The 57,671-nt window shown below is 33.9% G+C and carries 43 protein-coding genes and 1 tRNA gene (1 of these 44 running past the window's edge); 18 read left to right on the forward strand and 26 right to left on the reverse strand.

Translation table 11 applies throughout. The annotated features are described in order from the left end of the window. Positions 1-344 precede the first annotated feature (344 nt). The 6 genes from ACZ098_RS09545 to ACZ098_RS09570 all read right to left on the reverse strand — a co-directional run bounded on the left by ACZ098_RS09545 (position 345) and on the right by ACZ098_RS09570 (position 9,825). A complete protein-coding gene (locus tag ACZ098_RS09545; RefSeq protein ID WP_487311534.1) occupies positions 345-833 on the reverse strand; it encodes a hypothetical protein in 489 nt (162 codons plus the stop codon). A 272-nt stretch (positions 834-1,105) separates the two neighbouring features. Next, positions 1,106-1,483 carry a helix-turn-helix domain-containing protein gene (locus tag ACZ098_RS09550; protein WP_487311535.1) on the reverse strand — a complete coding sequence of 126 codons (378 nt, stop codon included), beginning with the start codon at positions 1,481-1,483 and terminating at the stop codon, positions 1,106-1,108. Positions 1,484-1,623: 140 nt separating this feature from the next. After that, positions 1,624-1,935: a hypothetical protein gene (locus tag ACZ098_RS09555; RefSeq protein ID WP_487311536.1), complete on the reverse strand. Its 312-nt coding sequence runs from the start codon at positions 1,933-1,935 to the stop codon at positions 1,624-1,626. A 404-nt stretch (positions 1,936-2,339) separates the two neighbouring features. Beyond that, positions 2,340-6,020 carry a phosphoribosylformylglycinamidine synthase gene (purL, locus tag ACZ098_RS09560; RefSeq protein ID WP_487311537.1) on the reverse strand — a complete coding sequence of 1,227 codons (3,681 nt, stop codon included), beginning with the start codon at positions 6,018-6,020 and terminating at the stop codon, positions 2,340-2,342. 95 nt (positions 6,021-6,115) lie between these two features. After that, complete coding sequence (locus ACZ098_RS09565; protein ID WP_487311538.1) at positions 6,116-7,948, reverse strand: endonuclease; 1,833 nt, start codon at positions 7,946-7,948, stop codon at positions 6,116-6,118. 341 nt (positions 7,949-8,289) lie between these two features. Beyond that, positions 8,290-9,825, reverse strand: a complete 1,536-nt coding sequence (locus ACZ098_RS09570) for a choice-of-anchor Q domain-containing protein (protein WP_487311539.1) — start codon at positions 9,823-9,825, stop codon at positions 8,290-8,292. Positions 9,826-9,983: 158 nt separating this feature from the next. Here ACZ098_RS09570 and ACZ098_RS09575 point away from each other — a divergent pair, with 158 nt between their 5' ends. The 5 genes from ACZ098_RS09575 to ACZ098_RS09595 all read left to right on the forward strand — a co-directional run bounded on the left by ACZ098_RS09575 (position 9,984) and on the right by ACZ098_RS09595 (position 12,884). Continuing rightward, positions 9,984-10,412, forward strand: coding sequence for a hotdog fold thioesterase (locus tag ACZ098_RS09575; protein WP_487311799.1), 429 nt, complete (start codon positions 9,984-9,986; stop codon positions 10,410-10,412). Continuing rightward, positions 10,409-11,470: a chorismate-binding protein gene (locus ACZ098_RS09580; protein WP_487311540.1), complete on the forward strand. Its 1,062-nt coding sequence runs from the start codon at positions 10,409-10,411 to the stop codon at positions 11,468-11,470. Before ACZ098_RS09575 ends, ACZ098_RS09580 begins: the two co-directional genes overlap by 4 nt. 42 nt (positions 11,471-11,512) lie before the next feature. Next, entirely contained in the window at positions 11,513-12,229 is a 717-nt protein-coding gene (gene bshB1 / locus ACZ098_RS09585; RefSeq protein ID WP_487311541.1) for a bacillithiol biosynthesis deacetylase BshB1, read from the forward strand. A 63-nt stretch (positions 12,230-12,292) separates the two neighbouring features. Then, positions 12,293-12,366, forward strand: a tRNA-His gene (locus ACZ098_RS09590). Between the two features lie 50 nt (positions 12,367-12,416). Continuing rightward, positions 12,417-12,884, forward strand: a complete 468-nt coding sequence (locus tag ACZ098_RS09595; protein ID WP_487311542.1) for a hypothetical protein — start codon at positions 12,417-12,419, stop codon at positions 12,882-12,884. 36 nt (positions 12,885-12,920) lie between these two features. Here ACZ098_RS09595 and ACZ098_RS09600 read toward each other — a convergent pair whose 3' ends face one another. Both ACZ098_RS09600 and ACZ098_RS09605 read right to left on the reverse strand, forming a co-directional pair. Continuing rightward, positions 12,921-13,949: a M28 family metallopeptidase gene (locus ACZ098_RS09600; protein WP_487311543.1), complete on the reverse strand. Its 1,029-nt coding sequence runs from the start codon at positions 13,947-13,949 to the stop codon at positions 12,921-12,923. Positions 13,950-14,006: 57 nt separating this feature from the next. After that, positions 14,007-15,101: a DUF3667 domain-containing protein gene (locus tag ACZ098_RS09605; protein ID WP_487311544.1), complete on the reverse strand. Its 1,095-nt coding sequence runs from the start codon at positions 15,099-15,101 to the stop codon at positions 14,007-14,009. A 109-nt stretch (positions 15,102-15,210) separates the two neighbouring features. Between ACZ098_RS09605 and ACZ098_RS09610 the strand changes: the two genes are divergently transcribed. The 6 genes from ACZ098_RS09610 (at position 15,211) to ACZ098_RS09635 (ending at position 20,921) form a co-directional block, all read left to right on the forward strand. Further along, positions 15,211-15,666, forward strand: coding sequence for a DUF1801 domain-containing protein (locus ACZ098_RS09610; protein WP_487311545.1), 456 nt, complete (start codon positions 15,211-15,213; stop codon positions 15,664-15,666). Continuing rightward, a complete protein-coding gene (locus ACZ098_RS09615; protein ID WP_487311546.1) occupies positions 15,667-16,470 on the forward strand; it encodes a sulfite exporter TauE/SafE family protein in 804 nt (267 codons plus the stop codon). Between the two features lie 57 nt (positions 16,471-16,527). Further along, positions 16,528-17,934 carry an MBL fold metallo-hydrolase gene (locus ACZ098_RS09620; protein ID WP_487311547.1) on the forward strand — a complete coding sequence of 469 codons (1,407 nt, stop codon included), beginning with the start codon at positions 16,528-16,530 and terminating at the stop codon, positions 17,932-17,934. Positions 17,935-18,035: 101 nt separating this feature from the next. Beyond that, entirely contained in the window at positions 18,036-18,236 is a 201-nt protein-coding gene (locus ACZ098_RS09625) for a hypothetical protein (RefSeq protein WP_487311548.1), read from the forward strand. A 289-nt stretch (positions 18,237-18,525) separates the two neighbouring features. Then, positions 18,526-19,977, forward strand: a complete 1,452-nt coding sequence (locus ACZ098_RS09630) for an amino acid permease (RefSeq protein ID WP_487311549.1) — start codon at positions 18,526-18,528, stop codon at positions 19,975-19,977. 53 nt (positions 19,978-20,030) lie between these two features. Continuing rightward, positions 20,031-20,921 (forward strand): phospholipase A, encoded by an 891-nt coding sequence (locus ACZ098_RS09635; RefSeq protein WP_487311550.1) that lies wholly within the window; start codon positions 20,031-20,033, stop codon positions 20,919-20,921. A 63-nt stretch (positions 20,922-20,984) separates the two neighbouring features. Here ACZ098_RS09635 and ACZ098_RS09640 read toward each other — a convergent pair whose 3' ends face one another. Beyond that, a complete protein-coding gene (locus ACZ098_RS09640) occupies positions 20,985-21,404 on the reverse strand; it encodes an OsmC family protein (protein ID WP_487311551.1) in 420 nt (139 codons plus the stop codon). A 145-nt stretch (positions 21,405-21,549) separates the two neighbouring features. Here ACZ098_RS09640 and ACZ098_RS09645 point away from each other — a divergent pair, with 145 nt between their 5' ends. From ACZ098_RS09645 to ACZ098_RS09655, 3 genes are all read left to right on the forward strand, one after another. Next, on the forward strand, positions 21,550-22,524 hold the full coding sequence (locus tag ACZ098_RS09645) for a LysR substrate-binding domain-containing protein (protein ID WP_487311552.1): 975 nt from the start codon (positions 21,550-21,552) through the stop codon (positions 22,522-22,524). 99 nt (positions 22,525-22,623) lie between these two features. After that, a complete protein-coding gene (locus ACZ098_RS09650; protein WP_487311553.1) occupies positions 22,624-23,721 on the forward strand; it encodes an SGNH/GDSL hydrolase family protein in 1,098 nt (365 codons plus the stop codon). After that, a complete protein-coding gene (locus ACZ098_RS09655) occupies positions 23,711-25,081 on the forward strand; it encodes a sialate O-acetylesterase (RefSeq protein WP_487311554.1) in 1,371 nt (456 codons plus the stop codon). Before ACZ098_RS09650 ends, ACZ098_RS09655 begins: the two co-directional genes overlap by 11 nt. 18 nt (positions 25,082-25,099) lie before the next feature. Here the strand turns inward: ACZ098_RS09655 and ACZ098_RS09660 are convergent, their stop codons facing one another. The 8 genes from ACZ098_RS09660 to ACZ098_RS09695 form a co-directional block, all read right to left on the reverse strand. After that, positions 25,100-26,374 (reverse strand): glycoside hydrolase 5 family protein, encoded by a 1,275-nt coding sequence (locus tag ACZ098_RS09660; protein ID WP_487311555.1) that lies wholly within the window; start codon positions 26,372-26,374, stop codon positions 25,100-25,102. 7 nt (positions 26,375-26,381) lie between these two features. Next, positions 26,382-27,611, reverse strand: a complete 1,230-nt coding sequence (locus ACZ098_RS09665; protein ID WP_487311556.1) for a glycoside hydrolase family 26 protein — start codon at positions 27,609-27,611, stop codon at positions 26,382-26,384. A 25-nt stretch (positions 27,612-27,636) separates the two neighbouring features. Next, positions 27,637-28,671 (reverse strand): carbohydrate binding domain-containing protein, encoded by a 1,035-nt coding sequence (locus ACZ098_RS09670; protein WP_487311557.1) that lies wholly within the window; start codon positions 28,669-28,671, stop codon positions 27,637-27,639. Positions 28,672-28,676: 5 nt separating this feature from the next. Then, complete coding sequence (locus ACZ098_RS09675) at positions 28,677-29,882, reverse strand: AGE family epimerase/isomerase (protein WP_487311558.1); 1,206 nt, start codon at positions 29,880-29,882, stop codon at positions 28,677-28,679. Positions 29,883-29,894: 12 nt separating this feature from the next. Beyond that, positions 29,895-30,869 (reverse strand): glycoside hydrolase family 5 protein, encoded by a 975-nt coding sequence (locus ACZ098_RS09680; RefSeq protein WP_487311559.1) that lies wholly within the window; start codon positions 30,867-30,869, stop codon positions 29,895-29,897. Positions 30,870-31,006: 137 nt separating this feature from the next. Next, a complete protein-coding gene (locus tag ACZ098_RS09685; RefSeq protein WP_487311560.1) occupies positions 31,007-32,191 on the reverse strand; it encodes a glycoside hydrolase family 130 protein in 1,185 nt (394 codons plus the stop codon). Positions 32,192-32,219: 28 nt separating this feature from the next. After that, entirely contained in the window at positions 32,220-34,145 is a 1,926-nt protein-coding gene (locus tag ACZ098_RS09690; RefSeq protein WP_487311561.1) for a sodium:solute symporter family protein, read from the reverse strand. 26 nt (positions 34,146-34,171) lie between these two features. Further along, on the reverse strand, positions 34,172-35,305 hold the full coding sequence (locus ACZ098_RS09695; RefSeq protein WP_487311562.1) for a glycoside hydrolase family 26 protein: 1,134 nt from the start codon (positions 35,303-35,305) through the stop codon (positions 34,172-34,174). Between the two features lie 229 nt (positions 35,306-35,534). Between ACZ098_RS09695 and ACZ098_RS09700 the strand changes: the two genes are divergently transcribed. The 4 genes from ACZ098_RS09700 (at position 35,535) to ACZ098_RS09715 (ending at position 42,531) form a co-directional block, all read left to right on the forward strand. Next, positions 35,535-36,413 carry a helix-turn-helix domain-containing protein gene (locus tag ACZ098_RS09700; RefSeq protein ID WP_487311563.1) on the forward strand — a complete coding sequence of 293 codons (879 nt, stop codon included), beginning with the start codon at positions 35,535-35,537 and terminating at the stop codon, positions 36,411-36,413. Between the two features lie 262 nt (positions 36,414-36,675). Then, the gene (locus ACZ098_RS09705; RefSeq protein WP_487311564.1) at positions 36,676-39,864 is read left to right on the forward strand and encodes a SusC/RagA family TonB-linked outer membrane protein; all 3,189 of its coding nucleotides are present in this window, start codon (positions 36,676-36,678) and stop codon (positions 39,862-39,864) included. Positions 39,865-39,877: 13 nt separating this feature from the next. Then, positions 39,878-41,458 (forward strand): RagB/SusD family nutrient uptake outer membrane protein, encoded by a 1,581-nt coding sequence (locus ACZ098_RS09710; RefSeq protein ID WP_487311565.1) that lies wholly within the window; start codon positions 39,878-39,880, stop codon positions 41,456-41,458. A gap of 11 nt (positions 41,459-41,469) precedes the next feature. Beyond that, a complete protein-coding gene (locus tag ACZ098_RS09715) occupies positions 41,470-42,531 on the forward strand; it encodes an IPT/TIG domain-containing protein (RefSeq protein WP_487311566.1) in 1,062 nt (353 codons plus the stop codon). Positions 42,532-42,817: 286 nt separating this feature from the next. On the opposite strand, the gene ACZ098_RS09720 is transcribed toward ACZ098_RS09715, so the two are convergent. The 9 genes from ACZ098_RS09720 to ACZ098_RS09760 all read right to left on the reverse strand — a co-directional run. Then, the gene (locus ACZ098_RS09720; protein WP_487311567.1) at positions 42,818-44,677 is read right to left on the reverse strand and encodes a trehalase family glycosidase; all 1,860 of its coding nucleotides are present in this window, start codon (positions 44,675-44,677) and stop codon (positions 42,818-42,820) included. Beyond that, the gene (locus ACZ098_RS09725; protein ID WP_487311568.1) at positions 44,658-45,902 is read right to left on the reverse strand and encodes an MFS transporter; all 1,245 of its coding nucleotides are present in this window, start codon (positions 45,900-45,902) and stop codon (positions 44,658-44,660) included. Before ACZ098_RS09725 ends, ACZ098_RS09720 begins: the two co-directional genes overlap by 20 nt. A gap of 26 nt (positions 45,903-45,928) precedes the next feature. Beyond that, positions 45,929-46,858: a carbohydrate kinase family protein gene (locus tag ACZ098_RS09730; protein WP_487311569.1), complete on the reverse strand. Its 930-nt coding sequence runs from the start codon at positions 46,856-46,858 to the stop codon at positions 45,929-45,931. A 1-nt stretch (position 46,859) separates the two neighbouring features. Beyond that, a complete protein-coding gene (locus tag ACZ098_RS09735) occupies positions 46,860-48,059 on the reverse strand; it encodes a glucosidase family protein (RefSeq protein ID WP_487311570.1) in 1,200 nt (399 codons plus the stop codon). Next, positions 48,052-49,575 (reverse strand): MFS transporter, encoded by a 1,524-nt coding sequence (locus ACZ098_RS09740; RefSeq protein ID WP_487311571.1) that lies wholly within the window; start codon positions 49,573-49,575, stop codon positions 48,052-48,054. The genes ACZ098_RS09735 and ACZ098_RS09740 overlap by 8 nt, the downstream gene beginning before the upstream one ends. A 261-nt stretch (positions 49,576-49,836) precedes the next feature. Further along, entirely contained in the window at positions 49,837-50,742 is a 906-nt protein-coding gene (locus ACZ098_RS09745; protein WP_487311572.1) for a GyrI-like domain-containing protein, read from the reverse strand. Between the two features lie 3 nt (positions 50,743-50,745). Continuing rightward, positions 50,746-52,074 (reverse strand): vanadium-dependent haloperoxidase, encoded by a 1,329-nt coding sequence (locus tag ACZ098_RS09750; RefSeq protein ID WP_487311573.1) that lies wholly within the window; start codon positions 52,072-52,074, stop codon positions 50,746-50,748. Between the two features lie 23 nt (positions 52,075-52,097). After that, positions 52,098-55,358, reverse strand: a complete 3,261-nt coding sequence (locus ACZ098_RS09755; protein WP_487311574.1) for a VCBS repeat-containing protein — start codon at positions 55,356-55,358, stop codon at positions 52,098-52,100. Continuing rightward, on the reverse strand, positions 55,351-57,671 hold the 3' portion of the coding sequence (locus ACZ098_RS09760) for a VCBS repeat-containing protein (protein WP_487311575.1). Its footprint extends 997 nt past the window's final position; the window shows 2,321 of its 3,318 coding nt (coding positions 998-3,318); the start codon falls outside the window, past its right edge; it ends in the stop codon at positions 55,351-55,353. The genes ACZ098_RS09755 and ACZ098_RS09760 overlap by 8 nt, the downstream gene beginning before the upstream one ends.

Raw genomic sequence — 57,671 nt, forward strand, 5'->3', positions numbered from 1 at the left:
GGAAAGTTTGAGATCAAAGCTTACTTTTTGATACTCATTTTTTCGACAGGGTTGTTTTTTTGGTGTTTCCATAGGATACTAAAAGTGTTTAATTTTTAGTCAACCTATTTTAGGACGAGAGGTTGGTTTGAATATCACATAACGTTCCGCCGCTTGAAGCCAGTTGCGGCTTCTAAGCACAGACGTTAACAAATATAACGAAAAGTTAGAACGAAAAAACGTCTTATAAAAGAAAAAAAACAATCACCGAACTTTCTAAATAAATCCCGAACCAGCAATTGCTTCAAACGGCTGTTAGTGGCTGGTTTTTATTTTTTATTTAGTTAAACACTGCGGGACAATTTTTACTGTTTTTTATAAATTAGAATTTCATTTACTCTGATGGATTTGTCATTCACATCCCTATCCCATTGATTTGATTTTTGAATTATCAGATTACTATCATTAATTTCAAGAACGTCCAAGTTTTCGCATTCTTGGAAAATAGTATCATTCTCACTGATTATTTTGTCCGGAATTAGTGATATTGTAATTCCAAATCTATTTTCATTTCTATTAAGGTAGAATTTTCCACTTGAGTTTACTCTAAGATCATCACTACTATATTTTTTAGTGTAATTTCCATCCTTAAAAATGATGTCTTCATTATAATTTTGTTCTTGTAAAATCCATTTTCCGTTGTACTTATTTTTTTCAGTGGTTTGATTACAACTAAAAACAAAAGTTAAGAGTAGAGAAAAGAATGATAGAACAAATACATTTTTTAAATTTATTGAATGCCTTTTCTTTTTCATAATCAACTCAATTTGTATTGCCTTTTGAATTTGTAACATTAATTTATTTTTTAGTTCAAATTTAATCAATTTGTTCATAGAGTTGATTCCAACGCTATCGTCCGAAACTAGCCACTAACTTGTATATAGCAGCCATAAAATGGCTCCAATCTACCCTAATCTGGGTGGCTTTGAGCCATAAAGGCAGATAATGTATACAACACAAATATATAAAAAAATCCTTCAAGCAAGCATTTCAATTGTACTACGAAGTTACCCAACAAAAAAAGCCTTTCATAGAAAGGCTTTCAATACAAAGTAATCAATTTCAATTATTTATTCAATAATTTTTCCAAATAAGCCGTCTTATCTTTTTCAGCTTGAACAAGTCGCTCGTAAAGTTCTACAACTTTGTCTAAAGGGTTGAAAGTACAATTAGTATTGAACCCACTACTTTGGTCATTAAACGTATTAAAGTAGTTAATCACATTTTCCTCAGAAAAACTCTTAATAGCATCAGTTGTTACTCCAAGTTCTCTTGCAATTTGTTCTAATTTTTCATCTTCAATATTTTCACTTGCCTCTATGTTAGAGATAGTTTGTTGGCTTACGCCAATAGCTATCGCAAGAGCTTCCTGTTTTATACCGCGCAATTCGCGTATACGGCTAATATTGCGTCCTATATGTTTTGGTTTGCTAGTTGTATCCATACGTCAAAAATAATCTTTTTTTTAAATTACGCCTTTGGTAAAATACCAGTAAAGCAAATATATACTTTTTTATAAACATCCAAGTTGTCAATTCAGGAAAAAATAGTGGCAATTCGGGAGAAAGAAGTAGGGCAAGAGTATTATCGTTCTTTCCAAACTCGTTTTCCCTTGGTACCTTGTAAAACAGTAAACAAGTCGCGCTCAACGTCAACTACAAATTTTAAGTTAGGCACATACGGCATTAATTTGTTAAGCTGCACCGCCATTTGCCTATCTCTAACAGTAATAACGATCAGTTCCCATTTCAAAATCACTGCAAAATCAGCAGCACTCAGTGGTACACCAAGAGCAGCAAGCAACAACCGGATCTTTCGGTTATTCGCTTCAACAACAATCCCATCCAACTCATTCAAGGCAGCATAAAAAGGACCTGGCAAAACTACTCTAGACATAACAGCAACTTTAAATTCAAATGCAAGTTACAATTTTTTACCATCCAATAGCAATAGTTCAATAGCGGCAACTGTATAGCATCACCATACCATCCCTATGGCATCTCCCTAGATAAAGCATCAATGGTGAAAGTACAGGCCTATAAATCCAGCTTGTAATAGTTAGAAAACAATAGGTCTTCTCGCAATACACAACGCACTAATAACAACAGTGCCGCTAACTATTTTCAACTAGTTCTCGTTCATAGACAGCCATAAAACGCAAACTTGTCTATCTTCATAACAAGTACGTTCTAATTTCCGCCGTGATTAATCACATAAACCCAGGGTACGTTCCTCCTGCATAAAAAAAATCCCTAACTGCTGTAACACAATTAGGGATTTTAATAACTTTATAAAACGATTTAGTGTTGCTCAATCCACAACCTAGCATTAACAAAGGCTTCAATCCAAGGCGAAACTTCATCAGTAGTATCTTTTGGATAGTGTGCCCAATTCCATGGAAACGTGGAACGCTCAATGTGTGGCATCATCACTAAATGTCTTCCGGTTGTGTCACAGAGCATTGCGGTGTTAAAATCGGAACCATTTGGATTGGCTGGATAACCTTCATAACCATATTTGGCTACAATATTGTACTGACTTTCGTCGTAAGGTAATTTGAATTTTCCTTCACCATGCGAAACCCAAACACCCAACGTTGTTCCAGCAAGTGTGGATAACATCACCGAATGGTTTTCTTGCACTTTAACAGAGGTAAATATACTTTCGTGTTTTTGTGAATCGTTGTGGTGCATTTTTCCATGAATTTCATGCTCCGGATTGATCAATTCTAATTCCATAAACAACTGGCATCCATTACAAATTCCAACGGATAAAGTGTCTTCTCGTTTAAAGAAATTCTTTAAGGCATTATTCGCTTTTTCGTTGTATTTGAATGCACCAGCCCAACCTTTAGCCGAACCCAAAACATCTGAATTGGAGAATCCACCAACGGCACCAATAAACTGAATGTCTTCCAATGTTTCTCTTCCCGAAATCAAGTCGGTCATGTGAACGTCTTTCACGTCAAATCCTGCTAAGTACATGGCATTCGCCATTTCACGCTCCGAATTACTTCCTTTTTCACGAATGATGGCTGCTTTCGGACGAACCGAATTTGTCATTTTGAGGAACGAAGAATTTCCTGTAAAATGAGTTGGAAATTTATACTGTAAAGGTTGATTAGCAAAGTTTTCAAAACGCTCCAACGATTTTCCGTTTTTAGTTTGTTTTTGATCGAGTAGGAACGAGGTTTCGAACCATTTTTCTCTCAAAGTCGAAAGTCGAAAGTCGAAAGTCGAAAGGTGTAAAAAATCTCCTGCAACAACATTTCCTATTTTGAAATACTCGATTCCGTGTAAACCTTTTTCAAATGCTTCGTCGTCTCTTGCTTGAAGCACCAATCCTATATTTTCTGAAAATAAAATTTTAACCAAATCTTTTTCTGCGAAAGCAGCAAAGGATATTTTTGCTCCCAAATTCACATCGGCAAAACATAGTTCCAATAAAGTCGTAATCAATCCACCGCTTCCAATATCATGGCCTGCAACAATTTGGTTGTCTTTAATTAATTCTTGAACCGCGTTGAAAGCGTTTTTAAAGAATTCAGAATTTTTAATTGTTGGAACGTCATTTCCAATTTTGTTTTGCGTTTGTGCAAACGAACTTCCGCCCAACTTAAATTCGTCTTGTGACAAATTAATATAATAAATAGAACCTTTGTCTTTCTGTAAAACGGGTTCCACTACTTTGGTAATATTGTCGCAATTTCCTGCTGCCGAAATAATTACAGTTCCAGGCGCAATTACTTCATCATTTGGATATTTTTGTTTCATCGAAAGTGAATCTTTTCCGGTTGGAATATTGATTCCCAATTCAATTGCAAATTCGGAACACGCTTGAACTGCTTCATATAATCGTGCATCTTCGCCTTCATTTTTACATGCCCACATCCAGTTGGCAGAAAGTGACACACTTTTCAAATTGTCTTTTAAAGGAGCAAAAACGATATTGGATAATGCTTCAGCAATTGCAGTTCTACTTCCAGCTGCCGGATTAACTAAAGCTGAAATCGGCGAATGGCCAATAGAAGTCGCAATTCCTTCTTTTCCGTTGTAATCTAACGCCATAACGCCAACGTTATTCAATGGCAATTGCAATGGACCAACGCATTGTTGTTTGGCTACTTTTCCGCCAACGCAACGATCGACTTTGTTGGTTAGCCAATCTTTACAAGCCACAGCTTCAAGTTGGAACAATTGCTCTATATAAGTTGGAATTTCATCTTGCGAATAGTCTACATCGCTATAATTTCTAACAATAGTTTTATCGTTCATTATGGTTTTTGGCGAACTTCCAAAAAAGTCTTCCAAAGCATAATCCATAGGTTTTAATCCAGTAGTTTTCGACTCAAAAGTAAATCGATGGTCGTTGGTAACATCGCCTACTTGATACATTGGTGAACGTTCTCTGTCGGCAATTTTTTGAAGAAAATCGATGTCTTTTTCACCAATTACCAATCCCATACGTTCTTGCGATTCGTTTCCGATAATTTCTTTAGCAGAAAGCGTTGGATCGCCAACAGGTAATTTATCTAAATCTATCAATCCGCCAGTTTCTTCTACTAATTCTGAAAGACAATTTAAATGTCCACCAGCACCATGATCGTGAATTGAAACAATCGGATTGTGATCACTTTCTACCAAGCCACGAATGGCATTGGCAGCACGTTTTTGCATTTCAGGATTCGAACGTTGAATGGCATTTAACTCGATTCCAGAACCAAAAGCTCCGGTATCAGCAGACGAAACTGCTGCGCCACCCATTCCGATTCTATAATTTTCTCCACCAAGAATTACAATTTTATCGCCTTCTTGTGGTTTCTTTTTTAGGGCTTGATCTAATTTTCCGTAACCAATTCCACCAGCTTGCATGATTACTTTATCGTAACCCAGTTTTCTGTTTAGCTTCGCTCCGTTCGGCTGTGCCTCGGGTTCTTCTTCGTGTTCAAACGTTAAAACCGAACCTGTAATTAAGGGTTGTCCAAATTTATTTCCAAAATCGGATGCTCCATTGGATGCTTTTATCAAAATATCCATTGGTGTTTGGTACAACCACGGACGTTCAGCCATGGCTTCTTCATATTTTCGATTGTTGGTCAATCTCGAATACGAAGTCATGTAAACGGCAGTTCCAGCTAAAGGTAACGAACCTTGTCCTCCAGCCAATCGATCGCGAATTTCTCCACCAGAACCAGTTGCTGCGCCATTAAATGGTTCAACAGTTGTTGGGAAATTATGGGTTTCTGCTTTTAAGGAAAGTACCGAATCAAACTCTTTTTCTTCGTAAAAATCAGGTTTGTCAGCGCTTTTTGGAGCGAACTGCGTTACTCTTGGACCTTTTACAAAAGCTACATTATCTTTATAAGCCGATACAATATCGTTCGGATTTTCTGACGATGTTTTCTTAATCAATTTGAATAAAGAAGTTTCTTTTTCAACGCCATCGACGATAAAAGTACCATTGAAAATTTTATGACGGCAATGTTCCGAATTGGCTTGCGAGAAAGCAAATACTTCTGAATCGGTTAGTTTTCTATCTATTTTTTTTGAAAGATTTTCTAAATAAGTTACTTCTTCATCGCTCAATGCCAAACCTTCTTGCTTGTTGTAACTAGCAATATCATCAATTTCAAGAATAGCTTCAGGTTGAATGTTGATGGTAAAAATTTCTTGGTTTAACTCCGCATATTTTTGCGAAAGCATTGGATCGAAATCGGCGAAAATTTCAGCAATTTTCTGAAATTCTTCAATTCTGATGATGCCTTCGATACCCATATTTTGAGTAATTTCTACAGCATTCGTACTCCAAGGCGTGATCATTGCGGCACGTGGTCCAACAAAAAAATCCGTTAGTACGGATTTTTCTATTTTATGTGCGTTGTTGAATAACCAATTTAATTTTGAGATTGTTTCTGCCGAAAGTTCGTTTTGCGTTTGTACGGCAAAAACTGTGTTACTTTCGTTTCCGAAAAAATGAATCATTGTGTTGTTGTTAGTTGTTGTAATTGAAATGCAAATTTAATGATTTCAAATTAAATTATCGATTAAAAAAAGCGACAAAATTGCCGCTTTACTTTTTATCTAATTACAATGCTTTTGACTACAGATTGGTTGTCTTTAGTGACTTTGACTAAATAAATTCCAGATTTGAAATTTGTAAGTTCCATTGTGGTTTCGTTTGCATTGGATTTTTCGAATATTTTTTGACCAATTGACGAGAATATTTCGATGGAATAATTCAATTTTTCAATACCAAAATCTAAATTGAAATTTCCATTTGATGGATTTGGATAGACTGTAAAATCAAAATTTTGTTTTGGAGAATTGCTCGTATTTGCTGTTTTATTTCCAATTCCGTTGCAAGTGTCTAAGGCATAAACGGTCCAATCGGTTGTTTTATTGAATGTTGTTTTTGGTACAACTACTGTGGTTTTTCTTCTGATGGTTTCGTCTACCGAGAAATTTGCTGTTCCACCATTTAAAGTTCCGATAATGTCAATTAAAACTCCGTTTTTGAATAATCCTACGGCATCGTTTCCATTGAACGTCATTTCGGTCGCAGCCGATGAAATGTTGGCACTTGCGGTTGCGTAACAACCAGTTGCAATACTGCTGTTTACCAAAACAAACTTACCAGTATTGGCTAAAGTTCCAGATAATGTAATTCCTGTACTCCAGGCGCCAGCACCATTGGTTTGTTTTTTTACGCTGTATGTCGCAAGTGCTACTGAAGCTCCAGTTGCGTTGGTAATTTCAAGTACTTTATTGTTTGAAGAACCTTCGATGTATTCTGAAAAATACAAATCGGTAACTAACGAAGTTGCCGTTGTTGTGGCGTTAATCGTAGTACTATTTGCGGAAGTATTTCCTGCTGCATCTTTTGCTTTGGCATAAAAAGAATAGGTTGTTCCAGCTGATAATCCTGTAATTGAAGCAGTTGTTGTTGAAACTGTAGTTTTTAAAGTTCCATTCATGTAAACATCATACGAAGTAACTCCAATGTTATCTGTGGATGCAGTCCAAGATACTTGCAATGAAGTAGAAGTTATGTTGGAAGCAGACAAACTTGTTGGCGAAGTTGGCGCTTGCGTATCTGCAACCGGCGTTGTTCCACCCCAAATCATTCCCACATATTCGGGATGATCAATGTACGGATTGCGGTTTAATTGTCTTGCGTAAATGGCGTTATTTCTGGCAATTTCTCTTGCACTAACTGGATCTTGATTGTGCCACTGAAGTAGTACATCTCTAAAAGCAGTGGTAAAAACTTGGTTACTCGTTCCATTGAACATTTCGTAGGAATATCCAGCAACTGTATTTTCATATCGTGTGGCGAAGTAGAAATACATTCGGGCAACATCGCCTTTGAATTCATCGATAGGTTCAAAAACGGTTCCAACATATCCTGTTGTTGCGCTTGTTCCAAGTTTGCATCCGTTTAATGATGTCCACGAAGCTGTTGCAACTTTTCCGTGTGGGTAATTGGAACGCATTCCGTTTACTTTTCCATCGGTTGGTGGAATAAAATGAGCATCGGCAACCATTGGCGAAGCAGAATTGAAAACCGATTGCGGAATAATATGTTCTCGGTTGTAGCAATTTCCTTCAACGCTGTACGTTCCGCATTGGCTTGTTCCGTAGGTGTAAACGTAAGGATCGGCAGATGTAGGTCTTTCTGAATAAATGTCGATTATTGAATTGTCGTTTTCGTATTGTTTGTCTCTATCGGAAGTGGAATAAGTTGTCCACAATCCCGCATATCCTTTATCGGAATGACCTTTGATTTTGTTGTAAAGTTGTGTCTTTAATGTGTAGCCTGTTCCTGTTGCTGTAGCATAATATCCAGTAGGAATTTGCGAAAATGCATAAAATGACATTAAAAATGCTGTTAAAAGTAGTTTTGTTTTCATATAGGTTAATTTTGTTTTTTAGTGGTCATCTATGTTATCGCTTTTTATTTGTTAGGATTTGCTTGCGCAAACTTGTTTTTGATGGCGATTTCATATGTGGTTTGGTTTAATACTTGTAAATTTAGTAGATAACTTAGGTCTTTAATCGATGGTTTAAAAAAGTTAATAACAATGAATTGTTACTTATTTCTATTTTCGAAAAGGCTGTAAAAGTAAGGGCTTGTGGTTTTTAAAATGTGCAATTAGCATTAAATTAAGTTTAACAAATGGTTTTCAAGTAATAAAAAAAGCCTTTCAAAAACTAAATTTTGAAAGGCTTACTAACTATTTTGATTCGTGATTTATTGAAACTCGTAGGCTCCTAAATCAGGATTTATGCGTTGATTTCCTAAAATGTCAAGTGGAACTCCTATATCAGCTCCAACGTCAATTGCATCAGAACCTTCTAAGATGTTCAGCTTGTTTTGTGTAATACTTTCAAATTTTGGATTTTTGCTTTTAAGAATATTGGTGTCGACATTCAAGAATTCATAAATTGAACCAGGTACAATTGGTGAATTGTATTTAATCAAACATTTTGTAAAATCAGGTGTTGTCCAAACTCCAGAATCTGCTTTATTCAATAATAATTCAACTTGATTTGAGCCAGTAATTATGGAATTTGAAAATTCAGCTTTGGTTAACGGATAGGTAACTTGTTCATTATTTTCATTTAAAAAGAAGTTATCAACTAATAATGCAACTTGTCTAGAACTTGGCCAGTTGTTATTAAATGTACAGTGTTTGAATTCGTACGAACCACCAAGTGTGCAAGCTACTGCGGCTTGACCACCATAATTTACAACAATATTTTCGCCTACTAGTGTAGCGGTTTTAGCATAGATTCCAATATTAGAAGAGTTGTATATCTGCGTGTTTTTAATTGTCATTGGCGTTCCAGCATTATTTTCAATTAACAAACCTACTGCTGCATTTTTTATGGTTAGGTGATTAATTTCATGATCGATGCTGCCGCTTGTTAGCCAAATGGTTCCCCATTGTCCTGGCGTATCTGAAAATCCGGGTTCCAATCGATCACCTTCAAAAATTACTTCGTTTTCTAAAGCTTCGGTTGTCGACTGTTCACCTTGAATTTTTAGCGAGGCATTATTTCCGACTATTAAACCAGAATCGGCATGAAAATGTACACGTGCGCCAGCTTCTACAAGCAGTGTTTCTCCATTTGGAACTGCTGCATAACCATAAACTACATAGGGTTTAGAATTGTTCCAGATGAATTCATCATCATTTAGATCATGACTTAAAAATCGTCCTCTTATAGTAATTGGATCTCCATTTTCGTCTAATCCTAAGTTCAATTCGTCATAGGTATAACTTTCATCAGGATTCTGTGTTCTGTTAGGATAAATAAAATACGCATCTTGAATTAAAGTTACCAAATCTACATCTTGCGGAGTTCCGTTAACGTTGTAAAAATCAATTTTATCGGTGTACAGAAAATCGTCAGGATTGGCACTGGCAACATCGGCAGTAACTTCTATAAAAATGAACAAACTGTCTTTTGCCAACAATTCGACATTACTAAAAATTTTGTTTTCAGCGCCAGCATCGCCAGTCATTCCGTCTACAGTCATTCGATATTTTGACGCAATGCCTTTTTGTAATTGAATTTTCGGAATCGAAATATCTTTATCGCTTCGGTTGTATACTTTTAAACGATAGGTGCTTGAACCGATATTGGTAAAAACGGTATCTAAATATACAGTGTCTTTAGAAAATTCTAAACCGCCGGTACTGGGTTCAAAAACAAAATCTTTTCGACACGAAGTTATTGAAATGGCAAGTCCTATAAATAGTAGTAGTAATAATTTGCGCATGGCTGAAATCTAATTTTGGTAAATGTATGAAACAATTTGAAAATCTGAAAATATCAATTTGTAATTACTAACGCAATTTGATTGGTTTTCGTCTGTAAAAAAAATGAATCTTCTAAATGATTATAAAATTCAGTATTTTTGTAGAAAATAAAATTGCGATGTCATTTGATAAAGAAAAAGTATTGAAAATCTGTCGAGAATGGTCTAAAAACACCTTGATGGAAACTTTAGAAATAGAATATATTGATGCCGGTGAAGGTTTTTTGGTTGCCAAAATGCCTGTTAATTCAAGAGTGCATCAACCTATGGGTTTGCTTCATGGTGGTGCAACAGTTGCGCTTGCTGAAAGTGTTGGAAGTGCGGCTTCGATTATGTTTATCAATCCTGAAAAACAAGAAGTTCGTGGTATCGAAATTTCGGCGAACCATTTGCGAAGTAAAAAAGAAGGAGTTGTTTTTGCTACAGCCAAAATTATTCATCAAGGACGAAGTATTCATCTATGGGAAATTAAAATTGTAGACGAAAAAGACAAATTGATTTCGCTTTGCAAATTAACCAACATGATTTTACCAAGTAAAGGACGATGAGCGAAATCTTCAACAAAGCTAAAAATCAATTTAAGGCGCAATTGCCGTTTGTAATTTATTGCAAACCCAACTCTGACAAGACCATTGCATTGTTTCAGGAAAACGATGATTTGCATTTGCTTGGACAAACTGAAGAAAGTGGTTTTGTTTTTGTTTCATTTGATGACGAACAGCGCTATATAATTCCGGATCGCGTTTCAAGTATTTATTTTGAAAAAAATGATGCTCACGAATATTTTGTTTCAAATGAAAACGACATACTAATTGACGAGGAGTCGAAAATTGCTTTCGAAAATTTGGTTGCAAACGCGGTTGAAGCCATACAAAATGCTCAATTTGAAAAAGTGGTTTTATCGCGAAAAGAAACCATTTTGACGCCTACTTTTGACTTTGAAATATCATTTAGAAAACTACTTTTTCATTATCCTTCCGCTTTCAAGTATTGCTTTTATCATGCAAAAGTAGGTTTTTGGATGGGTGCAACGCCAGAACAATTTGTTAAAATAAATAATGAAAAGTTAAGTACTGTTTCTTTAGCTGGAACACAATTGCATAATGGAACTAGCGAAATTACTTGGTCGAATAAAGAAGTAGAAGAGCAACAAATTGTGACTGATTATATTGTTTCTAATTTGAATAAATACAGTTCACAAGTTTCTAAAAGTTCACCGAATACAGTTCAAGCAGGTAATTTAGCGCATATAAAAACCGATATTGAAGCACTACTTACTTCTGAAAGTGAGCGTTACAACATCATTGCAGCTTTGCATCCCACACCAGCGGTTTGTGGTTTTCCAAAAGATGCGGCTAAGGCATTTATACTTGAAAATGAAAAGTACAATCGGGAGTTTTATGCCGGATTTTTGGGCGAATGGCAAAAAGATTTTACGACCTATGCACAGCATCAGTCTGATTTATTCGTAAATTTGCGTTGCATGAAAATCAATCAAAATGCAGTCGAAATTTATGTAGGTTGCGGCATTACTAAAGACAGTATTCCTGAAAAAGAATTTTTAGAAACCGTAAATAAGTCGACAACCATGCGAAAGGTCCTGTGATTTAGAATTAGTATTTCGCATTAAATTTATTAAAAACAAAAAATGAAATTAGATATATTAGCTTTCGGAGCGCATCCAGACGATGTTGAATTGGGTTGTAGCGGAACTATAGCCAAAGAAATTTCTCTTGGAAAAAAAGTTGGAATAATTGATTTGACTCGTGGCGAATTGGGTACCAGAGGTTCGGTGGAAATTAGAAATTCAGAATCGGCAAAAGCCTCTGAAATTTTAGGTATTTCAGTCAGAGAAAATTTGGATATGCGTGATGGTTTTTTTGTAAATGATGAAGCCCATCAATTAAAAATTATTCAAATGATTCGAAAATACCAACCTGAAATTGTGCTTTGTAACGCCATTGACGATAGGCATATTGATCATGGAAAAGGAAGTAAATTGGTTTCTGATGCTTGTTTCTTGTCGGGATTAATTCGCATCGAAACGCAACTTGATGGTGAAAATCAAGCAGCATGGCGTCCCAAAGTTGTGTACCATTACATACAATGGAAAAATATTGAGCCCGATTTTGTTGTTGATATTTCAGATTTTGTAGCTGTTAAAACCAAGGCGATTCTGGCGTACAGTTCGCAATTTTACAATCCGAATGACAATGGTCCGATAACACCAATTGCGACAAAAAATTTTCTTGAAAGTATTCATTATCGATCTCAAGATTTAGGACGATTGGTAGGAGTAGAGTATGCTGAAGGTTTTACTACAGAAAGATATTTGGCCGTCAATAGTTTAGGAAATTTAATATAAATTTTTATAATTTATTTTGCAAAAGCCAAGAATAGTGCTATATTTGCACTCGAAATAAACACGGTGGTTGTAGCTCAGCTGGTTAGAGCATCGGTTTGTGGTACCGAGGGTCGCCGGTTCGAACCCGGTCATCCACCCAATTTTTTAAAAGCTTTGAGAAATCAAAGCTTTTTTTTATTTTTACAGCATGAGAAAAATATTATTACTACTCGTTTTTTGTCCGGTACTTGCTGTAGCACAAGTAGAGACGACTATTAAATTGAAAGTTGCCATTTTGCAAAGTATCATCAATAGAGGTGAAGAAGGTGAAACGGTCTTTTGGCAAACTAAAGGAAAAGTTACATTTTCTATAGTAAACTATACTGAGGAACAAAATCCTGTTTTTAAAGAATTGTTCATCAATCAATACAAAGAGCTGTATCCAATTTATAAAAAAATGGTCGTTTCTGAAGACGAACGCGACACCGCTTTATTTGTAAAAACACTTATCAGACAAGAAGAAGATTACAGAAACTTGCTGACCAAAGAACAATTAAAATTATACCTCGATAAATTGGCTGAGTTTGAAAAAAGTAATCCTCAGGCGCACGATTCGTATTCGTCATTGTTTTTTTCAGAGAAATTATTAAAAGAGTACAAAGAAAAATTTTTATAAAAAAAAGCGATTCTATTTTAGAATCGCTTTTTTTATTTATTTACCGTCTTTGTCTACAACCAATCTGTTTTCGCGATTGGCAATTTCCCAAGCAATGGTGAAAGCTAATTGTGTTCTTTTGGTTAAAGCATCAAATTCTATTTTATCAACTTCATCTGTTTTTTTGTGATAATCGGCATGTACTCCGTTGAATAAAAATACCGATGGGATTCCGTTTTTAGCAAAATTATAGTGGTCAGAACGGTAATAAAAACGATTTTTATCAGCTCTATCATTATACTTATAATCCAAGTTTAATTTAGTATATTTGGTATTAACCGCTTCGCAAATGTTATACAAATCAGAAGATAAGTAGTCGGAACCAATTAAATAAATATAGTTATTGTTATCCGCATGTGCTTCGTCGCGACGACCAATCATGTCAATATTTACATCGGCAACCGTATTTGCTAAGGGAAACAATGGATTTTCAGAATAGTACCTTGAACCGTGTAAACCATGCTCTTCACCAGTTACATGCAAAATTAGAATGGAGCGTTTTGGACCGTGACCTTCTTTTTTAGCTTTTTGAAATGCTTGAGCAATTTCTAGAAGTGCAACAGTTCCACTACCATCGTCGTCGGCGCCATTATAAACTTCTCCGTTTTTTACACCCACATGGTCGTAGTGAGCAGAAATTACCACAATTTCTTCTGGTTTTTCTGATCCTTCAATGAAAGCCCATATGTTTTCAGAATCGCCTAATCCTTCGTTGCGTTGTTTGTTCAAATAGGTCGCAGGAACACTTTGATAATAATCTTTTGCACCTTTTGGAAATGTTACGCCGCTTTTTTTGTATTGCTCAATCAGGTATTTCCCTGCCATTTTTTGACCTTCACTACCCGTTTCTCTACCTTCCATTTTGTCTGAAGCAACAATGGTTAAGTGCGTTTTTAACTCGTCTGATGTGATGGAGTTGATGTACTTTGTTTGGTCTACAATTGCAGTAGTTTTAACAGCATTTTGTTGACTTGAACATCCCAGAATGGTTAACGATAACAATCCGGTTGAAATGATTTTTTTCATATAAATAATTTATTTTTTTGATGTTAGAAATTGGTTATTTATCTTCGATTTATGGTTTTATTTGATGTTGATAAAACTATAAATTGCAAAGCAAACTAAAATTATGGCAATTGAGAAAAAATTTATGAAAAACATAACAATTCCTTTAAAAATTGACATTATTCTTTTTTCTTGGTAAAAACGATGGTGTGCAGGGAAAAAATAATACAGCATGTACAGTACAGCTACCGATTTGAAGATATAACTTACAACGGTGAAAAACCAATAACCATCAAAAAATGATAACAGGTAGCCAACTAAATCAATTATCAAAAGACCAAGTAATAAAAAGGAAAAATAGTGTAAAGTGAAAATTCCGTGATCAAAATAGTACCATCGTTTTTTACTTTGAAATAACCACAATACAAAGGCAAACAAAGGCATGTAAAAGAATAATGCTTTGGGCAGATTGTGAACAAATGATTCTAAGAATTTCTCTTCCAGTTCTTTTTTATCTTTATTTTTATCTTGAACGATCTGCATTTTTCTATTCAAATAGAGGCTAAATGCATTCATTTTATCTTCTGGTTTGGCATGTTCTTGAATCGAATCGAATTCTTCCACCGATTTGTAATAATTGCCAAATAAGGTAAAATCGTTTTCTTCTTCTTTCTTTTCTTTTTGTGCTTCAACTAAATATTTCTGAATAGAATCTGACACTTTTTTGGTGATGATTCCTTCTTGTTCCAATTCGATGATTTTTTTCTGCTCTTCTGAAATTGAATCTTTTAAGGTTGTTACTTTTTCAGTTTTGGCTTTTTCTTTTTCGTTCAATGTTACTTCTGGCGTATTATAATTTTCGGGAATTACCGTAAGCAAGAAGAAAGTCACAAAACTTATAAAAATGTAGAGTCGAACTGGCGCTAAGTAGGACATTCTTTTACCAGAAAGATATTCTTTGGTAAGTGAAGAAGGTTTGAAAATAAGATTTTTGATGGTACGCCAAAATGCATTTTCATAATGTGTAAGATCTTCAAAAAAGTGTATGAACAAATGATGAAATGATTTTCGAGTATCGGTATTTTCCTGACCACAATTGCCACAAAATCGATTTTCAACAACGTAGTTGCAGTTGAGGCAGGTTTTGTCTTTTCTGATAGTATGTTTCGACATAGGTAAAATTATAAATTGCGATGTAAATCTATAAAATTATTTATTATTACATTTGTTTAACTTAATAAGTAGTAAAAAATAGTATTCGTTACTAAATTCTTAAAAATATATGCAATCAAAAGCTGTTACACCCAATCAATACGTTGCCGAATTACCAGAAGATAGAAAAGAGGCAATTGAAAAACTTAGGAAAATTGTAAAAAATAATTTGCCAAGTGGTTTTGAAGAGGTTATGAGTTATGGTATGTTGGGTTATGTTGTGCCACATTCAATATATCCAAACGGTTACCATTGCAATCCTAAAGATCCGTTGCCCTTTTTTGCAATAGCATCACAAAAAAATTCTATAAATGTGTACCACATGGCGATGTATATGGATAAGAATTTATACGATTGGTTTGTTTCAGAATATCCAAAATACAGTTCTAAAAAATTGGATATGGGAAAAAGCTGTGTACGATTTAAAAAAAACGAAGACATTCCATTTGAATTGATTGGTGATTTGGTTTCTAAAATAACTACAGAAGATTGGATTGCTATGTATGAAAAGGTATTAAATAAATAAATGGATTTTCATTATTTAATAGGTTACTTTCTTGCCGTTTTAGTAGGTATAACTTTGGGTTTAATAGGCAGTGGCGGTTCAATTTTGTCCGTACCCATATTGGTGTATATCCTGCATGTCGAACCAGTTTTAGCAACGGCATATTCGCTGTTTATAGTTGGAAGTACTGCTCTTGTTGGAGGAATTCAAAAAGCCAAAGAGCAACTAGTTGATTATAAAAAAGCAGTACTTTTTGGAATACCAACTGTTGTAACTGTTTTTATAACAAGAATTTTTTTCTTGCCGTCTTTACCCAAGATAATTTATATTACATCCGACGTTTTCTTTCCGAAAGCGGTCTTGATCATGATTGTTTTTGCCGTTGTAATGCTTTTTGCTTCAATATCGATGATAAAAAAATCACCTAAAGCAAGCACAATTACACAAGATAAGGTGAATTATCCCTTACTTATCTTACAAGGAGTTTTAATCGGGTTTGTTGCGGGTTTTGTTGGTGCTGGCGGCGGATTTTTAATTGTTCCAGTATTGCTTTTTTTTGCCAAAACTCCCATGAAAATGGCAATAGGAACCTCACTTTTTATAATAGCATCACAATCCTTAATCGGTTTTATTGGCGATTTGCAGATGGAGCACTTTATCGATTGGAAATTACTTTTTATATTTACAAGTTTGTCAATTGTAGGTTTTTTTGTTGGAAATGCAATTGCAAAAAAAGTAGATGGTGAGCAACTTAAAACATCGTTTGGGTATTTCGTTTTGTTTATGGGAATTTTTATCATGGTAAAAGAACTTTTTCTATCCTAAAATTGATATCCAAATAATTCTACTAAATTCCGTATTTTTACACTTTAAAATTAGATTATGAAAATAGAACAAATATATACAGGTTGTCTTGCTCAAGGCGCTTATTACATTGAAAGTAATGGTGAAGTTGCTATAATTGATCCTTTACGAGAGGTTCAAAATTATATCGATAAAGCGCAAAAAGACAATGCCAAAATTAAATACATTTTAGAAACTCATTTTCATGCCGATTTTGTTAGCGGACATGTTACTTTGGCACAAAAAACTGGTGCTCCAATTGTTTTCGGACCCAATGCCAATCCGAGTTTCGAGGCGCACATTGCAAACGATGGCGAAGTTTTACAACTTGGTGAAATCACAATTACTGTTTTGCATACTCCAGGACACACTATGGAAAGTACGTGCTATTTATTGAAAGATAAAGAAGGAAACGATTACGCACTTTTTAGTGGTGATACCTTGTTTTTAGGTGATGTTGGTCGACCAGATTTAGCTCAAAAATCGGCTCACATGACGCAGGAAGATTTGGCTGGAATTCTGTTTGACAGCTTGCGCAACAAAATAATGCCACTTGCAGATGCTGTAATTGTTTATCCAGCTCATGGCGCGGGAAGTGCTTGTGGAAAAAATTTAAGTAAAGAAACTGTGGGTTCTATTGGAGATCAAAAAGCTACGAATTATGCTTTGCGTTCCGACATGACTAGAGCAGAATTTATTAAAGAAGTTACCGATGGATTATTACCTCCGCCAGCCTATTTTCCTATGAATGTGAAGCTGAATAAAGAAGGATATGGCGATGTTGAAACAATTATTAATGAAGCAAAAGCTTATGATGCAACTGCTTTCGAGTTGGTAGCCAATGAAACCGATGCCTTAGTTCTTGACGTGCGCCATCAAGATGACTTTTCAAATGGTCATATTCCCAATTCAATTTTTATTGGATTGGATGGTGGGTTTGCTCCTTGGGTTGGTGCATTAATTGTAGATGCAAAACAGCCAATTTTGTTGGTTACGCCAGTAGGAAGAGAAACTGAAACCATTACGAGATTGGCACGTGTAGGTTATGATAATACTTTAGGTTATTTAGACGGTGGATTTGAAGCTTGGATGCAATCGGGTAAAGATGTTGAAACACTAAAGTCGATTACAGCTATCGAATTAGAAGATCAATTAAAAAATGACATTTTGGTTTTTGATGTTAGAAAGCCAGGAGAATTTGAAGCAGAGCATATCGAAAACGTGCCTTCAACGCCTTTAGATTTTCTTAATGACCATTTGTCAGAATTTCCAAAGGAACATGATTTTTACATTCATTGCGCTGGTGGATATCGCTCCGTTATTGCAGCTTCAATTTTAAAATCAAGAGGGTTTCATAATGTAATTGATATAAAAGGCGGTTATGCAGCCATTAAAAACACAGAAATTCCAAGGACTAATTTTGTTTGTCCTTCAACTTTAAAATAATTAATACTCTCTTAAATTTTTTCAAATAAAATTTAGTTGTCAAATTAATTATTATATTTGGATTGATTAAAAGCAAATTACAATTTTAAAACCATAAAAAAATGAAAAAATTAATCTCAACATTAGCAGTTGTAACCTTATTATTTACAATGAGTGCTAATGCTCAAGAAAAAGTTTCTAAGAAGAAACAAAAAGCAAAAACTGAAAAATCAGCGGCATCTGCAAGCGATAAAAAAGAATGTTCTGCAGGAGAAAAAAAGGGTGGTGCTTGTTGTGCTCACAAAGCTGAAGCAAAATCTTAATACTATCAGTAGTAAAAACGTAAAGTGTTTGAGAAATCAAGCACTTTTTTTTATTTTTAAAAATAAGTGTACTATTTTTTGATTTAAAAATTTAAACACTATAAATTTGCATCATGAACAATAGAAATTTCCATCTTTTAAGCATGAACTGCTGTGACATTATGTGTTGCACAACTAATCTGTCTTATGAAATGGTCTAAAATTTTGTATTTATTTATATACTATACTTAAAAGCCTTTCATGAACTTGAAAGGCTTTTTTTATTTCACATTTTTAATAAAAAAAAGTCATGCTAAAAAAATCAATTGAACAATTAAAATTAGAAGCTTCGGCTACCGGAAAAGGTTCCTTAAAACGGAGTCTGGGCGCGGTAAATCTTGTCGCTATTGGAGTAGGAGTAATCATCGGTGCAGGATTGTTTTCGTTGACGGGAATTGCCGCTGCTAACAATTCAGGTCCAGCGGTTACATTATCTTTTATCATAGCAGCTGTAGGTTGTGCTTTTAGTGCGTTGTGTTATGCCGAATTTGCATCAATGGTTCCAGTTTCTGGTAGTGCGTATACTTATGCGTATGCTACTTTAGGAGAATTATTTGCATGGATTATTGGATGGGATTTAATTTTGGAATATTCTGTTGGCGCGGCAACGGTTGGTATAAGTTGGTCGCAGTATTTGGTGAAATTTCTCGAAAAATTCAACATTCATATTCCGCCACAACTGGTAATGTCTCCATTTGAAACGGCAACTTTGGCTGATGGAACTGTTGTAAACGGATGGTTTAATTTACCATCAATTTTAATCATTGCACTAATTACAGGTATTGTAATTCGTGGTACAAAAGGTTCAGCCATTTTTAATGTCATTGTGGTTACGTTAAAGGTTGGTGTGGTTTTGGTTTTCGTAGGTCTTGGATGGCAGTACATTGATCCATCAAATTATCAGCCGTATATTCCAGAAAACACGGGAGTTTTCGGTGAGTTTGGTTGGTCAGGAGTACTTCGTGGTGCTGGAGTTGTGTTTTTCGTTTTTATAGGATTTGACATTGTTGCAACCATGGCGCAAGAAACTAAAAATCCACAGCGAAATATGCCCATTGGAATTCTAGGTTCTTTATTAGTATGTACTGTTTTGTTTATACTTTTTGGTTACGTAATGACAGGCTTGGCGAATTATACCGAGTTTAAAGATAGTGCTGCGCCAGTAGCAGTTGCAATTGCCCATACACCATATACGTGGTTAGCAGTAGCCGTTATACTTGCCATTTTAATTGGATATACTTCGGTTATATTAGTTGATTTACTTGGACAATCGAGAGTTTTTTATGCTATGAGTAAAGACGGATTGTTACCAAAAGTTTTTTCTGATTTACATCCAAAATTCAATACACCGTACAAATCCAATATTGTTTTATGTGTCTTTATAAGTCTTTTTGCAGGTTTAGTTCCAATTAGTGTAGTTGGAGAAATGACCAGTATCGGAACTCTTTTAGCTTTTGTAATGGTATGTGTGGGAATTTTAATTTTGCGTAAGCAACAACCTAATTTAGAACGTCCATTTCGTACGCCTTGGGTTCCATTAGTTCCAATTTTAGGTATTTTAACTTGTGTATTAATGATGGTTTCATTGCCCTTGGATACTTGGTTGCGATTGATAATTTGGCTTTCAATTGGATTCATAATTTATTTCATTTATGGAAAAAAGAATAGTAAATTAAGAAACGAGCAATCTGTAGAAGAATAGTGAAAGTTTACTATATTTGAGCAAATAAGGATTTCAACTTAAAACAATTTTCAATGATTTTATCAACCAAAAAAATACTGTTTTTTATTTTATTTTTTACGATAAATACTGTTTTTTCGCAGTCCATACTTGATAAATTAATTATCAAGAAGTCTATTTCACAAGAATGGGAATTGGACAGTGTTGATAAAAAAGGAACCTTTAGATTTGTTTCCTACAAGCCTATTTACATCACTGCCGGACGATGGACAAGTAAACCCAATTCACTTCCACAAAGTGAAAATCCAGAATATTCAGCTACGGTTGAAGATAAATACAACAATTTTGAAGCCAAGTTTCAAATTAGTTTTAAGACCAAAATTATGCAATCGATATTTTTTGGGAAAGGTGATTTATGGGTAGGATATACCCAAAAAGCGCATTGGCAAGTATACAACAAAACATTTTCACGAGCATTTAGAGAACTGAATTATGAGCCAGAAATCATGTTGAATTTTCCACTTAAAGCTAAACTTTTTACAGGAAATTTGCGTTATGTTGGAGTTGCATTGAATCATCAATCCAATGGTAAAGATTTACCTTTATCACGAAGTTGGAACCGAATTATTTTTAGTGTAGGATACGAAAGTGACGATTGGCAAGTAATTTTTAAGCCGTGGTTGCGCTTACCAGATACCGAAGATGAAAATCCTGATATCACTAAAACAATTGGCGATGGCGAATTAAATGTAGGATATCATTACCAAAAACACGAGTTTTTAGTAATTGCCACCCATCCATTTACAACGCTTGAAAAAGGAAGTATTCAGCTCAATTATATTTTTCCAATTCGAGGTCATCTTCGTGGTCATGCACAAATTTTTAATGGTTTTGGGGAAACTCTAGTGGATTATAATCACAAACAAACAACCGTTGGCTTGGGAATTTCTTTTGCCAATTGGTAATTATTATATAAAAAAAAGTCTGATAAATTATCAGACTTTTTTATTGAATTGCATTCTAAAATATTACGCTGTAAGTGTAGCTTTTAGAGTAACTGTAGTATTTAATAATTTTGAAATCGGACAAATTTCTTTAGCTTTATTCGCCGTTTCTTGAAATAATTCTTCAGATATTCCTGGTACTGTTGCAGTAAGTTCCAATTGACTTTCGGTAATTGTTCCATCTTCAAAAGTTACTTTAGCAACAGTATCTAAATTTTCAGCTGGAAAACCAGCATCGGTAAGTAGAAAACTAAGTTGCATTGTAAAACATCCTGAATGTGCTGCTCCAATTAATTCTTCTGGATTGGTTCCAACACCTTCGTCAAAACGAGTTTTAAAAGAAAATTGTGTATTATCTAATGCTGTACTTTGTGTAGAAATTGTACCTTTTCCTTCCATTCCAGTACCTTTCCAGTTTGCGCTTGCTCTTCTTGTAAATTTCATAATTATTTTTTTAGATTATTTAATGTGTTTTTAATATCATAAAGTTACAAAATTATTTCTCCTTTTATGATAGGACAAAGTTAAAGTATCATTAAATATAAATCAAATTAATAATTTTATATCTTTATAAAAAAATAATATAATCATGACGTTGCAACAACTTCGCTATATTGTAGCACTAGACAAAGAAAGACATTTTGCTAAAGCAGCAGAATTGTGCTTAGTTTCACAACCAGGATTGACAATTCAGTTAAAAAATTTGGAGGAAGAAATTGGAATTAAACTTTTTGACAGAAATAAAGTTCCCTTAAAGCCAACCAAGCATGGATTGGAAATAATTGCTAGAGCAAAAAAAATTTTGAGAGAAGTTGATGAAATTCGAAACTTTATCATCAGCGAGAAGAATGTGCTTGAAGGCGATGTCAAATTGGGTGTCATTACAACGCTATCACCTTATTTGATTCCGCTGTTCATTAATGCAATGAAAGAAGTAGCACCAAAAATTCACTTTATTATTAAGGAAGCCTCAACCTATCAATTGATGATGGATTTAGAATCGGGCGTGATTGATGTGGCATTGATGGCAACTCCAACAGGAAATTCAAATCTCGTTGAGCATCCAGTCTTTAACGAGCCTTTTGTAGCATTTTTAAACCGTTCTCATCCTATGGCAAAAGTTGATTTTTACGAATTACAACCTAATGACACATCTAATTTATTGTTGCTATTGGATGAATATTGTTACAATGCCCAGCTGTTAGACATTTGTGGATTGCAAAAAATTACTCAGCTTAAAAAACAGTTTAGTTATGAAATTAGTTCTATAGAAACGTTGAAAAATTTAGTTCGGGCGCAACTCGGATTTGCCATTATTCCGCAACTTTCTACTTTAAATGAAACTGAAAATGTGCTTTTTAAACCCTTTAAAGATCCAAAACCAGTTCGAGAAATTAGCTTAGTTGTTTCGGATACATTTTCTAAAAAAATGGTTTTACAAAAAATGAGTGAAGCTATTTGGAATATTCTTCCCGATGATTTGAAGAAAGAGTATAAATACAGAAAAATTAATTGGAACGATTCACCGTATTTTTTAAATGCAGCAAAAGAAAATAATTTTTGATTATTCAAATTTACTATACCATTTTGACATTTTTGTATAGGTTACTTTATTGATTAAATCATAATTTTACGGTTATTACATTTTATAATTTCGATACTTATGCTTTTTAAAAATAAATACCTTTTAATTCTTTTTTTATCAATTTCAATTGGTTGTGCACAGCAACTTGTTCAAGAAGTTCAAGTCTACGATTACGCTGGACGCATGGAACATCTTGGAAATAATAAAACCATTCTTATTGGTTCGGCTTCTTCAATTTCATTCGATTTTACTGGAACTACCTGTGCTATTTCGTTAAAAAGCGTCGATTCCTATGAACACCACAACTATGTTTCGTTAGTTTTAGATGGTGACTATATTGGACGACTAAAAGTTGAAAAAGGCGAAACAAAATTGTATCCAATTACAATTTCAAAAGATTTAAACAAACATAATCTTACTATTTACAAAGCAACCGAAGCTTCTAACGGAGGCATTTTATTTGATGGAACCACAGCAGTTTTATCTGAAATTAGCCACCTTAAGAAAAAGAAAATCGAGTTTATTGGAAACTCCATCACTTGCGGTATGGGAAATGATGCCAAGGAAATTCCGTGTGGAACAGGCGAATGGTACGACCAACATAATGCCTATTGGGCATACGGACCAATTTTGTCAAGAGCTTTGGATGTAGATTATCTTTTAAGTTCGGTTTCAGGAATTGGAATGTACCGCAATTGGAACGACGAACACAAAGACGAAGCCATAATGCCTGATGTTTATGACAAATTATACTTAAATAAAAACGATGCTAAACCATATGATTTTAAATTCCAACCCGATTTAGTAAGTATTTGTTTAGGAACTAACGATTTGTCTGATGGCGATGGCGTTAAACCCAGACTTCCGTTTAATGAAGAAAAATATGTGTCGAATTACATTAATTTTATCAAAACAGTTTACAAACATTCACCCAATACAAGAATCGTTTTGCTAAACAGTCCGATGGTTTCTGGTGAGCGAAATGAAACTTTAGTAAAATGCTTGGAACAAGTAATTGCTGCTTTCACGAAGGATAAAAAACATAAAAAAATAGCTTTGTTTGAATACCAACCGATGCAACCCAAAGGTTGTGGTTATCATCCCGATATTGAAGATCACAAAGTTATGGCACAACAATTAGAATCGTTTTTTAAAAAATTATTAGATGAAAAATAGACTGTTTTTATTGGTATTATTAATTTCAAATTCGATAATAGCAAACGTTACTTTACCCAATATCTTTTCAGATAATATGGTGTTGCAACGCAATTCTGAAGTGAAATTTTGGGGTTGGGCAAATCCTAAAGAAGAAGTAAAAATTACGCCAAGTTGGAACCAGCAAGAATATAAAGTTACAACCGATAGTTATGCTTATTGGCAAATAACAATTCCGACACCAAAAGAAGGTGGACCATTTACAATTGGATTTAAAGGGTATAATGAAGTGGTTTTAAAGAATATTTTAATTGGTGAAGTTTGGCTTTGTTCGGGTCAATCCAATATGGAAATGTCAGCAAATTGGGGAATTGACAATGGCGATGAAGAAGTGAAAAATGCAACCAATTCGAATATTAGATTTTTTACAGTTCCGAAACTTACAGCAATTGCACCACAAAATAATTTATCAGGCAACTGGGTCGAATGTTCACCAGAAACTATGAAGAGTTTTAGCGCTGTAGGTTATTTTTATGCCAAAAGATTACAAGAAGATTTAAAAAATGTTCCCATCGGATTAATTTCTTCGAATTGGGGTGGAACATCTGCCGAAGTTTGGATGCCTGAAACAGTATTTAAAAAAGAACCAGATTTGCTAAAAGCAACTGCCGATTATAAACCCAACGAATATTGTCCGGTTGAACCTTCGCGAACTTTTAACGCTATGATTAATCCATTGATAGGATTTAAAATTGCTGGAACGATTTGGTATCAAGGCGAAAGCAATGTAGGTTCCGCAATTTATGACAAGACATTTTCGACTTTAATTTCATCTTGGCGCATACTTTGGAACGATGCGTTTCCGTTTTATTTTGTTCAAATTGCACCTTATAATTATGGTGAAAATCATTTTGGTGGCGCAAAAGTTAGAGATTTTCAAAGACGCACATTGCAAGTTCCAAAAACCGGAATGGTGGTTACAAGTGACATTTCTCCAACGGATGATATCCATCCCAAAAACAAAAAAGCTGTTGGAACTCGATTGGCAAATTTGGCTTTGGCAAATGCCTACAAAACCAATTCTAATTTAGTAAACGGACCACTTTTTAAGGACATTACAATCAATAAAAATAAGATTACGGTACGTTTTGATTATTCAGAAGGATTGTATTTTAAAAATAAAAAATCCGATCAATTTGAAATTGCAGGAACTGATAATGTCTATTATGTGGCGAAAGCCGAAATCAAAAATAATGAAGTAATCCTAACTTCCGATAAGGTAAAAAATCCAGTTAAAGTGCGTTTTGGCTGGACAAATACCGCGCAATCGCAATTGTTCAATAAAGCCAATTTACCGGCATCAACTTTTATTTCAGAATAGGATGATGTTATATTAAATTTATTTTTGAATTTTCAAATTGTATTCTTTAATCAAATTCATTGTAGAAGTTTCACTAGAAAAAACCGAGTTCAAACCTTGTGGCTCTTGCGGTGGATCAGTTGTGAAATCAACACCAACTTTCCATTTTCCGACTTTGGGATTGTTTTTTGCAATTCCGGCGTAACCCCAAAAGTTTAAGGCTACAAATGGTTCGTTATCTTTAATTGCTTTTTCTAATCGTTCGAAAACCGCTTTGTAAAATTGATTTCTAAATTCTACCGAAGCATTTCTATCCAAACTTTCTTGGCTTCTTGGATAGCCAAATTCTTCCAAAATAATTGGTTTTTGCAATCGTTTGGCAACTTCAATATGTTCATCGATGTAGGCAATTGTTTTTTCAATGGCAATTGGTGTCGAGCCTTTTTCGTCTTCCATTTTATACCAGCCCCAATTTTTTGGCCAAATGTGAATCGTTAGATAATCGATGTTTTTATTGGTGTGCGTACGTTCAAAAGTCGCCAAATCGTCGTTCGAACCTGCTTTTCCTTCCGAACCAGTTGTGACTAAATGATTTTTATCCAAACGATTAATTTCGTCAACTGTTTCGTTCAACCATTTGGTGAAAGCCGCTTCATTTTCTTTGGTAAAAACTCTAGGTTCATTGGCAACTTCCCAAGCCATGATTGCTTTGTCTTCGGTATATTTCTTCTTGGTGTATGAATTTGTTCTTCCGATAATGAACTGCAGGTGCTTTTTGAAATCGTCTTTACAAGGTTCACACGAATGAAACTGTGAAGTGAAATTCATAAATTGAGGCCAAGTATTGGGTGCAATATTCGGATTTGGAACTTTTCCGTAGCCGTTCCATTCCAAGTATTTTGCCATTCCGCCAGACCATTCCCAGTTGTTGTTTAAATATAAAATCGCGTTTAAATCACGTTTACCCATTTCCGCTAAAACAAAATCCAAACCATCCAATAATTCCTGATTGTACGTTCCTTTTTCGGTTTGTAAAGCTGGCGTAACTGTAAAATCTTGATTGCCACCTTCAGCACCAACTAGAATTCTAAGATTGGTAATTCCGTTAGCTTTTAATTCATCTAATTCTTTTACAAGTCGTGTTCTGTCGCCGTTTTTAGCACCAATCATTGCGCCGTACCAATAGTTAGTACCAATGAAATTGTATTGCTTTCCGTCTTTTATAAATTGGTTGTTTTTAACAGAAATATATTTTTGTGCGCTACAAGAAGCTGAAATTACTAATAAAAGAATTAGAAGAATTGATTTTTTCATATCGAAATTAATTTGGCAAAACGTACATATTTGGTAACGTATTCTGTAAAACCGATTTAGGTTTGATTACAAAACTATTGAAATCGGCTGCATTGGAAGCTGATGGAGTTGGTACATAATAACCACCATTTCCGTTTGCCCAAAACATTACAAAACCTAATTGAACATTGTTCTTTGTCATGGCATCATATAAATAAGTTGAAAACCAATTTGGAACCGCAGGAGTTGTATTGGTTACACGATAACCAGTTTCGGTTAAAGCCGCAATTTTCTTTTTTGAAATAGCTAAATCTGATAAATATTTCAATTTAATGTTAGCATTATTAGAACCACTTGTTCCTTGATTATTAAAATCGCCATAATTATCCATACCTAAAACATCAACATAACCATCACCAGGATAACGACTTAAATAACTTGATGAAGTCGAGTAGGTGTTGTCGGGAGAAAATGAATACAAAAGGTTGTGAACGTTTTTAGTATTTTTCAAATAATCGACTGTGAACTGAAAAACGGCTTTGTATTCGTCTGGAGAGCAATAATTGGCACCCCACCAAAACCAACTTCCATCAAATTCATGAAACGGACGAAAAATTATGGGTATTAATTTATTATTGGCATCGCGCATGTTTGAAACAACTGAAGCCACTTTATCTAACTTTGTTTTATACCAATCGTGTTTTGCTCCACCAGGCATAATACTTCTAAAAGCAGTGCTTTTTTGCTCAGGAGTCATATCTGCAGCATAGAAACTATCTTCGTTATTGGGTTCGCGCAAGTGCCAGCAAAAAATATTTATCATTCCTTTGGAATAGGCTTCTTTGGCGTCATTAATGATACTAGTTTCTTGTTGGAAAAACCAATTACTGGCTTGACCATCGTTATTTTTATCGGTAATAAACATAAAATCAGAACCTAAAAGGGCAGGATCATGACCAGTAGTTTTCTTGATATCGGAATCACCGCTTGATGTATAAAAACCTGCAAATGCGTCCTGATGACCAATGGCAAATTTGGTTTGAGAAAGTTTTCTTAAGTTGTAAAAAAGCGCAACCGTTTCGTCTGTGGCATTTTGGTCGACCATAAATGTTCGCACGTTTTGCGGTGTTACCGGATCGACAACAGTTACAGGTGGAACTACAATATCTGGTGAATCAGAACTTTTTTCATCATCTTTAGAACATGAATTCAGAGTCAAAATTGCTGACATAAGAATAGAAATAAAAATTTTCTTCATAGTATTTTTATTATTTGTTAAACATTTATTTGAAACTTACTGTAATGTCATCGGCATATAATGTGCCTGATGCAAAACCTAAGGCAAGCATAATTCTGTATTTTTTTGTGTCTTTTGGAAGTGGAAATGTTTTGGAATAAAATGTCCAATCTTTTGTTCCTGTTACGAAGGTTACACTTTGGTCATCACTTGTTTTTTGGTTGTCATTTCCTGTGAATTCAACGTTTAGCAATCCATTGTTCCAAGTGTCTTTTCCTTGTTTGATGTTATCCGATTTTAACCAACCCGAAATGGATATTGAAGTTGCATTTTCTGGAACATCAGCAATTTGATCAATTCCTGTCCAGTCGAAAGTTGTTGAATTTAATGCTAATGCTGCTTTTCCTTCTTTGAAAACTGTTGTTGATATTGCTGCAGTTCCGCGCCACGAATTGGTGCCGTTTTCAAAATTTCCGTTGGTTAATTCGATCGGTTTATTTTCGAAATTACCCGAAATAACCGTTGGCATTCGTTTAGCATTTTCTGCTTCCTGAATTTTATTTAATTCTTCTTGAGAGATGGCAACGGCTTTAATTTCGTCAAACAAAATAGTTCCGTTGGTTTGACCTAAAGCCAACATAATTCGCAATTTAGCTGCTGAAGCTGGAACCTTGATGGTTTTTTTATAAAACGTCCAAGGTGTTGTTTCTAAAACCGAAGCGACACTTTCATTCTGAATTCCTTTTTCGCCAGAGTTTAAAAATTCGATGTCAAATTTGCCAGTGTTCCAAGCATTTTTACCTTTTTCAATCGCATCGGATTTTATCCAACCACTGAATTCGATAGCGGCTGTGTTTTTTGGAATACTAATAATTTGGTCGATGGCTTTCCATTCTGCTCCAGTATATTGGGTGATTATTGCACTTGTTTTTCCAGCTTTTTTATCAAATGTTGATAATTGCGCCACTTCGCCACGCCAATTGTTAAGCTCCATTTCAAATCCACCATTGAATACTAGATTTTTTTGAGCATATGAAGTCAGATTTACTACTAAAAGGAATAAGGCAATTATTTTTCTCATAGGTTTTATGTTGACAAACGTTTAATCAATTCTAAGCAGGCACGAGAATTGTGATACGGACATTTCCAAAAACCAGCTTTGTCTTTTTCGATTTTAGAATAGTCTTGGTTTATTCCCCAAATCCACTCACCGTTTTCTTTATCAAGAATGTATTTTTGTACAAACTCAAAGTTCTTTTCGGTGATTTTTAGATAATCGAAGTCGTTGGTCAATTGCCAAGCGTTTACCATTCCAATCCACAATTCGGACTGTGGCCACCAATGTTTTTCGGCAATCAACTCATTTTCTTTTGGATCAAATTCATACCATAATCCGCCATCGACGTCAAGGCCTTCTTTGGTAACTTTTGCCATTTCTACGGCGTATTTTTGGTATTTTTCAATCAAATCTTGGTCTTCAATCACTTCGGCGCACCATTGTAACAACCAAGCCGCTTCGATATCATGACCATACGAAATTACATCTGGTTTTTCTACCCAATTTTCATTGAAAAATAGTTTCAGATGCCACGTGTTTTTATCAATGAAATAGATGCTAATCACATAAAGCAATTTTTTTATTTTGTCTTTCAGTTCTAAATCGGGCCAAACTTGATAAAGATTCGCATAAGCTTCTACAATGTGCAAATGCGTGTTCATTGTTTTCTTTTCGTTGGCATCTTTATCGCTCAAGCGTAAATCTTCAATGGGTTGCCAATCGCGAGTAAAGGCTTCAAAATACCCTTCGTTTTCTTTATCGTAACTGTATTTTTCTATTGTATTATACAGATTTATTGCCAGTTGTAATGCTTCTTGATTTTGAGAAATTTTGTAATATTCGGTTAATCCGTAGATTGTAAAAGCCAATGCGTAAATTTGATTTTTGGTATCTTTTGGAGTTCCATCGTAGTTAACAGACCAGAAGATGCCACTAAATTTTGTATCATAAAAATAGTTGTTGATGTACTGAAAAGCTCGTTCGGCAATAGCCAAATGATTCGGATTTTTAGTTACAGGATAAGCTGCAGAAAACGACCAAAGAATTCTGGCATTTAAAACCGAACCTTTGTCAGCCAATTCATTTTTTGTGTCATTAAAATCAATCTCGCCAATAAAACCTCCAAATTGTTCATCGATGGCATTGGTTTCCCAATAGTCTAAAATCGAATGCAATTCGGCAGTAATTTTATCTAAAAAAATAGTGAAATTTATGGATTCCTTTTCATAAATCATTTTCCTTGTAATTTAGTTTTTTGAAGTAGTTTTTAACGTTCCATCTTCGTTGTAGGAATTCAAATATGCTCTAGTTTTGATTCCCGATTCTTTTAAATCTGATGTTTTCCAATCGCCAGTTGCCGAAGCTCCTTTTTTCAGGACAGAACACGTTTCATCTTTATCAGAAACCGACCAAGTCACCCAACTTATTTTGTTTTTATCCATCCAATCGATGAATTTTTGCCATTCTGCATAATCCATCGCGGCATCGCCTGAAGCTTCCATTCCGGCACATTCAGAAACAAAAATGGGCAATCCTTTTTTGATGGCTTCATCGGTTCGGTCGCGCAACCATTGTTTGTGTGTTCCCGCATAAAAATGCATGGTGTACATTACATTTGTAACATTTTTAATCGGATTTTCGGCAGGCAAATTCACATCTTGATCCCAATGTGGCGAACCAACTAGAATGATATTATCGGCATCATTTTTACGAATGGTAGCAATGACTTCTTCAGAATACGCTTTTACTTCTTCCCAACTTTCTTGGTCAGGTTCGTTGACCACTTCATAAATTACATTTGGAAACTTGCCGTACTTTTTAGACATGCGATCAAAGAAATCTTTGGCTTCTTTTAAATTCAAATTATGACTGTGCCAATCGATGATAACGTAAATATCATTTGCTATAGCGGCGTCAACAACATCGGTAATTAATTGCTCTGACGCTTTTGGATTTTGTAAATAACCATTATCAGGTTCTATTCCTAAAGCAGTTCGAACTACAGTGCAATTCCAATCTTTTTTGAGCCATTTTACTGTTTGTTTGTTATAAAAGGAAGGATGAAAACAACTCCAACCATAACTCATTCCGTGAAGCACAATTGGAGTTCCTTTTTGGTTGCACAATTGCGTTCCAATGACTTGAAGGTTACCATTGTTTTTTCCTACTTGAGCATTAGCAAAAGCAGTTGTGAGTAGTAAAATTAATAGAAGCCTTTTCATAGTTATTAAACTTTATTACAAAAAATAAAACATGGTATTTTCAACCATTAAGAAATTAATTTTCATTAAGTTATTCGCTATTGCGCATTAAAACTTAATCTATTAGTGGTTTGTTTTTTACTTAAACTTTTATTTTTTTAAATCATTTTATTTCTATCAATTAAATCGATTATTGTATGCACTGAATCAGCAGAAGTGAATTTATCTTCAGGTGAATTCATTACATAATCTACTAGTTTTTCAATGGTAGAAGTAGCGACGTGCATTCTCGTATCTGAGGAAGCGTAATACACAAAAACGGTTCCGTTATCGTCGGCAATCCAACCATTTGAAAACAAAACATTGGAAACATCACCCACACGTTCGTCGTTTTCTGGTGCCATGAAATGTCCTGCAGGCGTATGAATTACTTTAGAAATATCATTCAAATCGGTCATAAAAACATACAAAGTATAACGCAAACCTGCAGCTGTATTTCTAACGCCGTGCGCCAAATGCAACCAACCTTTATTTGTTTTTATTGGAGCTGGACCAAGTCCGTTTTTAAGTTCGTAAATGGTGTGGTATACTTTTCCGAAGATGATTTGTTCGTCTTTTACAACTGGATTTTCCATGTTGTCAATATATCCTAAACCAATTCCGCCACCATTTCCAACATCGATAAATCCGTCTTGCGGACGTGTGTACATGGCGTATTTTCCGTTAACGAATTCTGGATGAAGGACTACATTTCTTTGCTGACCGGTATTGGAAACTAAATCGGGCAAGCGTTCAAAATTTATTAAATCTTTGGTGCGCACTAAACCTGCGTTGGCTATTGCTGTGCTTGTGTCGCCTTTTGGTGCGCTTGGATCTTTTCTTTCGGTACAAAAAATTCCGTAAATCCATCCGTCTTCGTGTTGTACTAAACGCATATCGTAAGCATTCGTATCTGGATTTCCTTCAATTTGAGGAATTACGCAAGGTTTGTCCCAAAACTGAAAATTGTCAATACCATTCGGACTTTCAGCCATTGCAAAAAATGATTTTCTGTCGTTGCCTTCGACACGAAGACATAAAACATATTTGTCATTGAATTTTATTGCTCCAGCGTTGAATGTTGCATTAAAACCAATACGTTCTAAACCAAGCGGATTGGTTTCGGCATTAAAATCATAACGCCAATGTAACGGAACGTGTTTGGCAGTTACAACAGGATTGGTATATCTTGAGTAAATTCCGTTATTTTCTGAAACTGGACTATTGGGCTGTTGAACAAATTCCAAATGACTGGCTGTTAAAGCATCAAAATTGTGAATTTTGGTTATGTTTTCCGTGATCATACGCTGCGTATTATATTATAAATTTATTTTAAAAATCAGTTAATCGGTTCCACCAAGTGCGTCGCATTAAAAGAGCAATGACTACAAATAATCCGAAGACGATGCCAAGTGCAAACCATCTGGAAAGGATTAAATACATCGGAACTAATGTGAGTAAAATCTGTCCTGTAATACCAAGAAATACATTGAACATATTGAGTTTGAAATTTTTATTTTTCTCTAATGTTGGATCTTCTTGAAGTAATTCATCGTGAATAGGTTTCCAAAATCCCCATGGGCGTACGTTTTTGTAGAACGTATGCAAGACTGCTTTTTCTGTTGGTGGCGCGGCATACGAACCTATAACACAAGCAATCAATTGAATTATGATAAAAACTGGGAAGAAATACAACATTCGAGTTCCGTCAAAATAGGTTGTGATTCCAGAAACGGATAAGGCTGGAGGAATGGCACTTGCAATGATTCCGAATAACATTCCGTAGAAATATCCGTTGGCATTAAAGCGCCACCAATACCATTTCAAGACATTCGCACAAACAAATCCGCCATACAAACCAGCGGTGATGATATTGAAAATCATATTGACGTCTTTGATTAAAAGTCCTAAACCAACGCCAAGAAGTACCATCACAATTCCAGATAGATAACCCATGTTGATGATTTGCTTTCTATCGGCAGTTGGATTGAAATATTTTAAATAAATATCATTGACTATATAAGCTTGACCTGCATTTAATGTTCCAGAAAAGTTACTCATAAACGCACCAAGAAATCCGGCAAGAACCAATCCGACCAATCCAACAGGAAGGTATTTGTTGATTACGGCTGGCATGATACTTTCGAAATTGATTCCGTCGGCATTTTGGGAAAGGGCTAAATCTTTGAAAAACAATATTCCTAAAATACACAATCCCATGACCATGAAATATCTTATTGGAAGTAAAATAATTGAGATGAATCCACTCATTTTACTAGCTTCTTCTGGCGATTTTGTACTTAATATTTTTTGACAATCGTAGTTTGGCGCTGGTCCAGCTAAAGATTTTAAAACTCCAGAAAAGAACATCATGCTTACAATTGCTGAGAATAATTTATATCCGTCCGATTGTAATTTTTTGGTAGCTTCTGGTAGAATTTTGCTCCAATCTAAACCTAATTCTTTCCCGAAAATCGGATTGTCCCAACCTAAAGGCATTCTATCGGTAATTACAATTCCTGAATTGGCTAAATGTTGCATTGCAATGGTTCCGACAAAAATCGAACACACAATCATAATCATGTATTTGATGAAATCGGCAAGAACAATTCCGTGCATTCCACCGACAATACTGTAAAACGTGGCTACAATACAAATGGAAACACCATAAAATTGTGCTGTTGTATTTTTGGCATCTATCAAAGCCGTTGCATATTCAGGTGTTCCAAGATTATAATTTTCTAAATGCACATCAAGAAAAGGAACTACTTCTTTTACAGTTTCGTAAGGAATGAAGATTTCAAGAAATTCGCCAACTCCAACAAAAGCGTATGCCATGTATCCGATGCAAAGCATTAAGGCAAAAACAACCACAATAGCATGACTTTGTTTTACGCCTTTATCAGACAATCCAAAACGTGTTCCAAGCCATTCAGCACCAGTTGTTGCATTACTTCTACGTAACCATTTACTCAAGAAAACCATTAGAAAAACTTGATTGAAAACTGGCCACATCCAAGGAATCCAAATACTTTTAAATCCATAAAGAAATGCCATGCTAACTAAAAGCATGGTTCCGGAGATATCAAACATATCACTGGCATCGCTTAGACCAAGCATGTACCAAGGCAGTTTTTTTCCACCCATAAGGTAATTGTCTTTACTTTTTTTGGCTTTGTTTTTCATTACTAAACCAATGACAATCATCATGATAAAGTATAAAGCGATTATTGTTAAATCTATATTGGATAGTTTCATTAAATGGATTTAGTATTATTTATGGTTTATTTGTATAACTTTTCTGCTGTAATATCTTTTTGAAATAGTGTCTGTTTCAGATTAAAAAAATCTATGAAATCTTTTTCATTTGGATGTCCTTTAAACGGAACATAATAATGCATTTTCTTTTCATTTTCTTGCCAACCGTGATTTCTCCATGCCAGTACAAAAGATATTTTATGATTTCCAATTGACTCTAAAATGGTTTTAGTCCAAAATTTATCATATGGAATTTGTTCGTAACCCGTTTCAGCAAAAGCAGTAATCTTATTTTGTTCCTTGGCAATTGCATCCATAATCTCGAATAGTTTCAAATTATTTTCTACAAATGAGTTGTCTTTCGTTGGATCATTATATTCATAATTGTCAAAACTCAAGATATCTACATAAGCTGCTCCAGGATAATATTCTAGAAATTCTTCACGAGATTTTACCATTGAAGTGTTGTATACATAGATCAAATTATGAACGCCCTTAGACTTGTAATAATCAACAGTAAACTTCCAAACTTCTTTAAATTGCTCTGGTGTAGCATTGTTTTTACACCACCAAAACCAGTTTCCCGTAAGTTCGTGAAATGGTCGGTATAAAATAGGTATTGCTTTTCCATCATTGCTTTTAAGCGACAAAAAGAATTTAACCGAATTATCTAACCAAGATTTGTACAAATCGTGTTTAGATCCGTTTGGAAGTATGGATGCAAATGAATTTGGAGTAGTATCCCAGGCGTTTTTTCCTGTAAACGGATTGTCCATGTGCCAACTTATAGTACTTACTCCACCACGATCGTAGATTTCTTTAATCCATTGCTTCATTTTTGCAAACGGTACGCCATCAATATCTTGATTAGATTGATGTTCAGTGCCACCTAAATCCCAACCGTAAATGGCAGGATAATCACCTGTAACGTCTTTTATATCACTTCTTCCTTCTTGGTACTTCCAATTAACACCATAAGCCAATGCATCTTGATGACCAACCATGAATCCTTTTTCTTTAATTCTATGAAGGTTGGAATATAATTTTTGAGTTTCTAAAGTAGCTGCTGCATCAACCATTTTAATACTAGTTGTCGTTTGTGCTTTACAAGAAATGTTTGTAAAAAGAATCACTAATGTTAGTAAAAAAGTTAATCTCATCGGTTTGGGTTTGTTTTATCGATTAGAAATCAAAGTTATACAAAAATTACATTTTGATGTTTTGTTATAATTCATAAGAATTTCGCAATTTTTATTTGATTTTATTTTGTTATCAAAAAAAAATCAAAGCTTATTTTTCTTAAAGTTCAAAGATAGTTGTGTTATTTCATCATCAATAGTATTATTTTATCATTTTTATATCATATAATTGCATTTTAAAAAATGTTAAATGAAAGATATTACAAAATTTCACCGCGAAATTACTCCATTGTCTAAAGGAGATAGCTTTTTAGTTTTTGATCGAGTTAAAGATAATTTTGATTTCCCAATACATTATCACCCCGAATATGAGATTAATTTTATAAAAAATGGCAAAGGTGTTCGAAGGATTGTTGGAGACCATATTGAAGAAATTGATGATATCGAACTTGTTTTGGTAGGTCCAAATTTATATCATGGATGGGAATTAAATGCATGCAAGAGTAAAAAAATTCATGAAATTACAATACAATTTCATAATGATTTGTTTGATGATGCTTTGCTTACAAGACGTATTATGCAATCTATTAAAGAAATGTTTAATCGGTCTATTCATGGAATTTTGTTTTCAAAAAAGACCGCTAATGATCTTCATGATCGTATTTGTAAATTGTCTAGACTTGATGGAATGGACTATTTTTTAGAAATTGTTTCGATTTTGCAAGACATGGCCAACTCTAGGAATCAAAGGCTCTTGTCTACTTACACTATAGATTATGATAAATTTGAAGATGATGACAAAATGAAATTGGTTTATGAATATGTTCAAAAGAATTTTGCTGAAAAAATAACTTTGGATGATGTTTCTGATGTTGCTTTGATGACGGCAGTATCTTTTAATCGGTTTATTAAAAAGCGAACAGGTAAAACATTTATTAATTATTTAAATGATATTAGAGTGGGTTATGCAGCGCGCTGGTTGGTAGAAAAAGATTTGAGTATTTCTGAAATTGCTTTTAAATCAGGATTTAATAATATAGCCAATTTTAATAGGATATTTAAAAGCATAAAAAAATCTACACCTAGTCAATATCGTGAAGAATTTTATGGTATGAAACGCTTTTTATAACTGCACTTTTTATTATTGATACTTTATATTTAGTAAAATATATATCTTATTTATAGTATAGTACAATTTTGTCAAATAAAAATCAAAAAATTACGAAATCGATAGAGAAAATAGTAGAATGAATTGATAAAATAATATTAACTTTAAGTTAACATCTCACATAAATTTGTTATTCATAATATTTAGAGAATAAAATTATTGATAATTGAATTTTATTCTTTATTTATTTACGATTTACTAATCTTAACCAACAAACAAAATTATGAGGGATTTACATCTTTACTTCACTCGATGGTCTAAAAAGAAATACAAATTTTTATTTTTATTTCTTTTTGGAACTCTTTTTATTTCAAATGCACAAACAACGGTTTCCGGAGTAGTTACAGATGGGAAAGGAATGTCTATTCCTGGTGCTAGTGTTACTGAAAAAGGTACTAAAAATTCAGTAAGTACAAATTTAGATGGGCAGTATGTAATTAAAGTTTCTGAAAATGCAACTTTAGTATACAGCTTTATTGGATTTGCATCGCAATCAGTTGCTGTAAATGGAAAAACAAGTTTGAATATTAAACTTTCCGAAAGCTCTGAGCAACTTGAAGAAGTTGTAGTTATAGGTTATGGTTCGCAAAAAAAGAAAGATTTAACAAGTTCAATTTCTTCGGTAAAAACGAAAGATATTGAAAATTTAAAACAGGTTAATATTGATCAAATGTTGCAAGGTAAGGCGGCTGGTGTTAGTGTTAGTAGTAATTCGGGTCAACCTGGTGCAGCCGTATCTATACGAGTTCGTGGAACAACATCGGTAACAGGAACCAACGAACCTTTGTATATTGTTGATGGTGTTCCTATATCAGGCGATGCAACCGGCAGATCTACAAGTGGTAGACCAATATCAGGAAATGATTTTTCGGCTACTGGAGGTGGTGGAAATAGCGCCGTTAGTCCACTGGCAGCAATTAATCCTAACGATGTAGAGTCAATTGATATCTTAAAAGATGCTTCTGCAACGGCAATTTATGGATCTAGAGGTGCTAATGGTGTAATAATTATTACCACCAAATCAGGAAAAAAAGGTACGGGTAAAATATCTTATGAAGGATTTACATCAGTTCAAAATGTCTATAAGCAATTGGATGTAATGAATTTAAGACAATTTGCAGAACACCAAAATAATCTATCATTACTTTACGGAACACCTTTGCGTCCGGAATTTGCTCACCCAGAATTACTTGGAAAAGGTACTGATTGGCAAAAAGAAATATACAGACCCGCCTTTGCTAAAAGTCATCAAATATCGTTTTCTGGTGCCAAAGATGGTACCAATTATTACATGTCTGGAGGATTTTTGGATCAAGATGGTATTTTGCTTGGATCTTCATACAAAAGATATACGTACAGATTAAATTTAGATTCTAAAGTTAAAAGTTGGTTGAAAATAGGTACAAATGTAAATGCGGGTATTACAAATGAGCGCATTACAATCAATCAAAGTTTTACTGGATTAATCAACAATACTTTGTTGCAAAGCCCTGATACTCCTGTTAGAAATAGTGACGGAACTTATGCAGCACCACCATTAAACTCGAATTTTGTAACTTATTTTAATCCAGTTGCTGAAGCGTTAACTAAAGAGAATAAATTAATTAGAAAAAACTTTTTAGGTAATGTATACGCTGAAGCAAGCATTTTAAAAGGTTTAAAATACCGATTAGAAGTTAGTGCCAATACTGAATTTTCAGAAAATACCGAGTTTTCTCCATCCTATGATAGAGGTTCGCAACGAAATTTAACTGCCGATTTGAATGAAAGAAGACAGAATTGGTATGCAACAAATATTAAAAATTTATTGACCTATGATTTTGGTTTCGGGAAAAGTAAGTTTACAATATTAGCTGGTCAAGAAGCGAATGATTCGCATTGGGAAGGAATCTTAGCAACAGCTAGTGGCTTTCAAACAAATGATATTTATGGACTAAATTTGTCAGATCCTGAAAATCGAATTGTTACAAGTTACAAAGGTAGTGCAGCACTTTCTTCATTTTTTGGAAGAGCAATTTATGATTTTGATAACCGTTACAGTTTGTCTGCATCAGTTAGACAAGATAGATCATCCAAATTTGATCCTGCTGCAGGAAAAAATCAAGTAGGAACTTTTAGAGGTATTTCAGGTTCTTGGAAATTGTCTAGCGAGAAATTTATGGAAAGTACAAAGCCATACATTGATAACATCAAGTTTAGACTAGGATACGGAGAAACAGGAAATCAACAAATAGAAAATAACCGATACAGTGCTTTATTAGCTCAGCAAAATTCAGGTTTAGGTTCTGGTTTTTTACCAAGTAATTTTCCAAATCCTGATTTAACATGGGAATCTTTAAATCAAACCAACTTAGGTTTGGATTTTACAGTTTTAGATTCAAGACTTTCTGTTAGCGTTGATCTTTATAAAAAAGAGTCAGATGGATTCCTATTTCAAGTACCCTTACCATTATATCTCACGGGTGGAGGCGGTCAATATGGAGGAATTTCGGCACCTTATTCTAACCTAGGTAAAATGGAAAACAAAGGTATTGATTTGACTATTGGTTATACAACTAAAGGTACTGGTAACTTCGGTTATAATGCTACATTAGTGCTTTCTCGTTATAATAACAAGTTAGTTTCTATTTCAGAGGATTTGCCTTTATTCACCGAAATTAATACTAATGGATATCAACCTTATGTTGTTACTAATACGGTGGTAAACCAGCCGATAGGACAGTTTTATGGATACCAAACAGATGGTATTTTTAACGACCTGCAAACATTAAATAATGCGCCTCTTCAGTTTGGTCAAACTGTTGGTACTGCTGCTGGACAAACTTATTTAGGCGATATAAAATATAAAGACATCAATGGCGACGGTGTTGTAGATACTAACGATAGAACTTTTGTAGGTAATCCTCATCCCGATTTTACATTCGGATTTACTAATAATTTTAGATACAAAAATTTTGATTTATCAGTTTTCTTACAAGGATCTTATGGAAACGATATTTTAAATTTAACCAATAGAAGTAGTACATCAAATGCAATTTTGTCTCAAAATCAATTAGTAGACGCTGCAAATTATTGGACTCCGACGAATACCAATACTAATATCCCACGCCCTATAAATAGTGAAAGTAATACCAATTTATTCATTTCCGATAGGTATGTTGAAGATGGTTCTTATTTAAGACTTCAAAACATCACTTTTGGATATACTTTACCTCAAGACTTATTGTCAAAAATGAAAATTTCTAGAGTACGACTTTATGGAAGTATTCAAAATCTGTACACTTTTACTAAATATAGTGGTTACGATCCTGAAATTGGAAGTTTTAATCAAAGTCCACTGTTAGCTGGAATTGACAACGGTCGATATCCAACGCCAAGAACAGTTTCTTTCGGAGTAAATGTTGAATTTTAAAAAATATATGAAAATGAGAAATAATAAAAATCTTTACAAACTCTGCACAATTATTTTTGTGTATCTGTTTTTTGCATCTTGTCAAGATGAATTTACCAATAGACCACCAGAAGACGGTATTTCATTAGATGCTTATTATGCAACAAATGAGCAGGTTGCTAGTGCTACTAATGGAATGTATAGCCGAACTTGGTTCCAGTTTAACAATAAATTCTTTTATGCTGTTGCCGAAGTTGGTTCAGGAAATATGTACACAGGATCGCCAGATGTAAGCGCAATGAGAACATTCGCATTAAACGGAAGTGATCCTGAGTTGGTAAACGGTTGGAGTTCGTTATGGGCAAATATTGCTCAAGCAAATGCCATTATAAACTTTTTACCGTCAAGAGTTGGACCAGCTGTAGATGATGATGTACTTCAAAATACAATTGGACAAGCCTATTTTATGAGAGCTACTGCTTATTTTTATTTAGTTAGGCTTTGGGGTGCAGTACCAATAATTGAAAATAATTTAGATTACACCAGTTCTCCAGCAATCAATACAAATAGAATAGAGGATATTTATACTTTAATTGAAATGGATTATTTGGCCGCAACCGAAAGATTATTTGATAAAAATAGAGGTTCAAATTATGCGGAGAATGGTAGAGTTTCTAAAGGTTCTGCTAAAGCTATGTTAGCTAAAGTATATTTATATGAAAAAAAATATACTGAAGCCAAAAATTTAGCTGAGGAAGTAATAAGCAGCGGTGAATTCAAATTATTTGGTAGTGCTCAATTACCGTCTAAAACATTTGGTGATTTGTTTACCTACGGAAATAATAACAATGAAGAATCTATTTTTGCATTGCAATGGAAAGGAGATGGAAATTATGGCTCGGCTAATAATTGCAACACACAATTCGGTATAAGTACTACAACTGTAACCACTTCAAACGCATCTTATGGTGGAGTATTTGCACCTTCACAAGATTTAATGGCTGCTTTTGAACCTGGTGATCTTCGAAGAAAAGAATCAATCATGTTACCTGGTGATGTTTATCCAAATATTAAAGTTGCTCCAAGCGGTGGTTCATTAACAGTTCCAGCAGTTGATCAAATAGGTGGGCAAAATGCAGGTTCAGCGATCAAGAAGTATTGTATCGGAATAGTAAACGGAACAGTAACTGGTCCAGCAGATAATTGGGCTATGATGGATAACGTAACCTATATTATGCGCTACGCAGATTTATTATTGATACATGCAGAAGCTACTTTAGGAACGGCTGCAAGTACATCTGATGCTGGTGCGTTAACTTCTTTTAATGCTGTTAGAACTAGAGCAGGATTGGCTCCTAAAACGGTAATCACTTTTTTAGATATCCTTAAAGAAAGAAGATTAGAGTTGGCTTTTGAAGGAGATTATTGGTTTGATTTGGGTCGAATTCCAAGAGCGCAAGCCATTGCAATTATGGGAGCACAAAACAGAGGTAACAGATTAACTGCCGAATATTATACTCCAGAAGAAGGTGATTTCTTATTACCTTATCCAGATAATGACGTAGCTAAAAACCCAAAATTGTTGGATGCACCTGTACCGTATAATTTTAATTAAAAATAATAGATATGAAAAATTTTAAATTTAATTTCTTGTCGAGCTTTTTATTGGTAGTACTATCAATAATAGGAATAACCTCTTGCTCCAAAGATGATTCGGACGCAAATCAAGGTACTGCTAAACCAGTAATTGAGAGCGTAAGCGCAGCTGTTGACATTGATGGAAATCCTGTTGAGCTAACTCCTACAACACTTGGTTATGCTGATAATGTTTATGTAATACAAGGTTCAGGATTTTCATCAGTGCAGAAAATTTATTTCAATGATACTGATACGTATTTCAATCCAACTTTGGTTACTGATAAAACTATTTTTGTAACAATAGACCGAGATACTCCTTATGCTAATGCATCAGATGAATTGAAAGTCGTGACATTAAATGGTACTGCAACATTTGGTTTTGTAGTCGCGCCACCAGCGCCATTGGTGACTAGTTTTAATTCGATAAATGCTAACGATGGCGATGTTATCACTATTTATGGCTCTTTTTTCTTAAATCCTACAGTTACTATCGGAACTACGCCAGCAACAGTTGTATCGAGTACCTTAACAGAAATTCAAGCAGTAGTTCCTACAGGCTCATTTCGTAAATATGTTACTGTTACTACTATATCTGGATCAAGTACAAGTTCACAAGCTATTGGAACTGCAATATATGATGATGCTCCAGCAAGTTTTGTAGAAAATTATTTGGGTCCATGGGATGGAAGCGGATTTGTAACCAACAACCAATTGAAAGTTCAAGGCGAAAGTTCTATAGAAGCAAATTTTACAGGATATACCGGTTTTAAATTTCCAATGTATGGCGCTTCACCATCTACTAGTGGTTACAGTGGAATTCGTGTTTCTTTTAGAAGTACAAAGGAAACAGGCAAATTTAAAGTAGTATTAAATAATAATTATGGAGCAGGAAAAGAAATTGCATTTACCAATCAATGGACAACATTTGTTATTCCATTCTCTGAATTAGGCGGAGCTCCAGCAACAATCAATGAGATAGTATTTCAAGAATTCAACAATCAAAGTGGTGACAAACTTTACATTGATGACGTTGGATTTGTTTTGAATTAAAATTATTATTTGAGTTTAGGTTAGAATTTTTGGTTGAAACCCTGATTAATTTTAATCAGGGTTTCTTTTTTATTTAAAAAATGACTCGTAAAAATGGAAATAAAGTTGATTTATTCTAAAATTTATCTAAAAACACGTAGAAATACGTATATCCAGTTTAATTTTTGGGTTTACATTTGCAAATAGGTTAAAGAATATGATTGGTTTTAAGAACTTCATAGCTAGTATTGTAGGGATGCGAATTATGAAGTTCTTTTCTTTAACTATTACAACTTATTTTGTTTTCTTATTTAAACAAGTCATTTGGGTGGGTTAGCTGGTTCAATTCATTTTTATAATTGTTTTCTAAGAGTTTCATGCCTAATTGAAAAGAAGCATTCATCCAACCAAAACCTTCTCTTGTAATGTATTCAAAGTCGGTACCTTGATTGCCGTATTCAGCAAAAACTTTATGTGACGCTGCCACAACATCAAATTTTTCAGGGATAGTTCCATTGTAATCGCAAGCATTTTTTGTGATCATCCAAAGCCATCTATAAATTAATTGTTGTGCTTTTTCGTTATAGCCATAGTTGCGTAGTCCTTGCCAAATAATCATTTGATGAGGTGGCCAACCATTAGGATAATCCCATTGGCGCTGTGTATTAATTGTTCCTAAATTGTCTAAACTTTCCTTTGAGCAACCAGCAATACCTCCGTCAAAAGTTAGTTTTGGCAAAATAGTGTTGACCATTTTTTCGGCTTGTTCTTTGGTAGCAGTTTTTGCCCATAACGTAAAAAAACTTGTGGCCGATACAAACGGAAATTGTTTTTCACTAATTACATTGTAATCTTGAAAACAATTTTCTTCTTCATTCCAAAGAAAATCCGACATCAATTGCTTTCTTTTTTTTGCTTTATATTCCCAAATTTCGGTTGAATACAAAAAATTATTATATTCAAATTCTCCCTCGAAAAAATGAGCTATTAGATAAGCAAAATCGGTTTCGTATTTGTAGAGCATCGCATTCAATTCTACCGTATTAAGTTCGGCACAATGACCTTCTAATCGGTAACTAGTATCGTGACCACTTTCTCTTACGCTTCGGTCGTGGACGAAGTAGGAATCTAATTCTTTGTTTTCAATTTTTCGTAGGTAATATAGTTTTTCATATTCAGAAATAGATAGGTTTTCTGCTGCTGCAAATGGTTCTAAAAGTTCATCATAATGACCAGATTCAGTTTCAGGTGGCATTCCAATTCCTTCAGCATGATATCGGTTTAATCCATTGCTTGTTAATCGTTTGCCAGTAACCATCCATACGGTTTCATATTCTTTTATGGCTATCTCAAGATGTGTTTTCAACCAATTTAAATCTTTGGTATGCATTGATTCAAATACTTCTCGAATCATGCTAGTATAAAATGGAGGTTGTGTTCTAGTTAAGTAATATGAACGATTGGCATTCAGTATTTTACCATAATGTGTGATTTGGTATGCAAAATTTTCAACCATGCTTTTGGCTAAATCCAGTCGGTTGTCTATAAGCAAACCAATATTTTCAAAATAACTATCCCAACCATACATTTCGTTAAACCGTCCGCCGGGAACAACAAATGGAACACCAACTGTAGCTCCGTTTTCTGTTTGAAGAGCAAGAGCTAAAATTCCGCCTTTATCGTTTATAGAACTTACATATTCAGGAGTACAGTTTTCAGGAAGTTGTTCAACATTTAAATTGTATTTTTCCTCAATTTTTTTATAATATTGATATCCAAACACATCACTTTTTGGAACGTAAATTATAAACTCATTAGTTTTAGATTTACTATCGGTTAGAATTTTCTCTAAACCTTTTTCATCCATTGTTCTAGTGAGCTCGTCCCAAAAATAATTTTTTATCATTCGGTTAATTCTGTCGGCAGGAAGTTCGAAAATTTTCTCTGTTTCAATATAATCGATATTATTTTCTTGAGCCAAAATTAATTCTTGCAATAAATTGGATAAAAAATAAGTGCCTTCAACAACAAGCTGGTTTCCATTGGACTGAAGCAGAAATTTTTTTATTCCTTTGTCGTCAATGGTAATTCGTTTATCCAGATCGGTATCTTCTTGCAAGAGCAATTGCGAAAGTGTTTCGAAGATATTAAGCTTTAGTAATGGCATATTTTTTATTCATATTATACAATATCCAAATTAAGATAAAAATTAATGTTATTGGAATTAACGAAAAATAGAATGCAGTAGTTCCGTCAAATGATTCGAAAACGTGACCAGTAATTATCGACCCAGTTGTGCCGCCAAGAGCTGAAAAAACTACAATTAATCCTGCCATTGAACTGTGCATATGTTTGGGTAAAGAAGAAAGAATTGTTGAATTTAATGTTGGATATATTGGTGCTAGAAATAATCCCATAATTGGCAATAAATACAGTACAAATGGTGCATTTAACCAAGTCATTTCTTGGTTGTTTTCTATAACAATATTTTTGGCTAATGGCATTACAATAATTACAATTGCTGCTATTGCAAGCAAGCAAAAAGACAGAAAATAAATCCATTTTACTCGTAATAATACGAATCCCGAAAGTAATCTGCCAAGGAATGTTGCGCCTGCCAAAATGGATCCCGCTTGTACGGCAATACTTGTTGGTGCACGAAGAATTTCTTTATAAAATGTTGGCATCCATGTCGAAAAACTCTGTTCTATCATTACATAAAAAAAGATGGAAAGTATAAAAACAATGATGAGTGATTTTACAATCATTGCAATCATTTCTTTAAAATCTTTTTCTAAAGATGTGTTTTCAATTTTTGCATCTTTCTCATCTAATTTTGAGAATAATAGTAATAATAAAGCAAGTAATGACAAACTTGCAATTAGCCAATAAATATCCAACCATTCACGTGATTTTGGATCTGCATCGTTTACAAAATAGCTAAAAACGAATCCGCCAAGCATTACTCCTGACATGAAAATTGCTTCAAGAAAATTCATAAAACTACTGTGTTCTTTTTCGTTATTGGTTAATAATCCGATAGTCGAAAAAACGGAAACTTTTATTAAAGCAAACGAAACTCCAATTACAAAAAACAAAAGTTTGAAGTACCAGAAAGCATCTGCAAATGGCATAATACTGCTTAATATTGTTACTAATGCTAGTGCAAAAAGCATTGATTTTTTAAGTCCGATTTTTGGTAAAAAAGAAGCGAAAATAAATGCGGCAACTGCAATTGGTAAATCTTTAAATCCTTCAAGAACTGATGCACTACTTTTGGAAACTCCAAAATTAAGTTGCATTTGAAGCATTACAACTCCAACACAATTCAATAATATTGCAAAAACAAAATAGTTGAAAAATAAGGATAATTTTATGGCTGCATTTTTCATGTTGTAAGCAAATTAGATGTGATAAATTATGCTTTTAGATATTCAGGAAAATCAATTCCATCTGGAAGTCTTCCCACATTTTGTAATTTTAAACTCGCCAATTTTTGAGCAATAGTTAAACTTTCTTCAATACCTTTATCATGGAGTTGTGCATACAAAAATCCGGTCCAAAAAGCATCTCCAGCTCCTGTTGCATCTTTTATTTCGTTAATAAAAACTGCTTTTTGAAAAAACAATCCATGGTTTTTATCCGATAAAACTACACCGTTTTTACCTTTAGTCAAACAGATTCTACTTGCTCCGAGATTATGAAAATACTCAAAAATGTAATCTTCTGATTTTACTTCGGCAAACAATCTATAACAATCGTCTTCACTCAATTTAACTAATGGATCGTTAGATAAATATTCTTTTAGCACTGCTTTCGCTTCTTCACGATTAGGCCAAATTCGTTCCGAAAAGTTTATGTCTATACTAAGTTGAAGACCAAGCTCTTTTGCTTTTTTAGCTCGGTTTAAAATAGTTTGTCTTGCAGGATTTTTGCTTAATGCAAAGCAAGTTGTATGGTATATTTTGGCTTCAGCTAGAATTTCGTCTGGTAGTTGATTTTCAAATATTTGACAATCAGCTTCTCGGTACGGAATAAAATCGGGAGTTTCAGTAGATTTGGAAACAAAAATTACAGAGGTTGGCACCGTTTCTAATTTTTGAATTAAAGACGTATCAACATTATTGTCTTTTAATTTTCTAACCACATAATCGCCCAATCCATCTTGACCACAAGAGGCTACAAGTACTGATTTTAATCCTAATCTTGAGGCATTTACCGCTACATTCGTTGGTGAACCGCCCAGAAAGCGATGGTAATCTTTAGTTCTATTAATAGAAGTATTTACCTCATGACCAATAAAGTCAATTAATACTTCTCCTATGCATATGATGTCTATACTTTTCAAATTATAATAGCAATTTAAAATTATTGTGTAATGATTGTTGAACTAATACAGCAGCCGCAGCACTCCATGCGCATAATGAAACGCCATTTGGAGCTTGTGTATCGGTATTAAAATTTTCGTAAAATGAGTATTCATTCAAAGAATTAGCATGATTTATTTTATCCAAAATTGTCACTGCTTTTTCTTTTTCAAATTTAGACAATAAAGCTAATCCAAAAAAACCATTCACCATTGACCAACTTCCGCCATTATGAAATTCATTTGGAAAATTTCTAAATTCGTATTTACAATTGTTTTTTAACAAATTCCAATGTTCGTCATTTTCAAAAATTGGAGGCCAAAAAGCGGGTAGTAATCCCAGTTTTGTTGATGAAGCTAAGGAATACGAATAGGTTACAACTTTTCTCTGAAATTCTTTAGTACCAATATCTAAAAGTAATAACAAGGAATTTGCAAATCCGTCAAATTGCGTTTTATATCCGGATGGTGAAAAAGAACATGGTGCATAATCCTGAAAATTAAGCACTTCATAAGCCTTTTCATGATAGACTTCGCTTCTTATTTCGTTTACAAATGTTAATGCTTTTGGAGGCGTAAAATTGATTTCAATTTGTTCAGAAATATGCTTTATTTTATCGGATATTTCGCTTCGTTTTGCAAAATAGTTATAGCTTTTTAGAGCCCAAACTCGTAACAATTGGTCGTACAAAGTATAACCATCAGTAATGTATTCATCTGCCCAGTTTCCGGACAATGGTACATATAATAAATGTTTGTTGTTGAACTCCCAAGTGTCTAGTAATGCAAGACATTTCTCTATTTCTACATCATATTGTGCAACAAAATCAACATCATTTTTGTGAAAAGCATATTGACAAATACCGATGATAAACCAAGTAACAGCATCAACGCGACCTGCTAAGCCTCCATAACTAATGTCTGTTTTATCTTCTGAAATTAAAACGTTTGAAGGTATGGTTCCAACTTCGTGTTGACTATTAGCTAATGTTTCTAAAGTTTTTTTAAACGTTTCAATGAGTAGTTCATCACCCGATGCCAGTGCGGATAAACCACAAATGACTCCATCACGTGCCCAAACTCTTTTATAATTGGAAGTATTTTCTGCACTTGCCAAAAAACCATTTGGCGAAGCTACATTATGCAACAATTGAATTGCTTTTTGGTAGGCTAAATTATTCACTAACTGACTTTTTAGTTTTTATAAATAAGGTACATACGGCACTAATTAATAGAAGTATTCCAGCAAATAGTATTGCCTTATTGGAATCGTTATTAAAAAAGTGCTTCATGATATATCCAAATGTAATCGTTTGGATAAACATTGGAATGACAATCATCATATTAATAATTCCCATATAAACACCATAACGTTCTTTTGGAATGTCAGATACAACCATCAAATACGGAATTCCCATCATACTCGCCCAACCAATTCCGAACCCAGTAATCGCTGGGAAAAATAAATATTTATTCTCTATAAAAGTAAATGCGATAAAACCAAATCCAGCAATTAATAAACAGCTCATATGAACTATTTTGGCACTATATTTCATTGCCATCCAAACTAAACTAAATGCTACTAAAAATGTAACAATATTATACCATCCATTGATTAAGCCAGTCCAAGAAACTGCTTTCTCATATTTTTTATCATTAGCTTCTATGAAAGATAATGTTTTTGTTTCTTCTTCGCTTAATTTTTTGGGATAATCAATTTTATCTTTCCAAGTTGCATAAATAGTAGCATAGCTGCTTGTACTATTTGAATTGTTTATTTTTGAAATAGAATCAGTAGATGATTTATACAGATCATTTTTATTTAAAGTTTCTTTAAATTCTGAATAAGATTTTTTTATTTCATTTTCTTTATCTGTCATCAATCTCCATTCGAAAGAGTTTTTTGCAACAACTTTTGAAGAGTTTTGCCAATAACAAAATAGTGCATACCATTGAAAAAGATATACTAAAGCCAGTATCCACATAACTCTAGGCATATCTTTAATTGCAGAGGCAATATCTATAAAAGGTGTAAAAACACTTAATTTTTCGGATTTTATTTTTTGTAATTCTTCGTCTGTTGGTGGGATTTCTTTAGTGGTATACGAACTCCACCATACCGAACCTATGGAGCAAACAGCACCGAGAAAAAACGATGCAAAAACCCATGTTGGTAATTTACCAGTAGTGCCAATAAAAATTAATGGAAAAATAAATAGTGAAACATTGGCGAGTGTTTGCCCAAATCCTGTAAAAAAACTTTGTGCTTGAAATCCAAGTGGCTGTTGAGATTCGTCCAGTTTATCGGCAATGAAAGCACGATAAGGTTCCATTGCAGTATTGTTTCCAGCGTCTAATATCCAAAGTAATCCAGCGGCCATCCACAACGAACTGCTGAATGGAAAAAGGAATAAGGCAATACTACAAATTAAGGCACCAATAAAAAAATAAGGTTTTCTTCTTCCACCAAATTTTGGCGACCATGTTTTGTCGCTCAATGCGCCAATTATAGGTTGAATTAACAATCCGGTTAAAGGTCCAGCAAGATTTAATAACGGCAATTCGTCAGGGCTTGCGCCAAGGAAATCATATATTGGGTTTACGGCACTTTGTTGTAAACCGAAACTGTATTGAATCCCGAAGAATCCTACATTCATGTTTATTATTTGCCAAAAACTTAAACTTATTTTTTTACTCATAATTATTGATTCTTCTCTTAATTAAAATAGTTCCCAAATCAAAAGAAATGGAAACTATCTTTTTCTAATCTAACTATAAACTCTAAATCTAACTTTATAAGTAAATAAATTGGTTGGTTAAGTACTCATTTACATATACCTCAAATATATATTTATTTACTTCAACCTAAAAAAAAACCATAAAAAAACGTTCTCGAAAGTACCGAAAACGTTATCGTTTGTGTGATTTTAAATTAATAATGCAAAAAAAAGTAAAAAAAATTATTGAATTGGCATTACAATTTTTGTTTCCCAATCCAATTCATTTCCACCATTATAGGGATTGGCAAAATAATGTTCTACGGGATTGAGTTGTAATTTAATATTTCTTTTTTTAGCGTAATCTAAAATTTGAAACCAAGCTTTGTCTGAAGTTCTATAGTTGCCATAGTAGGTTGCTTGAATTCCTTTTACCGATTTTAGAATCTTAAAATTCACTATCGAATCCTTTATTGGAATTGTTGTTTTGTCTATAGGAAAACAATAGTTGAACTGTAGTTGTTCTTTTTCTAAATCCCATTTTTCTACTTCTACGTAGGGTTTTCCAACAATTTTGATCGAATTATTTTTTAAGAATGCAGTAAGTTTCGAGTCGTTCATAATCATGGTTTGCGCTTTTTCTTGCAAACTACTTTTTAGCTTTATGAATGCAATAGCCGTTTCTTCTGAAGCTTGAATTCCGTCAATTTTAATTTTAAAATTTTTAAGATGATGTTCCAAACCTTCCTTAAAATCTTTTATTTTTTCAATTTGATCTTGTTTGAATTCGGTAGGAAAAAATGGAACCGTTAATCGATTATAAATGCGTGATCCTTCTTGATTGATAGCTACGCTAACTTGTGTAACCGAATCGTTTACAGGCAAAAATGTCCAATCGTAAATGGTAGTTTTATCTCCAGTTTGTAGCTTTTGTGTTAATTGTTCAAAATTGTTTTCAGCTAGGATTTGATAATTTTCATTAGTACTCTTTTTTCGATTATTGGCCCATTCTTTTACTCCTTGGAATAAGGTTCCAGTTGAAGTTTTAATTTTAAAATTAATGGTGTAATCATTTTTTTTGATGAATAAATACCAAGTCAAAAAAGCTAAGATCAGGGTAATAATCCCAATTGTATATTTTTTATTCATTTCTTATTTTAAAAATTTTACTTTTTTCACAATATATTCGCCAACGTTTCTGCCTTGAACAATACCGTTTTCAATAGCTGCTCGATAGTGAATTCCGCCATACAATCTGCTTAAAGCAGCTTCTTTAGAGGCCAAATTGAATGATTTGAATTCTCTTTTAGGAAGTCCGTAAGGTAACTCGGTGGTATCAGCATATGAAAAATTGTCTCCAAAAACTGATGTAAGTACTGTTGCAGCACTTGTAGATGCCACCGAATGCCCGCTAGTATATTCTGGAAATGGAGGAGTTTGTAGTAGCGGTTTCCAGTTTTCATCAATGTTTTGATTAATTACAGTTTCTGGTCGTACCACGTTGCTTCTAAATTTTTCATCCCAACAACTAATAAATGCTTCGAAAAGTGCCAAAGAAGTGGCTGTGTTGGCATAAACTGTTTTCTCGAAATCTGCTTTACTTTTTTGAGCAGCAATTTTGGTTATTCCCATCCAATGACCACCTGGTGTAATTTTCTTTTTGGCAAACATCATGTGTCCTTGGTTTACCGTTACATAAGGGTTGCAATCCCAAAATTGCGCCATCTTTATTTCTTCCGATTGATCTCCTTTTTGTATCATCATTTTACTGATGTCATAAACTTCTTGTACTTCTTTAAAAAATGGTGAATTTTTTTCGGTAGAATAGGGTAGTGCTGGCACAGGTTTGAACTGTGAAGCAGAATCTAAAACCATTGTTCGTATTTTTCCCCAATGCGGTTCAACAGCATCCATGTAAGCTGGTGGAGTAGGTTGCCATCTTTCAACTTTACTGGCATAAACCGAATATTTAGGCATCGTTCGGGTTTGTTTGTAATTGTCTTTTCCCATCCATTTTTTAACTCGTTCTGCTACTTTTAAACCGTATTCTTTAGATAGTTCAAATTCTTTACTATTTTCATTCTGCCATTTGGCATACATACTATCTCTAAATTTTTCTACCATTTCTTCCGAGAAAACTAAGGCCTTGCTAACTTCCATGTGTGCAACCAATGCGGCAACATTTTTATTCACGCCACTTTTGGAATCTAAAACCGGAATAGAATCTAAACCGTGTAGTTGATTTTGTAATGAATTATACGTAGTACTATTCTGCGCAATTACTTCATAGGCAGCAATGTTAGGATACGTGTATATTCTACTGGCAACTGGTGGTGAAAAAATATCGTGTATTAATATTTGCGTTACATTTTCAATCGATGCACTGTATTCTTCTGGTGTGACTACAATAGCTTCTTCTTTTTTGCAAGAAGATGCTATGCATAGCAATGAAAATAATGTTATGAATTTAATTCTCATCATATTCTTAATATTTCAATTTTTAATTATTTTTTATTTTTTGTCAATTCGTAGACTTCAGCTTTTTTGTTGTTACTAGTTACCAACAGATAGTCTTTTCCATTTAAATTAATAATATCAAGATGTTTAACAGCTTTTCCTGTTAAGTCAATTCCTAATTTATTTCCTAAAGTTATGGATTTTTCATTTTTAATTAATGCGCCAGAAAATCCATCAAAACGACTGTGGTACGGCGAAACTCCAAAATAATTTCCTGCAGCAAAAACTTCTTGTTGCTTGTCTGAATCAAAATTAGATTTTACAAATGCAGTTATTGGTGCCACTTGCAACTCATTTCGGAAAGGAATAAATGTAAATGTTCCTTTATTATTTTTTAAATAGCCCGATTTCAAATTGTGTACTTGATATAACTTTGCTTTTTTAAGAGCTGAAGCATCAAATACTTCTTCAACTGTTTTTCCTGCAAAATCTTTGTAGGCATGAAATTTCTTTTTTACCAAGCCACTAAATTGTTCTGCTAGTTCATCCAATCCCATGGTGGTGTAATATTTGCCTTCTTTTTCTACGGTAACAATGGTTTCAAAAGAACCGTTGGTATCAAAGTCGTCAAAATACATTTTCATTGGAAATTCTGCCGATGCTTTGAACTTCGAATTCAATCCCCAATTTCCGACTAAGTAATCTAAATCGCCATCGCCATCAATATCAAATGGTAGTATAGATTGCCACAAACCATTTGTGTTTTCTGGATTGACAGTTGCTGTTACATTTGAAAACGTTCCTTTTACATTGGCAAAAAAAGTTGGTTTCATCCATTCTCCAACCACAATCAAATCTGTTGATCCATCATTATTAAAATCGGAAAATACGGCATCTTGAACCATTCCAATTTCAGAAAAAGTCTTGTTTTGCACCAATGTAAATTTACCTTTGTTATTATTCAAAAGGTAGCAATCTGATGGGCTTCCAAATCGATTGTTTCGTGAATTATTTCCAACAAAAATATCTACATCACCATCTTTATCATAATCAAATGCCTTTACAACTGAAGCATTTTGAGTAATCGCTGGTAAGTCGGTTTTAGTTAATTGATTGTTACTCCCTTGATAATATCTAGATTGTAAATCGGCTGCGTTTTGTCCGCCACCAGAAGCTACAAATAAATCATTTATTTTGTCATTATTTAAATCGGCAATTAGGGCAGAAGCATCTTCAAAAACGGCATCTTCTTCTAGTTCAGGATGTGTTTTTTTCGAGAATCCATTGGAAGTTTGTAGGTAAATTTCGGATGCAAAATCTTTTGAACCACCAAAGTAAATATCGGATTTTCCGTCGCCATTTAAATCGCCAATTGCTGTTGCTGGTCCGCGATCTGAACGTTGGTAAGGGATTAATTTTTGATAAACAAAATCAATATAATCATTCTCTTGATGGGTGAAATTGATACCTAAATTGGATTCGGATTTCTTAAATAGTGGTTGTAATGCTGGATGCAATCTACTGTAATTAAAGCTTTTTCTGGATGAATTTGCTTTAATTTCGAGCATTTGATTGGTTTTTACATTTTTTAATGTTTGGTAGGTTTTATCAGGCCAAATTACTACAAGCGAATCAATTTTTGACTCTTTTTTAAAGCCAAAGTGAATAATCGGTTCGGAAGAAGACTGAAAACCTCGTGTAGTTTGTAATTCTTTATACTGCATTTTGCCTTTAGAATAGGATAGTACTTTTGTTCCTATTCCAAATGTATTTTTGCCAGTGAATTTCAATTTTAGTTTTAAATAGTTGGCTTTTGCATTAGTTTGATTGCAATAGATAGAGGCTTCACTATTTAAGTTATTAGAAATAATATCCAAATCGCCATCATTATCGATGTCGGCATAGCCAGTTCCATTTGAAATAATCGAATCGTTATCGATCCAATCTTGTGATTTGTTTTTAAAGTTTAAATCATTGGAGCCTTGGAAAATATAATTGCTTACGTTTCCTTTAGGCATTCTTTTTAAGGCTTCTTTATCTAATAATTTGGTTGAATTAATTTTAGTTTTTACTTCGTCATTAGAGTAATACTTTACATAATCCAAATCATTTGGACGTTTCGGAATTCCGTTTGACACAAAAATATCTTGTTCTCCATCTTGGTCATAATCGGCAAAAAGTGTGCTCCAACTCCAATCGGTAGCGGCAACACCACTAAGTAAAGCCGTTTCTGTAAACTGATTTCCACCTTGATTTAGTTGAAGCATGTTTCTTGTATATTGATAATGATAGCCTAGTTTTTCGGTTCTCATTTTCAACATTTGTACATTATCATCACCAAGAGAGGATTTCAGAACTTTTTCATCTTGTGGAAGCATGTCCAATGTCATAATATCAGGATAGGCATCATGATTTACATCGGCAACATCAACACCCATTGAGAATCTGCTTGTGTGTCCGAAATGGTTTTTTAAACTTTCAGTAAACGTGCCATCTCCGTTGTTTAAATAGTAATAATCGTCTTCGTGAAAATCGTTACAAATATATACATCAGGGTAACCGTCTAAATTAAAGTCGGAAACTGCAATTCCTAATCCATACCCATTTGCGCCACCAAAAATCCCTGCTTTTTCGCTAATATCAGTAAATTTTCCGTTGTCATTCTGGAACAATTTATCGCCACATTCATAACTTCTTTTGTTGCGAATGTCGGCATTTCCAAATGATGATTCGGAGTGAACGGCATGATTTAGCAAGTACATATCTAAATCGCCATCCAAATCGTAATCAAAAAAAGCAGCTGATGAACTGTAATTGTCTAAATCTAAACCATATTCGGCTGCACTTTCGGTAAAAGTGTTATTTTTATTATTGATAAAAAGTTCATTGTGTCCTTCAAATCCATTGATGCCAACTACAGCACAAACATAAATATCCAAATATCCATCGCCATTTACGTCGGCCATAATTGTTCCTGTATTCCAATCGGATTGTCCTTCAACGCCAGCTTTTGCGGAAATATCTTCAAATTTATTATTGCCTTTGTTCAGGTATAATTTATTTTTCCTTTGATTTGAGGTAAAATAAATATCAACTAAACCATCATTATTAACATCTCCGAGTGAAACGCCACCACCATTGTAATAATATAAATAATCAAGAATAGAAATGTTTTTGGACTCGTCTAACTTGTTATTAAAAGTTATATTGGTTTTGTCAGAAGTCAATTTTTCAAACAATTTGTCTTCTTTCTTAGAACAACTTGTAAGAAGTAAAAGTAGTATTGCTGTCTTAAAAAAATTAGTCATTTCGCTTGAATATTTTTGGTTTGTTATCATTTACAACAGCAATTATTGTAGATGCATTATTTTTTGTTTTAATAACTTTAATTCCTTTTACTTCTCCTTTAATTGAAATGCCAGATTGATTGTTTGTAATCCAAGTGTAATTTCCATTTTTATTACCAAGAAGAACACTACCGTAACTTGAGTCCAAACGTCCAAATTGTGGTTTAAATTCATATTGATTACCACCGAGAATTAGGTCTAGAATGCCATCTTTATTGATGTCTAAAGTACAAATAGCATTGACACTAGAAAACTGAACTTCTTTAGGAAGTGCTTTAATTTGAAATTGTCCGTTTCCGTTGTTTATTGCAATTACACTTTCTTGGATAGTGGCAGTTCGCTGAATGGAATTTGAAATAACATCAGCATCAAATAATTCTTGAAATGATTTTTTGGCGTATTCAGAATAGTTGATGTTTTTCTTTTTAATAGATGGAATTTGCTTTGCCAATTCTTGTTTTAAGTGAATCGGAATATCTCTGGAATCGATTGTTTGTGTGCTAATTTGCTCAATAGTTCCGTTGTTATCAAAATCATTTACAAACAGTTTCATTGGATTTGTTTTAGAACATTTGTAAGAAGTATTGGTTCCTTTATTTCCAAAAATTAAATCTTTTTTTCCGTCGTTATTTAGGTCCACACAAGCAACGGCATTCCAAAATCCTTTTTCATCAACAAGGTTATTTTTAAATTCAGCTAATCTGCGTCCAGTATTTTTGAATAGGATAGGAGCCATCCAGTCGCCCACAATTATTAAATCTTTTTTATTGTCGTTGTCAATGTCTTCCCAAATTGCATCGGTAATCATACCAACTTCATTTAATTTAAAGGCTTTTTTCTCGGTGATATTTGCGAAATTTCCTTTGCCATCATTTTCTAACAATAATTGTTTAGGCGTAATTCCATAAACTCCAGGAACACTTCTACTTCCGATAAATACATCAATATCTCCATCAGCATCAAAATCATAAGGAGCAATTACAGACACATTACTGTTGGTTGTAGGAAGATTGAACGTGCTTTTAGAAAATATTCCTTTACCGTTATTTAAGTACAAGCGATTTTTATAATTTGCATTGTCGGCTTTTTCATTACCACCAGTTCCAACGAGTAAATCTTGGTCACCATCTTGATCTACGTCAAAGAAACTTGCTGCAGTATCTTCAAAAATTGCATCGCTTTCTAACGCCGATTGTGAAGAAGTTGAGAAATTGTTTTTTCCATTATTAAAGTATATTTTTCCTGATGTTCCTTTGGCACCACCAATGTAAACATCTTCATTTCCATCACCATTTACGTCTGCCAAAGCAAGTGCTGGTCCTTCTTGTGAAAGCATCTTACCAATTAGACCTTCGTAATCAAAATCGATATAATCATTTTCTTTATGAGTTAATAGGGTGTTTGTAACTTCTGAGAATAGTATTTTTTGTTTTTCAGATTTGGGAACATAATTCAATTTTGCGTCTGTAATGTTGAGATTTATGATTGAATTTGCAACCACTTTTTTAACTGTTTGAAACTTGCCATTAGGCCAAATTACATGAAGTGAATCTATTTTTTTTGTTCCAATTCCAAAAGTCATGGTATAATCAATAGAAGATTGAAAACCACGTGTTGGAATTAATTCTTGACGAATTATCTCTTTATTTGAAAACAGTTCTACGACGCTTCCAACTGCAAATTTATTTTTGCCTTCACCTTTAAGTTTGACTTTTACAAAATGATTGTTTTTGTTTTTTTCAGATTTATTTTGATATACAAACGCTTGCATATTAACGTTGTTGACAATTAAATCCAAATCGCCATCATTGTCTAAATCAGCATATGCTGCACCATTTGAAAAGCTAGGAGTTCCTAATCCCCAGTTTTGCGCTTCATTAGAAAAGGTTAAGTTGGAATTATTTTTAAAGGCGTAATTAGAAACTGGCGTACTTGGCATTTTGTTGATGATGTTTTCCATATCATCTTTTTTGCCGGTGATAGCCATTTTTTGCATGACGTCATTGGCAAAAAAATCAACAAAGTCTTGGTTGGTTAAGTCATGGTAAATTCCGTTGCAAACATATATGTCTTTATAACCATCATTATCCATATCAAACAGCAATGCACCCCAACTCCAATCGGTTTTGGATACACCTGCATAATTGGCAACTTCATTAAAATGATTGTCTCCAGTATTCACTTGAAGCGTATTTTGCATGTATTGATTAAAAAAATCCAAACTTAGTTTTCTAGTGAATAAGTCGTAATTGTCAAAACTAGTTGTGGTTTTTA

The organism is Flavobacterium sp. SP2, assembly GCF_057626655.1.

Excerpts from the sequence above, each read along its gene's own strand:
- ACZ098_RS09545 (WP_487311534.1), bottom strand. The coding sequence starts at position 833 with ATGTTACAAATTCAAAAGGCAATACAAATTGAGTTGATTATGAAAAAG.
- ACZ098_RS09550 (WP_487311535.1), bottom strand. The coding sequence starts at position 1,483 with ATGGATACAACTAGCAAACCAAAACATATAGGACGCAATATTAGCCGT.
- ACZ098_RS09555 (WP_487311536.1), bottom strand. The coding sequence starts at position 1,935 with ATGTCTAGAGTAGTTTTGCCAGGTCCTTTTTATGCTGCCTTGAATGAG.
- purL (WP_487311537.1), bottom strand. The coding sequence starts at position 6,020 with ATGATTCATTTTTTCGGAAACGAAAGTAACACAGTTTTTGCCGTACAA.
- ACZ098_RS09565 (WP_487311538.1), bottom strand. The coding sequence starts at position 7,948 with ATGAAAACAAAACTACTTTTAACAGCATTTTTAATGTCATTTTATGCA.
- ACZ098_RS09570 (WP_487311539.1), bottom strand. The coding sequence starts at position 9,825 with ATGCGCAAATTATTACTACTACTATTTATAGGACTTGCCATTTCAATA.
- ACZ098_RS09575 (WP_487311799.1), top strand. The coding sequence starts at position 9,984 with ATGTCATTTGATAAAGAAAAAGTATTGAAAATCTGTCGAGAATGGTCT.
- ACZ098_RS09580 (WP_487311540.1), top strand. The coding sequence starts at position 10,409 with ATGAGCGAAATCTTCAACAAAGCTAAAAATCAATTTAAGGCGCAATTG.
- bshB1 (WP_487311541.1), top strand. The coding sequence starts at position 11,513 with ATGAAATTAGATATATTAGCTTTCGGAGCGCATCCAGACGATGTTGAA.
- ACZ098_RS09595 (WP_487311542.1), top strand. The coding sequence starts at position 12,417 with ATGAGAAAAATATTATTACTACTCGTTTTTTGTCCGGTACTTGCTGTA.
- ACZ098_RS09600 (WP_487311543.1), bottom strand. The coding sequence starts at position 13,949 with ATGAAAAAAATCATTTCAACCGGATTGTTATCGTTAACCATTCTGGGA.
- ACZ098_RS09605 (WP_487311544.1), bottom strand. The coding sequence starts at position 15,101 with ATGTCGAAACATACTATCAGAAAAGACAAAACCTGCCTCAACTGCAAC.
- ACZ098_RS09610 (WP_487311545.1), top strand. The coding sequence starts at position 15,211 with ATGCAATCAAAAGCTGTTACACCCAATCAATACGTTGCCGAATTACCA.
- ACZ098_RS09615 (WP_487311546.1), top strand. The coding sequence starts at position 15,667 with ATGGATTTTCATTATTTAATAGGTTACTTTCTTGCCGTTTTAGTAGGT.
- ACZ098_RS09620 (WP_487311547.1), top strand. The coding sequence starts at position 16,528 with ATGAAAATAGAACAAATATATACAGGTTGTCTTGCTCAAGGCGCTTAT.
- ACZ098_RS09625 (WP_487311548.1), top strand. The coding sequence starts at position 18,036 with ATGAAAAAATTAATCTCAACATTAGCAGTTGTAACCTTATTATTTACA.
- ACZ098_RS09630 (WP_487311549.1), top strand. The coding sequence starts at position 18,526 with ATGCTAAAAAAATCAATTGAACAATTAAAATTAGAAGCTTCGGCTACC.
- ACZ098_RS09635 (WP_487311550.1), top strand. The coding sequence starts at position 20,031 with ATGATTTTATCAACCAAAAAAATACTGTTTTTTATTTTATTTTTTACG.
- ACZ098_RS09640 (WP_487311551.1), bottom strand. The coding sequence starts at position 21,404 with ATGAAATTTACAAGAAGAGCAAGCGCAAACTGGAAAGGTACTGGAATG.
- ACZ098_RS09645 (WP_487311552.1), top strand. The coding sequence starts at position 21,550 with ATGACGTTGCAACAACTTCGCTATATTGTAGCACTAGACAAAGAAAGA.
- ACZ098_RS09650 (WP_487311553.1), top strand. The coding sequence starts at position 22,624 with ATGCTTTTTAAAAATAAATACCTTTTAATTCTTTTTTTATCAATTTCA.
- ACZ098_RS09655 (WP_487311554.1), top strand. The coding sequence starts at position 23,711 with ATGAAAAATAGACTGTTTTTATTGGTATTATTAATTTCAAATTCGATA.
- ACZ098_RS09660 (WP_487311555.1), bottom strand. The coding sequence starts at position 26,374 with ATGAAAAAATCAATTCTTCTAATTCTTTTATTAGTAATTTCAGCTTCT.
- ACZ098_RS09665 (WP_487311556.1), bottom strand. The coding sequence starts at position 27,611 with ATGAAGAAAATTTTTATTTCTATTCTTATGTCAGCAATTTTGACTCTG.
- ACZ098_RS09670 (WP_487311557.1), bottom strand. The coding sequence starts at position 28,671 with ATGAGAAAAATAATTGCCTTATTCCTTTTAGTAGTAAATCTGACTTCA.
- ACZ098_RS09675 (WP_487311558.1), bottom strand. The coding sequence starts at position 29,882 with ATGATTTATGAAAAGGAATCCATAAATTTCACTATTTTTTTAGATAAA.
- ACZ098_RS09680 (WP_487311559.1), bottom strand. The coding sequence starts at position 30,869 with ATGAAAAGGCTTCTATTAATTTTACTACTCACAACTGCTTTTGCTAAT.
- ACZ098_RS09685 (WP_487311560.1), bottom strand. The coding sequence starts at position 32,191 with ATGATCACGGAAAACATAACCAAAATTCACAATTTTGATGCTTTAACA.
- ACZ098_RS09690 (WP_487311561.1), bottom strand. The coding sequence starts at position 34,145 with ATGAAACTATCCAATATAGATTTAACAATAATCGCTTTATACTTTATC.
- ACZ098_RS09695 (WP_487311562.1), bottom strand. The coding sequence starts at position 35,305 with ATGAGATTAACTTTTTTACTAACATTAGTGATTCTTTTTACAAACATT.
- ACZ098_RS09700 (WP_487311563.1), top strand. The coding sequence starts at position 35,535 with ATGAAAGATATTACAAAATTTCACCGCGAAATTACTCCATTGTCTAAA.
- ACZ098_RS09705 (WP_487311564.1), top strand. The coding sequence starts at position 36,676 with ATGAGGGATTTACATCTTTACTTCACTCGATGGTCTAAAAAGAAATAC.
- ACZ098_RS09710 (WP_487311565.1), top strand. The coding sequence starts at position 39,878 with ATGAGAAATAATAAAAATCTTTACAAACTCTGCACAATTATTTTTGTG.
- ACZ098_RS09715 (WP_487311566.1), top strand. The coding sequence starts at position 41,470 with ATGAAAAATTTTAAATTTAATTTCTTGTCGAGCTTTTTATTGGTAGTA.
- ACZ098_RS09720 (WP_487311567.1), bottom strand. The coding sequence starts at position 44,677 with ATGCCATTACTAAAGCTTAATATCTTCGAAACACTTTCGCAATTGCTC.
- ACZ098_RS09725 (WP_487311568.1), bottom strand. The coding sequence starts at position 45,902 with ATGAAAAATGCAGCCATAAAATTATCCTTATTTTTCAACTATTTTGTT.
- ACZ098_RS09740 (WP_487311571.1), bottom strand. The coding sequence starts at position 49,575 with ATGAGTAAAAAAATAAGTTTAAGTTTTTGGCAAATAATAAACATGAAT.
- ACZ098_RS09745 (WP_487311572.1), bottom strand. The coding sequence starts at position 50,742 with ATGAATAAAAAATATACAATTGGGATTATTACCCTGATCTTAGCTTTT.
- ACZ098_RS09750 (WP_487311573.1), bottom strand. The coding sequence starts at position 52,074 with ATGATGAGAATTAAATTCATAACATTATTTTCATTGCTATGCATAGCA.
- ACZ098_RS09755 (WP_487311574.1), bottom strand. The coding sequence starts at position 55,358 with ATGACTAATTTTTTTAAGACAGCAATACTACTTTTACTTCTTACAAGT.